The sequence below is a fragment of the Nocardioides panacihumi genome, from assembly GCF_039530925.1.
Taxonomy (GTDB): Bacteria; Actinomycetota; Actinomycetes; order Propionibacteriales; family Nocardioidaceae; genus Nocardioides; species Nocardioides panacihumi.
Window position 1 is genome coordinate 123,928 of the sequence record NZ_BAAAPB010000008.1, and the last position, 55,540, is coordinate 179,467.

The following is a 55,540-nucleotide window of genomic DNA, read 5'->3' on the forward strand; positions in this document are numbered from 1 at the left end:
GGGCCTGTGGGGGTGCGAGGTTGCGCCGACTCGGGCCTGTGGGGGTGCGAGGTTGCGCCGACTCGGGCCTGTGGGGGTGCGAGGTTGCGCCGACTCGGGCTTGTGGGGGTGCGAGGTTGCGCCGACTCGGGCCTGTGGGGGTGCGGTGGCATGCTGGCGGCGTGACCGCCGCCGCGACGAAGATCCGTCTCACGCAGTTCGCCGCCGGGGGCGGGTGCGCCTGCAAGGTGCCGCCGGGTGAGCTCGAGCGGGTGCTGGCCGGGCTCACGCCCGCGCCGTCCGGCGACCTGCTCGTCGGGGCGGACAACGGGGACGACGCAGCCGTCGTCCGGGTCTCCGACGGCCGCGCGATCGTGCTGACCACCGACTTCTTCACGCCGGTGGTCGACGACCCCTACGACTGGGGCCGGATCGCTGCCGCCAACGCACTCAGCGACGTGTACGCCATGGGCGGTGAGCCGCTCGTCGCCGTCAACCTGCTGGCCTGGCCACGGGACCGCATCCCGTTCGAGCTCGCCGCGGAGGTGCTGCGCGGCGGGGCGGACGTCGCCGCCGAGGCCGGGTGCCACCTGGCCGGCGGTCACAGCATCGACGACCCGGAGCCGAAGTACGGCCTCGCCGTCACCGGCACCGCCGACCCCGGCCGGCTGCTGCGCAACGACGCCGGCGTCGCCGGCGTCCCCCTGACGCTGACCAAGCCACTCGGGCTGGGCGTGCTCAACAACCGGCACAAGGCGACCGGGGAGGTCTTCCCCGACGCGGTCGCGACGATGACCACGCTGAACCGGGACGCGTCCCGCGCGGCCCTCGCCGCCGGCGCGGTGTGCGCGACCGACGTGACCGGCTTCGGGCTGCTCGGTCACCTCTACAAGCTCGCCCGCGCCAGCGGGGTGTCGGCGGTCGTGGAGGCCGCGGCAGTGCCCTACCTGGACGCCGCCCGGGCGTCGTACGCCGACGGCTTCGTGCCCGGCGGCAGCCGGCGCAACCTGGACTGGGTCCGTCCGCACGTCTCGTCGTCGGTGTCGGACGACGAGCTGATGCTGCTCGCCGATGCGCAGACCTCCGGCGGGCTGCTGGTCGCGGGCGAGGTGCCCGGCCACCCCGTGATCGGACACCTCGTCCCACGTGGCGATGCGACCCTCGTGGTCCGCTGAGTCGGTGACGCGGTCGCCCCACCTCATGATCGCGGCCCCGGCGGGGCACTGGAGGTCTTCACCAACGGACGACCACAGGAGGTTGCGATGAAGGGCAAGCTCGCCGTGCTCGCAGGCGTCGGTGTGGGCTACGTGCTGGGCACGCGGGCCGGACGCCAGCGCTACGAGCAGATGCGCAACGGGGCCCAGCGCCTCTGGCACGACCCCCGCGTGGCGGAGAAGCGGCACCAGGCCGCCCACGTCGCCAAGGACCAGGCGGCTGCTGCCGCCCACGTCGCGAAGGACCAGGCCGCCGCCGCCAAGGACGCGGTGACCGAGAAGGTGACGGAGAAGGTGCACAAGGCGCCCGACACGCCCACAGACAGCGTGCCGGCGAACGACCTGCCGGACGCTCCCAGCTACCCCGTCTGAGTGGTGGCCAGGAGCGGTCGCTACCCGCTCGCCGTTGGGATCGCGCTCCTCGGGCTCGGTCCCAACGTCGTGCTGTCCACCGCACAGCTGCCCGTCCGTGAGGCGATGGCCGGCGACCTCGGCACGAGCGTCGCCACGCTCGGCCTGGCAACGGGCCTCGGCAGCGCCGGGTTCGCCATCGGCGCCGTCTTCGCCGCACAGCTCGCGCTGCGCCTGGTGCAGCGGCGCATCTTCCTCGTCGCGGAGGCCGCCTTCGCGCTCGGGTGCCTGCTCGTCGCCGTGGCGCCGAGCATCGCGGTCCTGCTCCCGGCGCTCGTTGTCCTGGGGCTGGCCGCGGGCGCGATGCTCATCAGCTCGCTGCCGCCGCTGGTCACCCGCTTCGGTGCGGGCCGGGTCGCCCTGAGCGCCGGCATCGTCGACCTCGGGATCTTCGGCGCCAGCACGCTCGGACCCCTGATCGGGGGCCTGGCCGCGGCCGGCGGGGACTGGCGATGGCTGTTCGCCGGTGCAGCCGGACTCGCCGTGGTGGGCTGGCTGGTGGCGCTGCGCGGCTACGAGCGCTGGGACCCGGCCGAGCCGGAGGCGCGGATCGACACTCCGGCGCTCGTGCTCGTGGTGCTGGCCACCGCCGCGGGGTTCGTGGCCGCGTCACTGGCGAGCGGGCATCCGCTCACCTCGGCCCCGGTCCTCGGACCCGCGCTCCTCGCGGCCGGTGCGTTCGTCACACTGGTCCTCGCCGAGGTACGCCGGCCCGACCCGCTCATCCCGCTGTCGTCTCTGACCACCCAGCTCCCGGTGACCGGGATCCTGGTGGCGATGGTCGGCGGTGCCGTCGTCGTGACGACCACCGACCTGGTGCAGACCCTGCTGGGGCAGGTGGAGGGCCGCTCGCCGGGCGAGGTGGCCATGGTGTTCTGGCCGATGCCGATCGGTGCGCTGGTCGGTGCGGTCGTCTTCTGGCGACTCTTCCGCACCCGTTTCGTCCCCGTGCTGATCGACGTCGGGCTCGCCACCCTGGCGGCCGGCTGCCTGCTCGTCCTCGCCGGGGCCGAGTCGTGGGCGACTCTCCTGCTCGGCTTCGGCGCCGCGTCGACGGTGTCGCCGGGACTGTTCCTCACCGGCCTCGGGATGGAGTCCCAGAAGCTCGGCCGCGGGTTCGCGCTGGTCCAGCTGCTGCGGTCCATGGCGACGTACGCCGTCGCGCCCGTCATCCTCGCGCTCGTGATGCGCTCACCGGACCAGGGCGACGCGGCCCGGGCCGGCGTGCTCGCGATGGCGATCGCCTCCATGGGTGCTCTCCTGGCCGCCCTCGTGGTGCCGGCGCTGTCGGGCGCCCGGCTGCGGGCTCCTGACCTCGAGGCCTGGCTCGACGGCGGCAAGGGGCTGCCGTCGCCTGCGACGGTCACCCACCTGCGGCCGTCGGTGGACGACGACGAGGCGGAGCCGCTCGTGCCCGAGCGGCTCCGCCGCGGACGTACTCGGTGAGGCCTGCGACCGGGACGGCGCACAGGGAACGTCGCTCATGAACACTAGGGTCGAGCCGTGACCAGTTCCACCAAGCCGTCCGACGTCGTACGGCTCGCCGCCGTGGTGGGTGCACTCGGTGTCGTCTTCGGCGACATCGGCACCAGCCCGATCTACACGCTGCAGACCGTCTTCAACCCCGACGACCCGCACCCGGTGCCGGTGAGCACCGACAACCTCTACGGCGTGCTCTCGCTGATCTTCTGGTCGGTGACGCTCGTCATCACGGTGACCTACGTGGGGCTGGTCATGAGGGTCGACAACCACGGTGAGGGCGGCATCATGGCGCTGATCACCCTGCTCCGGAAGTGGTCGATGAAGTCGAGGACCCGTCTGCTGACGGTCCTCGCAGCGCTGGGCATCTTCGGCGCCTCGCTCTTCCTCGGCGACAGCATGATCACGCCGGCGATCTCGGTGCTCTCCGCGGTCGAGGGCCTCAAGACGGTCGACGCGTCGCTCGCCGACCTGGTCGTCCCGATCACCGCGGTCATCATCCTGATGCTGTTCCTGGTGCAGCGCTTCGGGACGGCAGTCGTCGGGCGGGCGTTCGGGCCGGTGATGATCGTCTGGTTCGTCACCATCGGTGGTCTCGGCATCTCGGGGATCGTCCACGAGCCCGGCGTCCTGCGCGCTCTGCTGCCGACGTACGCCGTGGGCTTCCTCTTCGGCCACTTCCACCTGGCCTTCTTCGCGCTGGCCGCTGTGGTGCTGTCGGTGACGGGCGCCGAGGCGCTGTACGCCGACATGGGCCACTTCGGACGCAAGCCGATCTCGGTGGGTTGGCTCTTCCTCGTCTATCCCGCCTGCACGCTCAGCTACTTCGGGCAGGGGGCGCTGATCCTGCACGACACCGGCAACATCTCGGCCCCGTTCTTCCTGCTCGCACCCGACTGGGCCCGGATCCTGCTCGTGCTGCTGGCCACGGCGGCCACCGTGATCGCCGCGCAGGCGGTCATCACCGGTGCGTTCTCGGTGGCCTCGCAGGCCGGACAGCTCGGCTATCTGCCGCGGCTGCGGATCCTGCACACGTCGCACGAGACGCACGGCCAGGTCTACGTGCCGTTCATGAACTGGCTGCTGCTGGTCGCGGTCCTCACCCTGGTCTTCGCTTTCGAGTCCTCGGCGGCACTGGCCTACGCCTACGGCATGGCGGTGACCGGGACGATCACGATCGTCACGATCCTGTTCGGCTACATCGCCTACAAGACCTGGCGGATGCCGAAGGTGCTGCTCTTCGCCATCGTCGGTGTGCTGCTGGCGCTCGACCTGCTCTTCCTCGGCGCCAACATGACCAAGCTCGTGCACGGTGCCTGGCTGCCGATCGTGATCGCGCTCAGCGCCTTCACGGTCATGACGACCTGGCAGCGCGGACGAGAGCTGGTCACCGCTCGACGGCAGGCGAAGGAGGGCCAGCTCACTGACTTCGTGGCCGACCTGGCCGAGAAGCCTGAGCGCGTCGGCGTGGTCGACGGCACGGCGATCTTCCTCAACCGCGGCAACGAGACCCCGCTCGCGTTCCGTGCGAACGTGGAGCACAACCACGTCCGACACCGGCAGGTGGTGGTGGTGGAGGTCGTCACCGCCATCGTGCCGCGGATCGCGCCAGCCGACCGTCTGTCGGTCAACGACCTCGGTCTCGCGCGCGACGGCATCAGCCGGGTGACGCTGAAGTTCGGCTACACCGAGACGCCGGATGTCCCGGCCGCACTGGCGATGCTGACGCCCGAGCAGACCGAGGGAGAGATCGACCTCGACGCCGCGACGTACTTCCTCTCCAAGATCGAGCTCGTCGCCGGCAGGACGCCCGACATGCCGAAGTGGCGCAAGCGCCTCTTCATCGCGACCTCGCACATCACCGCCGACGCCGCGGACCACTTCTCCCTGCCGCGGGACCGGACGGTGATCATGGGCTCGCACGTCGAGGTCTGAGCGGCTCGCCGGATCCCCGCGACTGTCGGGGAGCGCCCGGACATCATACGCGATGGTCACCAGGGCAACCAGGGCGTATGACGTCCGGGGCGGCTCAGCCTTGCGACGAGATGGTCGTCGGCTTGGTCGAGGCGACACCCTTCGTCGGGGCGAAGGTGAAGGTCACGTCACTCGCGCCGGCCGGCATCGGGTCCGGCAGGGTCAGCGTCGCGGTCTGCTCCTCCTTGACCGCGTAGCCCATCGACCCGAGCGACACGCCGCCGGACGTGGCGGAGACCGTGCCTGCGCAACCGCCGTCGCCGGTGCCGCAGCTGATCTGGATCGGCGCCCGGTGGTCGACCGTCGGTTGGACGGTGGTGCTGAGGACGCTGAGCAGCGACGGGAAGCTGTTGCCGGTGGGCGTGTTGTCGCCCTGCGGGTCGAAGCAGCCGTCGAACTCGGAGACCGGGTTGGTGACCGTCCTGCCCGTGGCGTCGGTCATGGTCATGAAGCCGACGAGCTTGCTCGGCGCACCCGCTGTGTAGCAGCCGTTGCTGTGGACGTTCAGCTCGAACTTCCCGTAGCCCTCCTGCGGCATCGGGACCTGGGGGTCCGTCCAGCTCATCAGGCAGTTCCAGTCGCCACCGGGGCCGACGTCGGGCAGGGCGGCACCTCCCTTGTCGCACATCGCCGTCGCGTGCAGCGAAGCGGCGGTGACGTCGGTGCGGCCCTGGATCCGGGCGCGCTGGACGTAGAGGTTGGAGAAGGTCGTCGGGAGCGAGCGCTCGAGCCGTGCCTTCGTGATCGAGCTGGAGCCGCCGTTGACGGCGAAGGCACCCGCGGCGATGGCCACCACCGCGACGAGGGTGGCGAGGATGGGGATGACGGTTCGACGCATGGTCAGCCTCCCGTGATGTCGCGTCGGCGGAGGGTCAGGTAGGCGAGCGCGAGGGTGACCAGGCACCAGCCCGCGCTCGTCACGGCGCCCTCGAGGAGCGGTCGCGTGTAGCGGGGGTCGGTCAGCAGACCGTGCCAGGCCTCGAAGCCCGTGCTCAGCAGGAACGGTCGGATCGGCTCGACGCCGCCGAGCGCACCCACCAGCTGCATCACCATGCCGATGACGACGGGTGCGGCGATGCCGGCCGCCGGGTTGCGGGACCAGACCGAGAGCAGGATGGCGAGGCAGGTGAACGCCAGCATGCCGGGCAGCATCGAGGCCCAGGAGGCGCTCACGAGCGCGAGCGCGTCACCCGGCGCGACCTGCTGGCCGGAGAGCCCCGTCAGTGGGGCGTTACCGGCGATCAGCACGCTGCTCGTGATCGTCGACGCAGCAAGGACCGCCAGGGTGACGATCGCGAAGAGCACCGAGGCGAGGGTCTTGGCCCAGAAGATCCGGCCGCGGCTCGTCGAGCGCGTCAGGACGGTCTTCCAGGTGCCGTGCTGGTCCTCGCTCGCGAAGATGTCGCCGGCCACGATCGCAGTGAGCAGGGGGAGGACCCACTGCGCGGCGAAGCCGAGGATGAGCAGTGCGAGCGCGAAGCCGTTCTCGGTCGCGAAGCGGCCGAACAGCGTGTCCTTCGGCGGGCGTGACTGGCCGTGGATGATGAACACGACGGGGATCGGGCCGAGCAGCGCGCCGAGAAGCACGGCTTTCGCGCGCCACTGGTGGGCCAGCTTGCGTACCTCCCAGCGCACGACCGCCGCGGTCCCGACGTGGCGTGCCCGAGCGGTCGTCTGGACACGGGTGTCGATGATGGTGGTCATCCGGCGGCCTCCTGGCGGGGCTCGTCGTCGTCGGTCAGCATGAAGAACAGGGCCTCCAGGGGAGTCTGCGTCGGGGTGAGGGCACGCAGGTCGATGCCGGCCGCGACCAGCGAGGCGACGTACGTCGAGACGGCGTGCTGCGGCCCGGTGACGGTCAGGCCGCCCTCCTCGTCGTCGACCGCGACCCGGACTGCGTGGCCCTCGGCGAGGCGGACGGCGGCGGTGTCGTTGCTCGTGCGCAGCGCGTGGCCGGGGTCGGGCGCCATCGCGCGCAGCTCGGCGATCGTGCCGTGGAAGGCGACCGAGCCGCGCCTCATGATCGTGACGTTGTCGCAGATCTCCTCGACCTCGTCCATGTGGTGCGAGCTGAGCAGCACCGTGAGGCCGCTCGCGGCCAGCCGCTTGACGAGCGCCCGCATGTCGCGGATGCCGGCCGGGTCGAGGCCGTTCGCAGGCTCGTCGAGGACGAGCAGGCGCGGCTCGCGCAGCAGGCTGGCGGCGACACCGAGACGCTGCCGCATGCCGTACGAGTAGCCGCCCACCTTCCGGTCCGCACGGTCGGCCAGGTCGACGAGCTCGAGGACGTCGTCGATGCGCCCGGGAGCGGTGCCGCCGTCGAGCACGGCGAGGCCCTCGAGGTTCTGGCGGCCGGTCAGGTAGGGGTAGAAGCGGGGGCTCTCGATGAAGCCGGCGACGCCTGCGAGCGTGCCGACGCCGGCCTCTCGCCAGGTGTTCCCGAAGATCCGGATCGTGCCGGAGTCGGGGCGGATCAGGCCGAACAGCATGCGCAGGAAGGTGGTCTTGCCCGCGCCGTTCGGTCCGAGCACGCCGTACACCTCGCCAGGGGCCACCTGGATGGTGATGTCGTCCACGGCGCGGAGCGACCCGTAGGTCTTGGTCACTCCCTGCGCGTCGACGGCGAGTTCTCGTGTCATGGGCGCGACCGTACGGACGGCCCGATGAAGTGAAGGTGAAGTCCGGCCCCTCCGCTACTCAGCGAGCGGCAGCACCACCGAGACCGTCATCTCCGGTCCGTGATCGCACTCGACCGGCAGCGACGGGCCGTGGTTGACGTGCTGGCCGGCGTGGCACAGCCGGAGCTGGCCGCCGGCTGCCGTGGCGAGGCCCTCGACCAGACTGAGCCCGAGCCCGGAGCCGGGGCGGCTGCGGGCCTCGGGCGAGCGGGTGAACCGGCCGGGCGCCGACGCGAGCAACTCCGACGACATGCCAGGGCCCGCGTCGGAGACCGCGATCACGGCGTACGACCCCGTGGTGCGGACCCTCACCGACACCGGCGGTGCGCCGTGGGTGAAGGCATTGTCGACCAGGTTCGTGACGATCCGCTCCACCGCCCGCTCGGGGAGGCCGACCACGGCGCGACCACCGGCCGTGACGGTCAGCGTCCGGTCCGGGTCGGCGGCGAGCGAGCGCTGGACCAGCGCCTCGGCGACGGCGACCGCGTCGCTCGAGCCGCCGACCGTCGGCGTGCCGAGGTCGAGCAGCTGCTCGGTGAGCTCGGTGAGCCGGGCGACGTCGACCGCGAGCTCGTCGAGGATGCGCTCGTGGTCCTCGACGCTGCGGGGGCGGCGGCGTGCGAGCTGGATGCGCGACCTCAGCAGCGTGAGGGGCGTGCGGAGCTCGTGGCTGGCGTCGTTGACGAAGCGCCGCTCTCGCGCCATCGACTCCTCGAGGGCACCGAGCATCTCGTTGAGGGTGTGGCCGAGGCGCGTCACCTCGTCGTCGCGCGCCTCGGGGACGTCGAGCCGCAGGTCGCCCGCGCCGCCCGCGATCTCGGCGGCGCTGCGACGGTAGCGCTCGACCGGTCGCAGGGCCGCCCGCGCGAGCCTGTCGCCGACGAGCGCGGCGATCGCGAGCGAGACGGTCCCGGCGATGACCAGCTGGGCGACGAGCTCGCGCAGCGCCTCGTCGCGGTGGTCGCGTCGCACGGCGACGAGCAGGAGCTTGCCGTCAGAGAGTCGGGTGACCCGCACGCGGTACGTGCCCAGGTCGTTGTCCCGGAAGACCGACCCCACGTCGAGAGTGCGCTCGCCGCTCCTGGGCAGCTGCCGCTCGCTCAGCAGCTCGCGGTCCGGTGCCGTGCCACCCGCGCCGATCACCTCGCCTTCCGGCGACAGGACCTGCCAGCCCGCGCCGGTCGCGTCGGCGGAGGGCGAGTTGACGTGACCGTCGGGCGAGACGAGCGGCGTGATGGTGGAGGTGGCGTTCGCCAGGTCGTTGTCGAGGCCGCCGTCGAGCGCGAGCTGCACCCGCCAGTAGACGAACGCCCCTGCGGCGCTGAGCAGCACCAGCATCGCGACGAGGAAGCCCGCGACCAGGCGCGTCCGGAGGGGAAGCCGGCTCAAGCGCTGCCGCATCCGGCCCCGTGTCGTCCGAGGTCTCATCCGGTCGCGCTCACCCTTCGGTCTCCAGCCGGTATCCCGCGCCTCGGACCGTCGTGATGGTGTGCGTGCCGAAAGGCTTGTCGATCTTGCCCCGGATCGTCGCGAGGTGGACGTCGATGACGTTGCTGCGCAGGTCGGTGTCGCCGTCCCAGACCTCGTCGAGGATCGTGAACCGCGACACCACCCGGCCCGCGTGAGAGGCGAGCAGGAACAGGATGTCGAACTCGCGTGTCGACAGGTCGATCTCGGTGCCGCCGCGGGTGACCCGCCTCGCACCGGCGTCGACGACGAGGTCGCCGACCTGGACGACGTCCGTCTCGTCGTACGACGACCGGCGGTGCAGCGCGCGGAGCCGGGCCAGCAGCTCGTCGATGTCGAACGGCTTCGGCAGGTAGTCGTCCGCGCCCGCGTCGAGGCCGCTGATCCGGTCGCTGACGTCGCTGCGTGCGGTGAGCATCAGCACCGGCGTGGTCAGCCCGATCTCGCGGATCCGGCGGCAGACCGTGACGCCCTCCATGCCGGGGAGCATCCAGTCGAGCAGCAGCACGTCGTGGGAACCGTCGAGCGCCTGCGCGTACGCCGAGCGCCCGTCGTGGACGACGTGGACCGTCCAGCCGGCCTCGTCCAGCGCCTGCTCGAGGAGCGCCGCGAGCCTGACGTCATCCTCGGCGACCAGGATCGACGCTTCCGCCTGCCTCTTGGTCACGGCCGGTCTCCTCTCGCGTCGGGTCGATCAGACCATACGGGTGGGTGGCGACGGTACGGCGTACGCCCTGGAGGGGTCGGGTACCGGTCCCGCCCACTCGGAGGAAGGAGACGGTCATGCCGGGCAAGCAGGAGCTCCCCTCGACCCTGGAGCGCTCGTCGAGGAAGGCCCAGCGGACGTGGATCAAGGCGCACGACGCCGCCGTCGAGGAGTACGGCGAGGGGGAGCGCGCCCATCGGACGGCGTTCAGCGCCCTCAAGCACAGCTTCGAGAAGGTCGGCGACCACTGGGAGGCGAAGGCCGAGATCGGTCCGTCGGACCGGCAGGCGGAGAAGTCCGGTGCGGCTGCCCGTCGCGGCGGCCCGACGGCGGAGGGCGTCGACGCGAACGCGTCGAAGGCTCACCTGATGGACGTCGCCCGCAGGCTCGAGATCCAGGGCCGCTCCACCATGGCCAAGGGCGAGCTCGTCGAGGCGATCATGAGGGCGAACCGGAGGGAGTCGGCTCGGGCCCGCGGCTGAGCGCCCGCGGGCCCGCCGCCATCGCGCAGGCGGCAGCGATCGACGCGCCGACGCCGAGGGCGAGGGTGATGCCCCACGTGTCGCGCCACTGCACCGCGAAGCCGCTCACCAGGGTGCCGGCCGCGGCTCCGATCGCGAACGCGCTCACCACCCAGGCGTTCGCCTCGTTGGCGTGGTGTCCGTGCACGGCGATCGGTGTCTGCGCGAAGACCTGCGTCAGCAGCGGCGGCAGCGCCAGCCCCGACACGAAGGCCGCGGCGAGCCATGCGCCCGGCGGGAGCCCCCATGCCGCGAGTGGCAGGTAGAGGACGGCCAGGGTCAGCGCGAGTGGACGGAGCGCCTGCGCCGGGGTGGCGTGCAGCGGGTGACGCGCGAGCTGCACCGCACCCGTCAGCGCGCCGGTCGCGTTGAGCGCGACGGCCCACGGGCCGAGGCCGGGCTGGTCGTGGGAGCCGGCGTACGCCGTGGCGAGGACCGCGAGCGACCCGACCGGGACCGCTGAGCCCACGATGACCACGAGGATGCGCCGGAAGGCCGGCGAGCCCAGGGGGCTGCCGTGTCGCTCGCCCGGGGGGCGAGGCATGCCGCGCGAGCGCAGCCTCGGGTGCGCGGCGAAGAGGAGTCCGCCGACCAGGCCGATCGCCGCCATCAGGACGACGTTGCCGTCGGCCCCGAGCAGCGCGATGCCGACGGCCGTGGCGAGCGGGCCGACGATGAACCCCACCTCCTGGACGGCCGCGTCGACGGCGTACGCCGACCGCAGCTGCGCCCCGTCGGAGAAGATCGCCGTCCACAGGCTGCGCAGCGTCGACTCGATCGGAGGCGTGGCGAGCCCGGCGACCGTGACGGCCGCGACCGCCGCGGCCGCGTGGTCGACGAGGAACGCCGTGGCCGTGAAGGCGGCGGTGGCCACCACCGAGCTGGCGATCAGCACGAGGCGCCGCTGCCCGCTGCGGTCGACGGTCCTCGCCAGGAGCGGCTGGCCGACCATCCCCGCCAGGATGTAGGCGGACGACAGCACCGATGCAGTCGCGTAGCTGCCGCCGTCGTCGACGACGAGCCGCACCAGCGCGAGCGCGCTCATCGACGTGGGCAGTCGTCCCACGAACGACGTCAGCAGCAGGTAGCGGACGCCGTCGCGGCGCAGCACGGTCAGCACGCCAGGAATCTCCCGGTCAGCGGATGCGGATCACGACGGTGCCGGCGGCCTTGTCGTGGATCGCCTGACGTTGCCTGTCCCAGAGCGGCCAGAGGCCGTCCAGCAGCTGGAACACCACCACGGCGAGGTAGAGGCCGACGAGGGGGCCGACGGATCCGCTCGCGAAGCCGACGACGATCAGCAGGCCCGGGATCAGGAACTGCACGGCCACCCGGATGGCGATCGCGCTCCACGGCAGCCGGCCCGGCGCCTCGCGGGTCCGCACCCGGAGGCCGACGGCGAGCTTGCCGAGCGTCGCGCCCTTCCAGCGCAGCATCACGCAGTGGTAGAGCGTGACGACGACCAGCGACGGCAGGTAGAGGGCCAGCGCATGGTCGTGGAGCACGTTGACGATGTGGTCGACCAGCCAGCCGATCTGCGGGTCGTCGGGATTCGCGTCGAGACGGCGCTGGTAGGCGTCGCCCATCGTCCGGAACTCGGCCCGCATGCTCGCCTGCGCGGGCAGGCTGAGCAGGTTCGAGACGACGGAGAGCGTGACCGAGTCGATCAGGTAGGCCAGCACTCGCCACCACCAGCCGGAGAGCCGCTGGCCGTCGGCCGTGGTCGGGCCGGCGTACGGCTCGCCGAAGGGCTGGGGCGCCTGGCCGAACGGCTGGCCGTACGGCTGCGGGGACGGCTGCAGCGGCGCGACGTGCTCGGTCCAGGTGGTGCCGTCCCAGTAGCGGAGCATGAGCGGCCGGCCGGGCATCGGCCCGGCCGGGTCGGGGTGCCATCCGGGCGGCGAGGACTGAGTCACGCGCGGAACCTAACAGCCGGAGGCGGCGGCTGTCCGCCGACTCGGTGGGAGCGGCGGGCGGATACGGTAGCGGCGCCCATCGCCAGACCTCCTCCCACCGCTAGGACGACCGATGCCCTGCGCCCCCTCCGTCAGCGCCCCCTCCGCCAGCGCTCGCGACCGCGCCGCCGAGCGGCTCGCCGCGCTCGCCACCCCTCCCGGCGCACTCGGCCGTCTCGGCGACCTCGGCGTCTGGCTCGCCGCCTGCCAGGGTCAGGTGCCGCCGGCGCAGGTCGACAACCTCCGCCTGGTCATCTTCGCGGGGGACCACGGGGTCGCCGCGCACGGCGTCTCGGCGTTCCCGCCCGAGATCACGGGCGCGATGGTGCGCACGTTCCTGCTCGGCAAGGCGGGCGTCAGCGCGCTGGCGAAGGCCCACGGGGTCGCCGTACGCGTGCTCGACCTGGGTGTGGACGAGGACTTCGCCGACCTCGACGAGCAGACCCGGACCGCTCTGACGGCGTACAAGGTCAGGCGGGGGAGCGGTGCGCTCCACCTCGAGGACGCGCTCACCGCCGAGCAGACCCGGGCCGCACTGGACGCGGGCGCCGCGGTCGCCCGTGAGGAGATCGCGGCCGGCGCGCAGCTGCTGGTCAGCGGCGACATGGGCATCGGCAACACGACCCCCGCCTCGGCCATGGTCGCGGCGGGACTCGGGCTGCCCGCGTCCGAGGTGGTCGGCCGCGGGACGGGGATCGGCGAGCAGGCGCTCGCCGTCAAGACGGGCGTCGTCGACGCCGCGCTCGCCCGCGCCGGAGCGCGTACGGCGGACCCCGTCGAGACCCTCACCGCGCTCGGCAGTGCGGACCTCGCGGCGACGACCGGCTACCTGCTGGCTGCAGCCCAGGACGGCGTACCGGTGCTCCTCGACGGGCTGGTGAGCGTGGCCTGCGCGCTCACGGCCGACCGGATCGAGCCCGGCGCCGCCGCCTGGTTCGCAGCGGGGCACCGCTCGACCGAGCCCGCCCAGTCGCTCGCCCTCGCGAAGATGGGGCTCGAGCCCCTGCTCGACCTCGGTCTGCGCCTCGGCGAGGGCTCGGGGGCCGTCGCCGCCGTGCCCGTCCTGCGCAGCGCTGCCGCCCTGCTGCGCGACGTCGCTCTGCTCTCCGAGCTCGGAGCCTGATGCTGGCCGACGGGTGGCGGCTGGCCGTCGGCACCCTGACGGCGCTCCCGGTCCGGCCGCCGGAGACCGTGGACGCCCGACGGGCGGGACTCGCCATGGCGCTCGCGCCGCTCGCGGTCGTCCCGCTCGGTCTCGGCGTCCTCCTCGTCGCCGTCGCCGGAGACGCGCTCGGCCTGGCGCCGCTCGTGGTCGCGTTGCTCGCCGTGGGGGCCGTCGTGCTCGGCAACCGAGGCTTCCACCTCGACGGGCTGTCGGACGTCGCCGACGGTCTCGCGGCCTCCTACGACCGCGAGCGCTCGCTTGCCGTGATGAAGACCGGCACCTCCGGGCCGGCGGGGACGGTCGCGGTGGTCCTGGTGCTCGGCCTGCAGGTGGCCGGGCTGGCCGGCGTACTGGTCGGCCCGCACGCCTGGCGGACGGGGGCGCTCGCGGGGCTCGCGGTGTGCGTGTCCCGGGCCGCACTGGTGGTCTGCTGCGCACGCGGGGTCCGACCGGCACGCCAGGACGGGCTCGGACGCACCTACACACAGACGGTCGCGCCCTCGGTCGTCGCCGCCGTCTGGGTCGTCGCCGCCGCGGGGCTCGCGCTGACGGCATCCTGGGCGGGCCTCGACTGGTGGCGCGGGGTGCTCGCGGCGGCCGTCGCGCTGGCGGTGGTGGTGTCCGTTCTCGCACGGGCTGTACGACGGTTCGGCGGCGTGACCGGCGACGTGTTCGGCGCGGCGGTCGAGTCCGCGCTGGCCGCGCTGCTGGTCGTGCTCTCCTGACACCCCGAGACGTCAATCCCTACGGGCCGAGACGTCAATCCCTACGGTCCGAGACGTCAATCCGTACGGTCCGAGACGTCAATCGATCGTGGTCTGCTGCGAGGGAACGATGTCTCGACGGGTCGGATTGACGCTTCGGACCGCCTGGATTGACGCTTCGGACCGTACGGATTGACGTCTCGGGCCGCCTGGATTGACGTCTCGGACCGTACGGATTGACGTCTCGGCGGGTGGGTCAGCCAAGGTGCGGCAGGACTATATGCGTATGCGCATATAGTTTTGTTGGCGGGGGGTACCGAGCGACATGCTCTTCCCGCCGCACACCCTCAGCGAGTACGCACTGCTCGCCGACGGGGAGCGTGGCGCGCTGGTGGGACCGCGCGGAGACATCGCCTTCATGTGCGCTCCACGCTGGCACGACGACGCGGTCTTCTCCGCGCTGCTGGGCGGGCGCGGCTGCTACGCCGTGACACCGCTCGACCCGCGGTACGTCTGGGGTGGCTACTACGAGCCGGACACGCTGATCTGGCGCAGCCGCTGGGTCACCACCGACTCGGTCGTCGAGTCGCGCGACGCGCTCGCGTTCCCCGGCGGCACAGGCAGGCTGGTCCTGCTGCGCCGGGTCGAGGCGCAGTGGGGCGAGGCCCGGGTGCGGGTCGCGCTGGAGTGCCGGGCCGGGTTCGGCGAGCAGCCGATGAACCTACGCCGGCACGGCGACGTGTGGGAGGGCCGGACCGGCTCCCTGCGGCTGCGGTGGTCCGGCGCCGCTGACGCCCGGCTCGAGGACGGCGAGCTGGTCCTCGACGTGACCGTGTCCGAGGGTCGCCACCACGACCTCGTGCTCGAGCTGAGCGAAGCGGCGCTGGCCGCCGACGTGCCGGATGCCGACCGCGCCTGGGCCGCGACCGAGCGTGCGTGGGCCGGTGCGGTGCCGCGGCTGGGCGGCTCGGCGGCGCCCGGCGACGCCCGGCACTCCTACGCGGTCCTGCGCGGGCTCACGAGCAGCACCGGGGCGATGGTCGCGGCGGCCACGACCGCGCTGCCGGAGCGCGCCGAGCAGGGACGCAACTACGACTACCGCTACGCCTGGATCCGCGACCAGTGCTTCGCGGGCCAGGCGGCCGCCGTCGTCGGCGGGCACGATCTGCTGGACGCCGCCGTGCGCTTCGTGACGGAGCGGGTCCACGAGGACGGGGCGCGGCTGCTGCCGGCGTACACGGTGACGGGCGAGCGGGTGCCGGACGAGCGGCGCCTGACGCTGCCCGGCTACCCGGGCGCGCCGACGCAGGTGGGCAACCACGCGGGGGAGCAGTTCCAGCTGGACGCCTTCGGGGAGTCGCTGCTGCTGCTGGCGTCGGCCGACCGGGCCGGCCGCCTCGACGCCGACGGCTGGCGCGCGGTGGAGACCCTGGTCGACGCCATCGAGAAGCGCGGCGACGAGCCGGACGGCGGGATCTGGGAGCTGGCCGAGCGCCGGTGGGCGCACTCCCGGCTGATGTGCGCGGCGGGCCTGCGCGCCGTGGCGGGACGCCGCAGCGGTCCCGTGGCGCCGGCCTGGCTCGAGCTGGCCGACGCGCTCGTGGACTCGGTCGACCGTGACTGCCTCCACCCGGACGGACGCTGGCAGCGCGCCCCCGACGACCCCCGGGTCGACGCCGCGCTCCTGCTGCCCGGGATCCGGGGCGCGGTGCCGCCCGACGACCCGAGGCACGTGCGCACCTGGCGCGCGGTCATCGCCGACCTCGCCGACGACGGGTTCGTCTACCGCTTCCGGCACGGCGACGCCCCACTGCACCGGGCCGAGGGCGCGTTCGTCCTGAGCGGCTTCCACCTGGCCCAGGCCTGCCTCGGCCAGGGGCAGGTCGATCAGGCCCTGCGCTGGTTCGAGCGCAACCGCGGCGCCCTGGGCCCGGCCGGCCTCTTCGCCGAGGAGTACGACGTCGTGCAGCGCCAGCTGCGCGGGAACCTGCCGCAGGCATTCGCCCACGCAGCGCTCATGGAGACCGCCCACGAGCTCGGTCGCGCCGGTGTCGGCGCGGACGGCTTCGACGCAGAGGAGAGATGACATGGCCGAGACGGCCGTTGGATCAGCAGGGACCCGCCCCCGGGTCGTCGTCGTGACAGGTGCCTCGGCAGGCATCGGTCGGGCGTGCGCACGCGCCTTCGCCCGACGCGGCGACTCGGTCGCGCTGCTCGCCCGGGGCGAGTCGGGGCTCGACGCGGCCGCGGCGGAGGTGCAGGCTGCCGGCGCACGGGCGCTGCCGATCAGCGTCGACGTCGCCGACCACCAGGCGGTCGAGGCGGCCGCCGACCGGGTCGAGGCGGCGCTCGGGGAGATCGACGTCTGGGTCAACGTGGCCTTCAGCTCGGTGTTCGCTCGGTTCCTCGACGTCGAGCCCGAGGAGTTCGAGCGGACCACGCAGGTCAGCTACCTCGGCTACGTGAACGGCACCCGTGCGGCGCTGCGCAGGATGGTGCCGCGCGACCGCGGCGCGGTCGTGCAGGTCGGGTCGGCGCTGGCCTACCGCGGCATCCCGCTCCAGTCGGCGTACTGCGGGGCGAAGCACGCGATCCAGGGGTTCAACGAGTCGGTGCGCACCGAGCTGCTGCACGACCACAGCGGCGTCCACGTCACGATGGTGCAGATGCCGGCAGTGAACACGCCGCAGTTCGGCTGGGTGCTGTCGCGGCTGCCGAACCGCGCCCAGCCGGTGCCGCCGATCTACCAGCCCGAGGTCGCCGCCGACGCGGTGCTGTACGCCGCCGACCACCCCCGTCGGCGGGAGTACTGGGTCGGCGGCACGACGGCCGCGACGCTGATCGCCAACGCGGTCGCCCCCGGAGTGCTCGACCGCTACCTCGCCCGCACCGGCTTCAAGGGGCAGCAGACCGACGAGCCACGCTCGCCCGACCAGCCCGCCAACCTCTGGAAGCCGGCGGACGGGCCCGACGGCCACGACTACGGGGCCCACGGCTCGTTCGACGACCGCTCGCACGGACGGTCGTTGCAGGTGTGGGCCTCGCAGCACCACGGCGCGGTCGGAGCCGGACTGCTCGGCGCCGTGGCCGCGACGGCACTGGCCGTCGGACGGAAGGGGCGCCGATGAGCAGCACCGTCGCGGACCAGCTGCTCGCCCGACTGCGGGAGTGGGGCGTGGAGCAGGTCTTCGGCTATCCGGGAGACGGGATCAACGGCATCCTCGGCGCCTTCTCGCGCGCCGGCAATCGGCCGCGGTTCATCCAGGCACGGCACGAGGAGATGTCGGCCCTCCAAGCCGTCGGCTACGCCAAGTTCAGTGGCAGGCCTGCGGTCTGCATGGCGACCTCCGGCCCGGGCGCGATCCATCTCCTCAACGGCCTCTACGACGCGAAGCTCGACCACGTGCCGGTGGTCGCGATCGTCGGCCAGACGAACCGGACGGCGATCGGCGGAAGCTACCAGCAGGAGGTCGACCTGCTGAGTCTGTTCAAGGACGTCGCGAGCGACTACGTGCAGATGGTCACCGTGCCCGAACAGCTGCCGAACCTCATCGACCGCGCACTGCGCATCGCCATGACCCGCCGGGCGCCGACGGCGCTGATCATCCCCAACGACGTGCAGGAGCTCGACTACGCGCCCCCCACGCACGAGTTCAAGATGGTGCCGTCGAGCATGGGCATCAGCTGGCCCGCGGTCGACCCCGACGGCGAGGCCGTGCGGGCCGCGGCCGAGATCCTCAACGCCGGGAGGAAGGTCGCGATCCTGATCGGGCAGGGCGCACGCGGGGCGTCCGACGAGGTGGTCGAGGTCGCCGAGCGGCTCGGCGCCGGCGTCGCCAAGGCGCTGCTCGGCAAGGACGTCCTGTCCGACGAGCTCCCGTTCGTCACCGGGTCGATCGGGCTGCTCGGCACGCGGCCGAGCTACGAGATGATGCGCGACTGCGACACGCTGCTCACGATCGGCTCGAGCTTCCCCTACACGCAGTTCATGCCGGGGCTCGACCAGGCACGCGCCGTACAGATCGACGTCGACGGCGCCATGATCGGACTGCGCTACCCCTACGAGCTCAACATCGTGGGAGACGCGGGCCGCACGCTCCGGGCGCTCCTCCCGCTGCTGCAGCGCAAGGAGGACCGCGACTGGAGGCGGACGATCGAGCACAACGTCGCCCGCTGGTGGGACGTCATGGAGGCCGAGGCGAACGTCGCGGCCGAGCCGGTCAACCCGATGCTGCTCTTCCAGGAGTTCTCGCGGGTCGCGCCCGAGGACGCGATGATCGCCGCAGACAGCGGCTCGGCCGCGAACTGGTACGCCCGCCAGGTCCGGATGCGCGGACGGATGCGAGGCACGCTCTCGGGCACGCTGGCAACGATGGGGCCGGCCGTGCCGTACGCCATCGGCGCGAAGTTCGCCCATCCCGACCGCCCCGCCATCGCCTTCGAGGGCGACGGGGCGATGCAGATGAACGGGCTGGCCGAGCTGCTCACGGTGGCCCGCTACTGGCAGGAGTGGAGCGACCCCCGGCTGGTCGTCGCGGTCCTGCACAACAACGACCTCAACCAGGTGACGTGGGAGCTGCGTGCCATGGGCGGGACACCGGACTTCGTCGAGTCGCAGGCCCTGCCCGAGGTGTCGTACGCCGGCTTCGCGGCGTCCATCGGCCTGGGCGCCCTGACGGTGACCGACCCTGCCGTGCTGCCCGCCGCCTGGGCCGAGGCGCTGTCGGCCGACCGGCCCTACGTGATCGACGTGCACTGCGACCCGGACGTGCCGCCGATCCCACCGCACGCCGACCTCGAGCAGATGAAGAACATGGCGAGCGCGCTGATGAAGGGCGACACGTCGCGCTGGGGCGTGATCAAGGAGGGGCTGAGGACCAAGGCGCAGGAGCTGTTCCCGCACTCGGACGGCTGAGGACCGACCTGACCGTCAGCGGTGCAGGCCGGTCGGCAGTCCTGCCAGGTGGTCGACCAGCCGCTCCATCCTGACGATCCCGAGGAAGCGGCCGGCGTTGTCGGTGCAGACGAGCGGGTGGAACCGCGCGGAGCGTTCGCGGACGATCGCGCGTCGGGCCGCGTCGACGGGGTCCGTGTCGATGTTGACGCGCAGACCGGTGTCGCGGATCGCCCGCGTCAGCCCGTCGAGCGACACGGTCGCGACGGGGTGGTCGCGCTCGTCGACGATGACGACCATGTCCTCGTCGGCGCGGGCGAGCGCGAGGCGCGCCGACTCCTCGTCACGCTCGGCCACGGCGAGCTCGAGCAGCGGGCGCAGTCCCGGTCCGTCGGACGCGCCCGATCGGGACATCAGTTGCGCGGCCACGTCGTTCCCCAGGGCTGCGAAGTCGGCCTGCGGCCTGCCGAGCAGGTAGCCCTGGGCGAGGGGGACGCCGAGGTCGTTGAGGGCGTCGAGCTCGGCAGCCAGCTCGACGCCCTCGGCGAGGATCCAGGCGTCGATGCGACCGGCGAAGCCTCCGAGCATCTGCACCAGCGCCCGCTTCGCCTCGTCGCGGTGCAGGCCCGCGACGAGCGAGCGGTCGAGCTTGATGATGTCGGGCCGGAGCTGGAGCAGGTGCTGCAGGCCGGCGTACCCGGCACCCGCGTCGTCGATGGCGAGGAGCGCGCCGGCCGCGCGGAGCCGGTCCAGCTGCGGCTCGAGGTCGGTGTAGGAGTCGATCGCCACCTGCTCGGTGAGCTCGACGACGACGCGGTGCAGCGGCACGAGCTCGCCCAGCACCGCGGCGAGAGCCGGCCGCGCGAGCATGTCCGGGGCGACGTTGACCGTCATGAAGGTGTTGACGGGCAGGTCGGGCCGTCGCATCAGCGCAGCCCGTACGGCGGCGGCCTCCAGCCTGTCCGCGACGCCGTGCCGACGCGCGGCGTCGAACCACTCCAGCGGGCCGAGCACGTCGAAACGGGCCAGCGCCTCATATCCGACGACCGTTGCACGGGCGACGTCGACGATCGGCTGGAAGTGGACGCGGGGCCCCGTCCCCGACAGCAGACGCTCGAGGTCCTCCGCGGAGGGGGCGAGCGTGGCGTCGGACGGACGGGTCACCGGCGCGTCCACCGGGTCAGGCGTGCACGATGCGTGCCCGGACCTGCTCGACCAGCTCGGCCGGCACCGATGCCAGGCCGTGGTCCCGGGCCGCGTGGCGCGCGACCTCCGCGAGCACGTCGTCCTCGCTCGAGCACACGAACGTTGCGTCACACCCCGGGACCACGTCCCCACAGGCGAAGGTCTTCACGTCTCTCTCCTCCATCGTCGACCGGACCGAGGACCCATCGGCGCGGCGCACGGCCGGCTGAGGAGATTCCGCGTCAGGAGCGGGGCGGCGCTCCTGGCGGCGGCACCGTCGGCGGTCCGTACGCCGGGGGTCCGTACGCCGGCGGGGTCGGTGCAGCCGCATGCTGGCGCGAGGACCGGTCCTCGCGCCTGATCAGCTCGGAGAGCCACTCGAGCAGCGCGTGCACCGCCAGGCCGAGGAACGCGTAGACGACCATCGCGAAGAGCACCGAGGTGTCGAGCACGGCGCCGACCTCGGCGCTGGCGCTCAGGTTGAGGTGGATCGGCGTGAACATGCCGCGGAACGGCTCCATCGCGCGGTCCAGCGACCGGTAGGCCCAGGCGACGAAGGACGCGTCGGGGTTCGCCCCGAAGAGCAGCAGGAGGAAGCCGAGGACGAGCACGACCTCCGTCACGATGACGTAGGCGTAGACCAGCCAGACGAGGACCCGCGCGCCCAGCAGCAGGATCCGCCGCGGGCGATGCGTCGCGGACTGGGGCTGCGCCTGGGCCTGCGGTGGCCGTGGCGGCACGGCGGACGGGACGGTCACCCTTCGACTGCACCAGCCCCGGGGCGGGCCGACCTCCCCCGAAGCGGGTGGTCGCCGCCCTCCTCAGGTGCGTGGGATCCGTGGACCACCCCTCACGGCGGCTTCCGGTGAGCACGCCGGGCCTCGGCCCGACGCGCGCGCGAGGCCGCCGACTCCCGCATCGTCCGGGTGAGCACCCCGCCGGCGGTGGCGATGACGGCCACGTCGAAGATCATCTGGATCATGACCAGGACGCGCGCGAGCTGGCCGGCGGCGTGCACGTCGCCGTACCCGATGGTGAGCAGCGTCGTCATCGTGAAGTAGAGGGAGTCGACCCGTGTCTCGAGCCCGTAGAACTGGCCGGGCTGTCGCTCCGCGATCACGTAGAAGGCGAGCGCGAACCCCAGCACCCCGACGACCAGGGCGAGCAGCAGCCCGTCGATGTGCTGATCGGGGTGGGAGAAGTGCCGGCGGACCTGCCAGCCGACCATCGCGGTGAGGCTGGCCAGGAGGACGGCGGCCAGGACGAGGCGGACGATGACCGCGGTCTCCGCCTCGAGAGTGATCGGGACGGCGAAGTAGAAGCCGACGACGAGCGCCATCGCCGCCGTCAACCGCAGCCCCCGTCGCCACCCTGACATCGGTACGATCCTCGTCGGTGCGACGCCCCCGCCAGTTCACCCTCTCCGGGTGACAGGGCCGCCCACGGCTCGCGTCACGCTGGCGCTCGATGGACCTCGCCGCGCTCCGCAAGCGACTCGACCGGATCCCGATCGTCGGGCACCTGCTGAGCGAGTTCGTGAGGATCGAGTTCATCGACCGCTGCATGCTCATCGCCGCCCAGGGACTGCTCGCCCTCGTCCCGATGCTCGTCGTGGTGGCGGCGTTCTTCCCCCGGCTCACCGACGACGCGCTGCAGGAGCTGACGTCCGTCACCGGGCTGGGGTCCACGGGGTCGAGCACGGTGACCTCCGACCTCCAGCCCGACCAGGTGCGCAACCAGACCGGCCTGGTCGGAGCGGCCATCACCCTGTTCTCCGCGACGAGCTTCGCGCGGGCGATGGAGCGGATGTACGAGCGTGTCTGGCAGCAGCCGCACATCGGTGGCCTGTCCGGGACGAGGCGGTGCTTCATGTGGCTGATCGGCTGGCTGCTGATCCTCCAGGTCCTCGCGGCCCTGCGTTCCGTGCTGCACGGTGGCTCGCTCGTGACCGACGTCTTCGGCCTCGGCGTCGAGATGGTCATGATGTCGGCGATCTGGTGGGGGACGTCCTGGGTGCTGCTCTTCGGACGGGTCGGCTGGCTGCGGCTGACGACCGGTGCGGTGCTGGCGGGGGCCGTCACGGTCATCTACACGCACCTGTCGGGGCTGCTCATGCCGGCGTACGTCTCCGCGAACGCGCGCCAGTTCGGCACCCTCGGCATCATCCTGTCGCTCTCGACGTGGCTGATCGGGCTCGCGGCGGTCCTGGTCGGCAGCGCCCTCGTCGGGCGGGTCGTGACCGAGGACCCGACCGTCCTGGCGATGCTCAGGACGGTTCGTGGCTGGGTGGACGTGCGAGGACCTCGACGACCAGAAGGACCACCGCGGCGACGGCCAGCAGGGCGATCGTGAACCCACCGGTCGGGTGGTCGCGCATCACGTAGAGCAGCAGGGCCACGCCGAGCACGACGCCGCGGATCGCGTTGCGGTAGGTGTCGAGCGCGACACCGAACCGGCCCGTGTCGAGACCGGCGCGCATCGAACCGCCGCGGGCGCCGGCGACCACGCGGGAGGTTCCGCGGCGTACGGCGACCGCCGTACGGCCGGGCCCGCTGACCCAGGCGATGAACGCGACCGCGAGCCCGACGACGAGGACGGCGCGCAGGTTCAGCCGGATGAACCACGCGATGGTGTCGTAGATCGAGGCGGCCGCGTCCGGGGGCAGCCGGTCTGCGGGGACCGCGTCGAGGTAGATGATCCGGAACGCGTTGAGCGCCACGCCGAGGACCAGCATCGAGGCGGCCAGTGCGAGGCCGGCAGCCACCAGCGTGCGCCGTCGGGACCGGGCGACCAGCACCGCGCAGATCAGGCAGAGCAGTGCGAGCGCGGGGAGCAGCGTGTTGAGCGCGCTGAGGACCCGGAATGCCGTCTGCGCCTTGGCGAGATCGGCGGACTCGACGATGGTGAACTGCGCCTGCACCTCGGGAAGCCGCTCGGCCAGGGTGAAGCCACGCTCCACGAGCCGGGTCTTGACCGCGTCGATCACGGTGGCGAGGTTGACGCTGACGACGCCGTTGCTGACGTCGACCACGTCGCTGTCCTTGCCGGTCAGTACGGCGACCAGCTGGGTGTGTGCCTGCCGGTTCGCCTCCTCCCAGGCCGTCGTGAAGGCGTCCGACTGGACGAGAGCGGTCACCTGGCGGTGGACGAAGTCCTCGATGGCGTTGGTGAGCGGGCCGGACAGGGCCGTGAGGCTGTTCGCCGCAAGCGGTGGAAGTCCCTGTGCGGCCAGCGCGTCGATCGCCTGCTTGGTGACGGCCTGGACCTGCAGCCGCGACACGATCTCGGTCGTGATCCGGTCGGCCACCGCGCTCTGCACCGCCGGGTCGTGCGCGAGGGGCGCGACGGTGGCGACGTAGCGGTCGGTGTCGGACACCTCGTCGTGCGCCCAGCGGGCGACGACGGAGAGCGGCGCGAGCACCCCCATCGCCACGATCAGGGCGGCGGCGAGGGCCGTGCGCCACCAGCCCGTGCGCTCGCGGTCTGCCGGGACGATCGTGGCGCCCTCGCCCTCGCCCTCGCCCTCGAGCTCGGCGAGCTCAGCGCGGAGCTGCGCTGCGCGCTGCTCCCGGTCGTCCGGCGGCTCCGTGACACTCATCAGCGCGGCGTCTCAGAGCGCCGGCGCCGGCGGAGTCGATGTCGAGGCCGTGCCGGTCTCCGGTGTCCGCAGGGAGCGGAGCCGGAAGGCGGTCACGACCGCGAGCAGACCGGTCACGATCAGCCAGGCGCACGTCACGAAGACCAGGACGCCGAGCGAGAGGTGCGGATCCACGAGCAGGAAGCCGCCGGCCAGGACGCTGACGAGCCCCGCGAAGATGTCCCAGCCGGGCCGCCCCGGCACGGGTGAGAGCACGGCCCCGATGATGTCGATCACGCCCGACACCACCCACCACACGCCGAGGATGAGGGTGATCGCCAGGAGGGTCTGGACCGGGTCGCGCAGGCACAGGAGCCCGACCACGAACGCGAGTGCGCCGGTCACGCCGAGCAGCACCCGAAGCGCGGTCTCCACGCCCGTGGCGGCGATCGAGTAGATGACCCGGATGAGTCCGGAGGCGAGGAGCTGGATGCCGATGAGGATGGCGGCGACCTTGAGCGTCTCGTCGGGCCAGACGGCCAGCGTCACACCGAGCCCGAGGCTGACGAGACCGTACGCCAGCACGAGTCCCCAGTGGTCGGCGATCACGCCGAGGGCGCTCACCCGCCCGAGGTCGGGCCCGCGGTGGTCACCCGATGGATAGGTCTGCTCGTACGACATGGCCGCCTCCCGAATGAGTACCGACGCTGCCATCGTGCGGCGCCGGGCGGGGCAAGTCCTCGCCCGAATCGGGTGGCGGCCGTCGACCCCTCAGAGGAGGTTCATGTTGCGGGCGACCGCGAGCGCCTGGCTGCGACGCGACACGCCGAGCTTGCTGTAGAGGCTCGACACGTGCGTCTTCACGGTGTTCTCCGAGACGAAGAGCGTCCCCGCGATGTCGGCGTACGTCGCACCTCGCGCGAGCTCGCCGAGCACGTCCCGCTCGCGTGGACTCAGCAGCGGGGGCACCACGACCGTCGCCGTGATCTCGCGCTCGCGGGGAGACGCCGTGCTCGCCGAGTAGAGCGTGGTCACGTCGGGACGGTCGGCGCCGGACGCTGCGAGCTCCTGGACCCACGGTGTCGGGTTGGTGGCTGCGAGCCGGGGGAGGAGCGTGGCCATCGGCGTGCCCTGACGTGTCCAGCCGAGGAACGGCACGGCGTTGCGACGTACCTCGGTCGCCGTCGCCGCCTCGACGAGGTGTGCGATCGCCCGCTCGCCCTCGCCGAGTGCGTCCAGGACCTGCGCGCAGCAGGTGAGCGCCAGCGCCCGCACCGGCGGTTGGGAGTACGCCGCGTCGGTGACCGCGATCTCGAAGGCCGCGACCGCGGCCCGCCGGTCGCCCGCCAGGTCCGCCGCCAGGCCGGCGACGAGGGCCGCCTCGCCACGCGCGCCGATGCCGGCGAGCGACTTCCCGAGCGAGCCGAGCGCCCACTGGTCGCCGGACACCGCCGCGAGGAACGCCCGCTCGAGGAGCAGGACGACCCGAAGGTGGTCGGGGAGCCGCGACTCGTGCAGCATCGCCGTCTGCGGCGTGGTCAGGATCTTCTCCGCCTCGGCGACCGAACCCCGCTGCAACGCGATCCGAGCGTTGCGGATCCACAGCCAGAACTTGGTGGTCAGGTCGGCGCTGTGCACCCGGCTGCCGATGCCGTCGCCGGGCACGGTCACGGCCCCCTCGGTCCACGGCAGGTCGACGAAGGTGCTGAGGAAGAGGGTCACCATGGCGCGCGACGGCGTGACGCGAGGCCGCCACACGCTGGCCTCGTCGAGACGGGAGAGCGCGGAGACGGCCATGTCGGTCGCGGCACTCTCCCTGCCACTCATGAACATCGTCGCCGCGAGGTGGGTCATCGAGGTCGCCTCGAGCGTGCCGAGCCCCTCCGAGCGGGCGAGGCTGATCGCGAGGGTGAGGTGGGCCTCCGCCTCCGCCAGCTCACCGAGCCAGTTGCAGGCGACGCCCACCTCGTTGAGGAGCACCGCGAGCGCGCGTGCATGGGCCTCGGTCGCCGAGCCGGGGCCGGACCTCTCGAGCACCTGCCTCGCGTAACCGAGGGCGGACGGGACGGGTTCCAGGCCGAGCCACGCACGCCACAACCGGGTGCACGCGATCTCGACGTCGGCCTCCGCCTCCGGGCGGGACAGGACGCGCTCGGTCCAGTGGCTGACGCCCTCCATGTCGTCCGCGGCCCAGCGCGCCAGGGCGATCCGGAACCAGGTGTCCGGACGACGCTCGACCACCTCGGGGCATGCCCGCACGAAGCCGGCGATCTCGTCGATGCCGCCCTCGCCCAGCACCAGGCGAACGCCGGCGTTCGCCAGCAGGTCCGCCGCCGCATCCGCGGCGTTGACGTAGATCAGCCGGTCGAAGGCCCCGCGGCTGCTGCCGCTCACCAGGTCGAGGTGTACGGCGCGCTTGACCGTCGCCTGGGCCTGGGCGACGTCGACGCCACCGGCGCTGAGCCGCCGACGGATGACCTCCGCGAGGATCGGGTGGATCCGGTAGCTGACATCGGGCTCCGTCGCGTCGTCAGGGCCGCCGTCGGAATGCCGGCGAGGTGTCGGCACGTGGGTGGCCGGGACACGCGTGACGAGGAGGCCCGTCGCCTCGAGCTCGGCGAGCAGCTCGGGGGCCTGGACGTCGTGGGACAGGTGTGCGGCGGTGCTCGCACTGACGATCCCCTCGCCGGCCACGCACAGCAGCAGGTGTCGCTGTCGCGTGGTCAGGGAGGCGAAGACCTCGCTCGCGACGTGGTCCGGGACCGAGGTCGCGCCCCCACGCAGGTGCTGTGCCGCTGCCAGGCGGTCCTGCGCGGAGCCGACGGCCCGGGACGCGAGCACGACGGCCGCGGGCCAGCCCTGGGCGCGCTCGGTCACCGCGCGGACGACCTCCGGGTCCGTCGTCCGGGCGTGCTCGACGATGAGCGGTGCGCACTCCTCGTCGCTCATGTGGAGCAGGTCGCCGCGCAGGACGGTCAGCTGGCCGAGAAGCTCCGGGACCATCCGGTTGAGCGGGAGGTCCCAGCGGCTGACGAGCAGCAGCCGGAGCGAGTCGGGTGCCGTGCTGAGCAGCTTGTCGATGAGCCGGAGGGACGGCGGCGGGAGGGCGTTGGCGTCGTCGACCACCAGCAGGCAGCCCATCGAGCCGTCGCCGGTGTTGCGTCGCCGTGCCGCCGCCTGTATCGCGGCCTCGAACCGGTGCGGCGTCCAGGTGGCGTCGCCCTGGATCCAGGTCGCGTCCGACGCCTGGGGCTCCGGGCTGTACTCCAGCCAGCCGCGCACTCCGAGGGTCTTGCCGGCGCCGACCGGCGCGACGAGCAGCGTGACCGCTCCAGCAGTGGCGCTGTCGAGCGCCGACCACAGCCGCCGTCTCGGCACATAGGTGCGAGGCAGCCGCGGTGCACCCTGGACCGTCCGGCGTGGCCGGTAGTCGCTGGTCTCCTGCTCCCTGGGGATTGCTGGTCTGCCCATAGCCCCTCCCGAGACGCCTGACGGCGGGAGGGCTGCTGCGCTCCGTGCCATCCCGCTAGGTCGAGCGTCTGTCGCAGCAGTGTCCCGAGTGACACCACTTCTTGTCGGCGGGCCCCATCCACGCCGTGCGATCACTATAGGACGAACCGGGCCCTCGACCGCGCCTACTCATCGTCGAGCTGTGTGCACAGCGCCCAGATCGTGAGGATCCAGAACGCGATGACGACGATGCTCCAGACGGGGTAGTGGGGGATGAAGGCGAAGTTGGCGAGGATCCCGATGAACGCCACGAAGATGCCCAGCAGGCGGCCCCATGCCTGGCCGGCGAGGATCGCGATGCCGGTGATGAGACCGATGACGCCGATCACGAGGTGGACCCAGCCCCAGGTCGTGATGTCCAGCTTGTAGGCGTACTTCACCCCGTTGACGTACACCTCGTCCTTGGCGATGGCGGCGATGCCCTCGAGGATCTGGAAGATGGCGACGGTCGCGAGCAGGACGCCGGCGAAGGACGTGACCCCGAGGGCGAACAGGTCGCGCGTGGTGGAGGTTTCGTAGGCGGGACGCGATGCGCTTGTCATGTTTCCTCCTGAGGGTCGGCCCCGCACGCGCGGGGCACGAAGCCGACGCTAGGACTGCGGTGGGACGTCGGGGTCACCCGGATCGGGGGACGTCGTGGGGTCGGTGGCGGGGTCGGTGGCGGGGTCGGTGGCCGGGTCGCGGAGCAGGTCCTGGAGCGCCTCCGGCGCCCCCTCGGCGAGGTCGACGAGCAGCAGCTTGACGTCGCCCCGGGCCCGGCCCCGCTCGATGACGGGCCGTACGGCGTCCAGGTCCGCGTCGCTCGAGAGCACGACCAGCGCGGAGGTGCCGGGCTGCATCCGCTCCTTGAGCTTCTCCAGGAACTCCTTGTCGATGCCGGTGCCGCGCAGGCGTTGTGCCAGGGCCCCGACCCCCGCCCCGGCGGCCGCGCCGACGACCGGTGTGAGGACGAGCGACCCGAGCAGCGCGCCGAGCACTGACGCCTTCGACGCGGCCGCGGTGGTCTCGTGCCTCAGGTGGCCGAGCCGGGGCTCGTGGGCACCCGGGATCCAGGTCACCGTGACCGCGTCGTGGACCGTGAGGGCGCCCTTCTGCTGCAGGTTCTTGAGCCGGACCTCGCCGGCCGCCGCGCCCATGGCGGAGTCGTAGAGCCAGACGGTCAGCGTCGCCGCGGTGGGCATGTCGGGGGCTGCCCGGTCACTCGTCGGTGAAGACCTCGCGCAGCGCCGACTCCTGCTCGGAGCTGAGGTTGGTGAAGATCAGCTCGGGTCGGGAGTCTCCGGCGAACGCGTCGCGCGCCTTGTCGAGCACGGCGTCCGACGTCATCAGGAAGAGCGCCGAGGTCCCAGGTGTCACCTGGTCGCGGATCTTGTTGATGAAGCCGTCGTCGATGCCGACGTCGGTCAGTGCTCCTGTCAGGGCGCCGGTCGCGGCACCCACCGCGGCGCCCAGCAGGGGCACGAAGAAGAGGAGCCCGAACAACATGCCCCAGAAGGTGCCGCCGAGCGCGCCTGCTCCGGCCGTCGACGTCAGCTGGCGGGTCTTCGGCTTCGTCTTGTCCAGCGGCCACGACACGGTCGCCGCGTCGTGGAGGGTCACGACACCTTCGCGGGAGAGCTGCTCGACGACCGACACCGCGTTGTCGGCTGCCTCCGGCGAGTCGAACTTCCAGACGGACAGGGTCGCTTGGGCCATGGGGACCTCCTGAGGTCGCTGGTGGGGGATCTCCGATCACCTCATCGCGCCGGGTCGCGAGGTGCCTCCCCCGAACCCGGTGAACGGGCGGGGGGCACCTGCGGCGACGCCAGGGCGGCCTCGATCGTGGGGTGCAGCGGGGGCTCGCCGGCGGGCCGGGCGAAGGCGAGGACATCGCGCACCTGCCCGACGTCACCGGCCATGACCAGCTCGGCACCCATGCGAGACAGGTCGGTGCGCAGCTGGACGAGCATGTCGACGGCGGTCACGTCGATCGAGGGCGTCGTACGCCCGTCGACCACGACCAGCCTGAGGTCGGCCACCTCGGCGGCGAGGGCGCGGACGCGGCCCCTGACGTAGTCGGCGTTGGCGAACCCCAGCGACGCCTCCACTCGTACGACGAGGACGCCCGGCAGGGGCGAGCGGCCGGGGCTGCGCGCGACGTCCACCCAGGGCCGGTCGGGTCCGGTGCCGACCGGCGCCAGGACGGCGATGTGCGGCCGGGACGTGCGGGCGAGCAACAACCCGAGCGAGACCGCGATGCCGATGACAAGTCCGGGCAGCGTGTCGAAGACGAGGACGCCCAGCAGTGCTGCGCACGCACCGACGAAGTCCGCCCGCGCGGTGATGCGGTGGGTCTGCGCGAGCGGCCCGCGCCCGACTCGCCAGAGCCTGCGCAGGGATCCGACGTCGACCAGCTCGACGACCGCGGCGATGACGATGGCCGCGAGCGTCGCCTCGGGCAGCTGCTCGAACAGCCCGGTGAGGAACAGGATCGTGATCAGGGTCAGGGATGCTGCGGTCAGGCCGGAGAGCTGTGAGCGGGCGCCCGCGGAGCCGTTGACCGCAGTCTTCGACAGGCTGCCGTTGACGACCATGCCGGAGACCAGTCCGGCGCCGAGGTTGCTCACCCCCAGACCGAGGAGCTCGCGGTCGGGGTCGATGTCGTAGCCGGCCCGGGCGGCGTACGTCTTCGCGGCGCCGAGCCCCTCGGCGAACCCGACGAGCATCACGCCGACCGCACCGGCGACCAGGTCCGGCCAGTCGCCGCCGGACACGTCGGGCAGGCCGAGGTGGGGGAGGCCGGAGTCGATGTGGCCCACGATGTCGAGGCCGTGGTCGTCGAGGCCCAGCGCGACCGTGACCCCGATGCCGGCCAGGGCGACCACCAGCGAGCCCGGGACCAGCGGCACGAAGCGGCGCAGCACGAGGAGCGCGGCCAGGCTCCCCAGCCCGACCGCGACCGTCAGCGGGTCGGCATCGCCGAGGTTCCCGACGACGTCCCAGAGCTTCTCGAAGAAGCTGCCGGACCCCTTGTCCACCCCGATCAGGGCCGGCACCTGACCGATCATGATGGTGAGCGCGAGACCGACGATGAAGCCCTTGAGGACGGGCTCGGAGATGAACGAGGCGAGGAAGCCGAGCCGCAGCAGGCCGGCGACGACGGCCAGCACGCCGGTCGCCAGCGCGATACCCGCCGTGAGCGCGGCGACCTGGCCGGCGTCCTTCGTCGCGAAGTCCGCCACGACGCCGGCCGACAGGGCTGCCGTGGCCGACATGGGGGCGACGACCAGGTGGCGCGACGAGCCGACGAGCGCGTACAGCACCAGCGAAGGCACGGCCGCGTAGAGACCGACGACGGGCGGTACGCCGGCGATGGTGGCGTACGCCAGCGACTCCGGGACGAGGACCGCCCAGACGGTCAGTCCTGCCAGGAGGTCCGGTCGCACCCAGGCGCGCGAGAAGCCGGCGAACGACGGAGCGACGGGTCTGGTCACGGCAACACCCCCGAGGTTGCGACGAAGGTGCACCACGTGCCAGATGTGCGGCTCGCCCGAATCCGGTGACGCGGGGCGTGGGGCAGCCGTCCTACGTTCGGCGGCAACCCCGATGGTGCCGCCATGGCCGCGGCGCAGGGGCGGGCATCGGTACGAGTTTGGGGTGGTCATGGGCAAAGCGATCGGCGTGACGACCCTCGGCAAGGGCATCGGAGGACTCGGATGACCAGGATGCTGATCCGCGTGGACGCGGAGCTCTCCGAGGAGCTGCTCAGCGCATTCCCGCACCTGACCTCTCGCCGCCAACGCGCGTCGACGACCCTCACCGGCGACGTGGCCGACCAGGAGCAGCTCCAGGGCGTCCTCAACCTGTTGAGCTCGCTCGGCATCGACGTGGTCGAGGTGCTGACGATCCCGGACGACTGACGGACCGCCCGCTCAGTGCTTGTGCGGCGGCGCCTGTTTCGTGTCGGGCGTGTCGGGAGTGTCCGGCCGGTTGGCGATGATCGGTGTGAGCCACCGGCTCCTCGGGTCGGCGTCGACGAGGAGTGCCCTCACCAGGAGGCTGAGCGGCACCGCGAGGACCGTGCCGACGGGCCCGATGATCCACGACCAGAACACCAGCGAGACGAACGTCAGGGTGGTCGAGAGTCCGACCGCGTCGCCGACGATCTTGGGCTGGATGACCGACTGGATGACCAGGTTGAGGGCGCAGTAGACGGCGATCACGGCCAGCATCAGGCCGACGCCGGAGTCGAGCAGCGCGAGCACCGCCGGGGGGATCAGCCCGATGACGAACCCGATGTTGGGGATGTAGTTCGTCAGGAAGGCCAGCAGGCCCCACAGCAGCGGTGCGGGGACGCCGAGCAGGTAGAGGGCGATCGTGTCGAGGGTCGCCACGATCAGGCCGAAGACGGTCGACACCAGCAGGTACCGCAAGGTCCCCGACGCGAAGCCGTCGAGGGCCTCGACCAGGTGCGGACGCACCGCCGCCAGGTCCTTGATCCGGGCTCCGAAGGAGCTGCCGTCGACGATCGTGAAGAGGCACAGCGTGAGCAGGAAGAACATGCTGGAGGCCGCGCTGGCGAGGCCGGCGAGGACATCGAGCGCCACGCCGGCGAGCGCGCCCAGGTCGAAGGACGAGACGACCTTGTGGACGGCGTCCGCGTCGACCCCGACGTCGCGTAGCCAGGCGGTGGCGTCGGCGACGAGCTTGTCGGCGTCGTCGGCGTACGTCGGGACCAGCGCGGCGAAGCGCCCGATCGCCACGACGATGCTCAGGGAGAGTCCGAGGATGATGGCGTAGCCGAGCACGACGCAGATCCCGGTCGCGAGCCCGTTCGGGATGCGCCGGGCCAGCCATACCCGCACGGGGTGCACGAGGATCGTCAGCACCAGCGCCAGGAACAGCGGCCCGAGGATCCCGCGAGCCGCGTGGACGCCCGCCAGGGTGACGACCGCGGCGGCCGACCCGAGCAGGACGGCCAGCGTGCGGGGCAGCGGTGCAACGCTCCCCGGTCGCGACGGTGCTTCGGACACGGCCCATGGTGACCGGTCGGAGTACGTCGACCGGCTCACCCTGTTCGGGTGACGCGCGTCGTGGCGCGTGGTTCCTACCGTCCGGATCTACGGCGACCGGACCGAGGAGGCCTCGTGCCGGACTGGTTGGGGTGGCTGCTCGGCATCATCGGCGTCCTGCTCGTCGTCGCCGAGATCGTGGTCGTCGTCCTGGCTCTCGGAGTCATCCCGGGCAACCGGAAGCCGTCGACCGGCATGGCGTGGCTGATCCTCGTGCTGGCCGTGCCCTACCTCGGGATCATCGCGTTCGCACTCTTCGGGAGCACCAGCGTCGGCAGGAAGCGCCGCGCCTGGCAGCGACGTGTCAACGAGGAGGTGATGGCCGCGGCCCGCGCGCAGGGCGACGCGGCCGCGCTCTCCCCGGCCGGTGACCTCGCCGGAGCGGCACGGCTCAACGAGGTGCTCGGATCGCTTCCCATGTCGGAGGGCAACCGGGTCGCGGTCCTCAGCGACTATTCGGGCGCCGTGGAGGCGATGCGCCAGGAGGTCCTGAAGGCCAGCAGGTTCGTGCACGTCGAGTTCTACATCACCGCGTGGGACGAGGTGACGGCGTCGTTCTTCGAGGCCCTCGTCGACGCCTCCGAGCGCGGTGTCCAGGTCCGACTCCTCTTCGACCACCTGGGCTCGCGCGGCATCCCTGTGTACAAGGACCTGCTCACGAGGCTGAAGGCGACGAAGATCGCCTGGGCGCCGATGCTCCCGATCAGCCTGCGGCGCGGCCAGATCCGGCGACCGGACCTCCGCAACCACCGCAAGATCCTCATCGTCGACGGCCGCGTCGCCTTCACCGGCTCCCAGAACCTGATCGAGCCCGGCTACAACAAGCCGAAGAACCACAAGGCCGGCCGCGAGTGGGTCGAGGTGATGGTCCGCGTCGAGGGTCCGGTGGTCCGCGACCTCGCAGTGCTGTTCGCGACCGACTGGTTCTCCGAGACGGGCGAGAGCGTGCGCGACACCCTCGTCGTCACCGAGATCGCCGCCCCGACCGTCCCCGGGTCGGCGGACGGCGTGGCATGTCAGGTCGTCGGCAGCGGGCCCGGCTTCGTCACCGAGAACAACCTGCGCCTGTTCAACACCCTCATCTACGACGCGCGGCGTCGGCTCTCGCTCGTCAGCCCCTACTTCGTCCCCGACGAGTCGCTGCTGTACGCCGTGACGACGGCCGCCCAGCGTGGTGTGGACGTGGAGCTGTTCGTCAACGAGGGGGCGGACCAGTTCATGGTCTTCCATGCGCAGCGGTCCTACTACAGCGCGCTCCTGGACGCCGGTGTGCGGATCCGCCTCTACCCGGCGCCGTACGTCCTGCACGCCAAGTTCTTCACCGTCGACGACGAGGTCGCGGTGGTGGGTTCGTCGAACATGGACTACCGGTCGTTCGCGCTGAACTACGAGGTCATGGTGCTGCTGCGTGGTCGCCAGGTCGTCGACCGGCTGGAGGAGGTCCTGGCCACCTACCGCTCGCTCTCGCCCGAGCTGACGGTCGACGTCTGGAAGCAGCGCAGCCGCGGCGCGGCGTACGTCGACAACGTGATGCGGCTGACCGCCGCGCTCCAGTAGCGCGTCCCGTTCGCATCGCACGGATGACGCCGACCCGGACGAGGTCGGCGGGAATGCCGTCGACCGCAGCCGACTTGCGCCGGTATGAGCGCCGACCTGCACCCACTCCTGCGCGGGCGGTTCAGCCCGATGCGGTTCGACCCTGAGCACGTCCTGGACGACCATGCGGTCGACCTGCTGCTCGAGGCCGCGCGCTGGGCGCCGTCGGCCGGCAACTCACAGCCGTGGGCGTTCGTCGTCGCCCGCCGGGGCGATGCCGAGCACGGCACGCTCGTACGCCGGCTCGCGCCCGGCTCGCGGCGATGGGCGCCGGATGCGAGCGCGCTCGTCGTCAACATCGCCCACCGGACGGTCGACGACAGCGAGCTGCTCTACTCCGAGTTCGCCGACTACGACCTCGGCCAGGCGGTCGCCCACTTCACGCTGCAGGCCGCTGCCCTGGGGTTGGCCTGTCGGCAGTTCCGGGCGTTCGACGCGGAGGGACTCAGTGCCAACCTCGGGCTCGCGCCCGGCTGGGAGGTCGTCACCATGACGGCCGTGGGCCGACCCGCTGAGGAGGCGCCACCGGAGCGCGAGCGGCGTAGCCTGGCCGACCTCACGGCGGCGCCCCGCATGCGACGCTGAGCCTGGTCAGGGGCGCGGGATCACCGTGAGGACGCGTTCGACATGGGTGCGGAACTCGCCCATGAAGTCGCTGAGGAACGCCGCGGTCGAGTCGTCGGTCACCTCGCCGTCGTCGGTGAAGAGGCCGGGCTTGAAGTGGACGTAGGCCTCTGGCGCCGTCATCTGGCGGGCGTTGCAGAAGCTCAGCACCGCGCGCAGGCTCTGCTGTCCGACGGCCGTGCCGATCTGGCCGATCGACGCGCCGATGACGGCAGCCGGCATGTGGTGGAACGAGTTCTGTCCCCAGGGCCGTGACGCCCAGTCGATCGCGTTCTTCAGGGCGCCCGGGATGGAGCGGTTGTACTCCGGGCTCACGAAGAGCACCGCGTCCGAGGCCGCGATCGCGTCCTTGAGCGCCCTGGCCTCGGCGGGGTAGTCCGCGTCGAAGTCGGGGCTGTAGAGCGGCAGATCCCCGATCGGGATCTCGTGGAACTCGAGGTCCGGGGGCGCGAGCCGGATCAGCGCCCGGCTCAGCGTGCGGTTGATCGACTGCGACGACAGGCTGCCAACGAAGTAGCCCACTCGGTAGGTCATGGTGCTCTCCTTCTGTGGGGTCTCCCACCGGTGCCCGTTCGCTGCCGTCCTACCCCGCCGGAGTGCGACGGGACCGGCCGAGAAAGGTAACCGTCAGTTCGATACGCCACCTGACCGTTGCAAGGATCGGGTGGCGTATCGAACTGACGGTTACCCCTGCCGGAACAGACGGTTACCCCACCGACCGACGGCGCCGCCTGCGTCGCAGATGCGTCACCGGCTCAGCGACCGGCGAGGCTCAGGAGCCGCCGCCGGGTGTGCGAGGTGCTCCACAGGCAGCAGGAACCAGTGCCTGCGGGCGCAGACGACCTTTGCGTGCTCGACCGGCCCCTCGGTGCTCTCGAGGACGTCGCGCCACTCGACGTCGGCGAGCGCCCCGCACTCGGGGCAGAGTGTCGTGTCCATCGGTCCTCCCACCGTTCGATGCCTTTCGGATCAGGAGAGTCCGGTGCTCGCGCTGATACGGGCCCCTCTTCACGGAGCCTTCATCCGCGGCTGCCTACCGTCCGCACATGCGCTGCGTGATCGTCGTTCCCACCTACAACGAGGCTGCCAGCGTGGGCGCGCTCCTGGATCGCCTCGCGGACGCCAGGTCCGCCGCCTCGGATGCGTCGATCGACGTGCTCGTCGTGGACGACAGCAGCCCGGACGGCACCGGTGACGTCGTACGCGGTCACGCGGCGTACGGGTCGTGGGTCCGCCTGCTCACGCGCAGCTCCAAGGACGGCCTCGGCGCGGCGTACCGCGCGGGGTTCGCGGCCGCCCTCGACGCCGGGTACGAGGTCGTCCTCCAGATGGACGCCGACGGCTCCCACCCGGCGACCGAGATCCCCGCCATGATCGAGCTGCTGCGAGGCCAGGACGTCGTCGTCGGCTCGCGGTACGTCGCCGGCGGGGTCACCGAGAACTGGCCGCTCGCCCGCCGGCTCCTGTCCTGGGGTGCCAACGTCTACGCCCGTCGCGTGCTCGGTCTGCGCACCCGCGACGCCACGTCCGGCTTCCGGGCGTGGCGCGCCGCAGCACTCCTCGCAGCCGGGGCCGTCGACTCGGCCGCCAGCGGCTACGGCTTCCAGGTGGAGAACACCTGGCGTGCCGAGCGGGCCGGCCTGCGTGTCGCCGAGCACCCGATCACGTTCACCGAGCGCACCGTCGGCGACTCGAAGATGAGCGCCTCCGTTGCACGCGAGGCGGCCGTGCTCGTGCTCCGCTGGCGGATCGGTGAGCTCGCGGGGCGCGGCCGCGTGCAGCCCGGCGCCGCACCCGCGGCCGACCCGGACCACCAGCGGACGGAGCGTCTCGAGGAGGCCGGACGGGCATGAGCGGCTCAGGGACACGGGCGCACGTCTGGGCGCGGACGCGGTTCGTCGCCTCCTGGGGCATCGCGATCGCCCTCATCACCGTCGGCCTCCCGCGAGCCGTGGACATCTCGTGGCACGGCGTCATGCCGGTCCTGCGGGGGATCCACTGGCCCGCTGCACTCGCCCTGGTCGCGCTGTGGTTCGTCGGGCTGTGGGTGCACTCGTTCGTCCTGACCGCCGCTGCGCCGAGCCTCACCCATCGACGCGCCCTGACGCTGAACGTCACCGGCAGCGCGGTGTCGAACGTGCTGCCGCTCGGCGGCGCCGCCGGCGTCGAGCTCAACCGCCGGATGATGAAGGCGTGGGGCATGGAGGCCCAGACCTTCACCGGCTACACCTTCCTGACGAACCTGTGGGACGTCGGCGCCAAGCTGCTGCTGCCGGTCCTCGGCGTGCTCGCGCTGGCGCGAGCGGGCGAGGTCACCTCGCAGCTGCGCACGGCCTCGCTGCTCGCAGGCGTCGGCTTCGTCTGCCTGGCTGCCTTCGCGGCGACCCTTCTGCTCAGCCCGCGTGGTGCGCAGGCCGTGGGCTCCATCGTCGAGACGGTCCTCCGCTCCGGACTGCGCCTCGTCGGCCGCGACCGTGAGCTCGGGTTGGCCGACGCCCTCCTGGAGATCCGGCGCGAGTGCGTCGGACTGGTGGCCACCGGCTGGTTGCGGATGTCCCTCGGGATCAGCGGCTACGTCGCTCTCCAGGCCCTGCTCCTCGGTGCCTGCCTCCACCTGACGGGAGGCGGCAACACCTGGGCCGAGGTGCTCGCCGCGTTCGCGGTGGAACGGATGCTGACCATCGTGCCGATCACGCCAGGAGGGGTCGGCATCGCTGACCTGGGCATGGTCGGTGTGCTGCTCGCGCTCGGCGGGGACCCCGCCAGCGTGACGGCGGCCGCGGTCCTCTACCGCGCGTTCGTGTTCGCCGTCGAGATCCCCGTCGGCGGGGGAGCGCTCGGCATCTGGCTCCTGGGCCAGCGGAGGAGCGCGCGGCGCCGGCCCGACGTCGTCCGGCACGCGGAGCCGGCACGTCGCATCGCCCACGTGACCGACGTCTTCCTCCCGCGCCTGGGCGGCATCGAGACCCACGTCGACGACCTGGTCCGCCACCAGCGCGCGCTCGGGCTGGACGCCCAGGTGCTCACGCCGCCGCGCGGCAACGACGGTGACCCGGACTGGGTGCGCCGGCTGTCCGCGGTCCACGCCCGCCGGGTGGTGTCGGAGTACGACGTCGTCCACGTCCACGTGTCGATGGTGTCGCCGTACGGCATCGCGGTGGCCCGTGCCGCCATGTCGGCGGGCGTCCCCACGCTGATGACGGTGCACTCGATGTGGGTCGGTGCGGGCGCCATCCTCCGGCTGGCGGCCCTCGCGGGTCTGCGACGCTGGCCGGTGGTCTGGTCGGCCGTGAGCGGCGTTGCCGCCGAGACCTTCGGGCGCTCGTTGCACGGGGTCGACGTGGCCGTGCTGCCGAACGCGATCGACATCGACGACTGGCGCTCGACACCCGACGGCACGCCCGACGCCGCCCCCGCACCGAGCGACGGACCCGTCACCCTGGTGAGCGTCATGCGGCTGATGCCGCGCAAGCGCCCGCTGCAGCTGGTGAGGATGTTCCACCGGGTGCGCGAGCTGGCGCCCGAGAGCGACGTCCGACTGGTGATCGTCGGCGACGGCCCTCTGCGTCGGCGGGTGGAGCGATACGTGAGGCGGCACGGCCTCGAGCAGCAGGTCCGGCTCACCGGGCGCATCCCGCGCAGCCAGGTCATCGACGAGCTGCGAGCCGGATCGCTGTACGTGGCCCCGGCCGCCAAGGAGTCCTTCGGCATCGCGGCGCTGGAGGCACGGTGCGCGGGGCTTCCGGTCGTCGCCCATCGAGACAGCGGCGTCGGCGAGTTCGTCCGTGACAGGGTGGACGGTGTGTTGGCCGCCGACGACGTCGAGATGACGATCGTTCTCGCCGACCTCGTCCGCGACTCGGAGCAGCGCGAGCGCATCAGCGCGCACAACCGACGTGTCCCTCCTGCGTTCGACTGGGCCGACGCTCTCGAGCGGAGCCAGGTGCTCTACCGGGCGGCGGCGGAGCGGGTCAGCGTCGGGGACGACGTGAAGGTCGCGGCCCTGCCCGCATCCCTGACCGACCTGGCGGACTCGTTGTCCGGACCGATCGTCGGCGAGGCCTGACGACACGATGGGCACGGTCGTCTCGCTGCACGCCCATCCCGACGACGAGGCGCTGCTGACCGGTGGCTGGCTCGCCCAGCGCGCCGCCGGGGGCGACCGCGTCGTGCTGGTGTTCGCGACCGACGGCGGCGCCGGACTGGCGGGCCAGACGTTCGCCCAGGACGCCCTGGGGCGGTCGCGTCGGGCCGAGGCCCTGGCGTCCGCCGACGCGCTCGGCGTCGCACGCGTCGCCTGGCTCGGCTACGACGACTCCGGGATGGCGCAGGCGCCCACGACCGCGCCGAACCGGTTCGTCGACGCACCGGTCGCCGACGTGGCACGGTCCCTCGCCGCGGTCCTCGACGAGGAGGACGCCGACATCCTCACCGGCTACGACGCGAACGGCGGTTACGGACACCCCGACCACGTCCACGTCCACCACGTCGCGCGGGCGGCACAGCAGCTCGCGGCGCGCCGTCCGCGACTCCTCGAGGCGACCCTCGACCGCACCTGGCTGCTGCGGGGCCTTCGCCTGGTGCGCCCCCTCGAGCGCCTGCTCCCGGGGCTCACCCTGCCCGGTGACGAGATCTACAGCGACCGGTCGGACGTGTCGTTGAGAGCCGACGTGCGCGACCAGGTCGCGGCGAAGCGTGCCGCGCTGGGGGCGCACGCCTCACAGGCCAGCGGCGGGATCCGGACCGTGGCGCTCCTGCGGTCCCTGCCGCGTCCGCTCGCCCGCCGGATCCTCGGTCGGGAGTGGTTCCACGAGGTGGTCTAGCGGGCGTTCGCTCGGCGCGAGGAGCAGCCAGACCAGGCTCGCGAGCGCGAGGAGGGCGACGCTCATCGTGGCGCCGCCCAGGACGTCGGTCAGCCAGTGCACACCCAGGTAGACCCGACTCGCGGCGACGACGACACCGATGACCAGACCGGCGGTGATCGCGAACGGCCGGAGCCGGCGGCCGCCGTACACGCAGGCGAAGAGGGCCAGCAGGCCCCAGGCCGCCCAGGCCTGGGTGGTGTGTCCCGACGGGTAGGAGAAGCCGGACGCCGGCGCGATCCAGTCGCTCATCGGCGGCCGCGCGCGGTGCACCAGCTGCCGCACGAGGGCGTGCAGCAGCATCGCGGCCCCGAAGACGACGAAGGCGGCCACGGCTGGGACCGGCGTACGCCGACGGCGGGTCAGCAGTGCGGCGACGACCACCAGGACGGGGACCAGCACGATGGTGGAGCCCAGGTGCGTGGTCAGCCGGAAGAACGTGTCCAGTGCCTGTGTGCGGTGCGCGAGGACCCAGGTGTGCACGCCGGGATCGGTCCGAGTCAGCCCCTCGCCGGCCGAGACGTCCTGCGTGATGCCGAGGAACGTCCAGGTGGCGGCGGCGAGCACCACGGCCGCGATCGTCGCGGGCAGGCCGGAGCGGACCCGGGGGTCGAGCCGCTGGGTGAGCCAGCGGGTCGACCGGGGGAAGCGGCGCTCCAGACCGCGGGGGAGCGGATGCTCGGCCAGGCGGCGCAGCCAGGACGCGCGACGCACCCGTCGCCACACGAGGGGAAGCACCGCGAGCACGATGAGAACGGCGAGCGCTCCGAGGCCGATCCTCGACGCGAGGTGGGCCACGTGCTTCCAGCTGGCCCCGCCGATGTAGCCGAGGAGCACCGAGAGGGTCACCCAGCCGGCGGCGCCGGCGACGTTGTAGGCGAGGAAGACCCGGTACCGCAGGCCCGCCATCCCGGCCATGCCCGGGATCATGACCCGCAGCGCGGCCGTGAAGCGACCGAGGAACACGGCCTTCCCGCCGCGCTCGGCCAGGTATCGCTCGGCCCGGTCGACGTGGTCGGGCTTCACCAGCCTGCCCACGGTCGCGTCGAGGATCGGGCGACCGTATCGGTGACCGACGGCGTACCCGACGCTGTCCCCGATCACCGCGCCCAGGAACCCCACCGCCAGCACGGCCCACAGGGGGATCGCCCCCTGAGCGGCGAGGACGCCGCCCAGGATCAGCGCGACCTCGCCCGGGAAGACGAAGCCGACGAACGCGGACGACTCGAGCCCGGGCAGTGCGAAGACGAAGGCGAGCGCCACCCATCCGGGCAGTCCGAGCACGAACTTCGCGAGCGCATCGATCACCGCGCGGGCACCCGTGCGGCGGCCTGCTCGACGGCCTGCTCGGCGGTCTCGTCGCGGGCCAGGCGGCGCAGGCCGGTGGTCATGAGTGCGATGGCAGCGGCCTGGGCGACCAGCGCGGCGGGGGAGTGGGCCGGCACCTCTCCGAACACCAGGACGCCGAACGTGACGGCGACGAGGACGTCGACCATGTTCAGCAGAGGCATGGACGCCGAGAGCGGTCCCGCTCGGTAGGCGCGCTGGTTGAGCGCGACGCCCGAGAGTCCGACCACGACGACGGCCCAGGCCGGCCACGCGGTGACCAGCGAGAACACGTGTTCGGTGAACCCGGTCCCGCGGGCGCCGTCGGCAGCCGCGAGCTTGACCAGGCCGCCGGTCACCCCGAAGAGGACACCCGCCGCGAAGCCGAAGCCGGTGGCCCGGCGTACGCCTCGACGCCGCCCTGCCCACACCGCGGCCGCGGCCGCCACCGCTGCGCCGACCGCGGTCATCACGACCGCTGCGGTGGGCGCTGCCTGTTGGGACGACCGGGGATCGGCGGCGACCAGGAAGAGTGCCAAGCCGGCTGCGGTCAGCGAGACCGTGGCGACCTCGCTCGCACTCGGGCGCTGCCGCGAGAGGGCCGCGCGCACCGGCACCGCCAGGACGATCCCCGACACGACGACGGGCTGGACCAGGACGAGCACGCCGAGATGGAGTGCCCACGAGTGCAGCGTGAACGCCGCCAGCGCCATGGCCTGTCCCAGCACCCACCGGGGTCGTCGCAGGAGCACCCGCAGCGCGCCCGCGGCCCCGAGCTCGTCGCTCACGGCCGCGTTCGCGTGGTGCTGCAGCGACGTCGACACGGCGAAGAGCGCCGCGGACAGGGCGGCGATCCAGAGCGCGGCGACGTTCACGTCGCGACGCTAGGAGACAGCGGATGAAGGCGGCATGAAAGAGTCTCCGGCCTGCTCGCCAGTCCTGTCATGGGATCAGCGTGGGTCGGGCCCGTCCCTGGCGGCAAGGGGCGGGGCTGCCGCACTCGTCGACCGGCCGTGCACATCCATCGCGGCAGCGCGTCTGATCAGGCGTCAGCACGCCCCCACACACGCCCACGCACGAGGTAGTCGCCCGGCTGATCGGTCCTGAGAGTCGTCCAGCCCGAGTCGTCGCGCGTCAGCTCGGCCGGCCCGGCCGCCCCGCCCGGTGTCTCGGTCATCGAGGCTGAGACCACGAGGAACCTCGACCAGCGGACTCGGATCACGGTGCGGCAACGGCACGGAACGTGGACCGTCATGGACGCCTGTGTGGAGGACTCGAGGACGGCCGGTCGCAGTGCACGCTGCGGACGGTATGCCCGGCTTCGTGAAGGGTTCGTGAGCGCATCGACCAACCTCGGTTGCCCCCAGGACAGCCGACCCGCAAGCGGCGGGACCAAATGCCTTTCTGATTTCAGACGTTCGTCACTGCCGTGGAATGCCACGCTCCACGAGGCTGATGGTGCAAGGAAATGTTCCCGTCACCACCCAAGGAGGCGGTCGTCATGACCGCAACACACCACCACATCTCGAGCGGTTCGACGCGGGCCACGATCAGGGTCATCGCCGCGGCCGAGCCTGTCGTCCGCTCCGTCGCTGCACGCCGGGTGCTGGCGACGTTGCGCATCGCCTTCGGGTTCACCTTCCTGTGGGCGTTCTTCGACAAGCTGCTCGCGCTCGGCTATGCGACCGGCAAGGCCGACAACGGCACCGTCGACCGCTTCGGCACCGCCGCCTGGATCCACGGCGGCAGCCCGACGGAGGGCTTCCTCAAGTTCGGCGCCGACGGACCGTTCAAGGGCTTCTACAACAACATCGCCGGCGCCTGGTGGGCCGACTGGCTGTTCATGATCGGCCTCTTCGGCATCGGGCTCGCCCTGACGCTCGGCATCGGCATGCGCATCGCAGCAGTCTCCGGCGCGTTCCTCTACCTGCTCATGTGGAGCGTCGTCCTGCCGCCGGCCAACAACCCGATCATCGACGAGCACATCCTCGGTGGCATCACCGTCGTGGCGCTGGCACTCACGCAGGCCGGCGACACCTGGGGTCTCGGTGAGCTCTGGTCCCGTACCGAGCTCGTCCAGAGGTTCCCCTGGCTGCGCTGATGGGGCGGTAGGCGTAGCGATCAGGCGGCCGTTCCGAGTCACCTCGGAGCGGCCGTCGCCTGTCATCGGCGGGCCGTTGAGAGAGGAAGCAGACATGTTCGAGGTGCGGATCCATGGCCGGGGCGGTCAGGGAGTGGTCACTGCGGCGGAGCTCTTGTCCGTCGCCGCCTTCGAGGAGGGGCGGGAGGCGCAGGCCTTCCCCACGTTCGGCTCCGAACGCACCGGGTCTCCGGTGGTCTCCTTCTGCCGGATCGACGATCGGCCCATCCGGATCCACGAGCCGATCGCGCGGCCCGACGCGCTGATCGTGCAGGACCCGACGCTCATCCACCAGGTGCGCCTGTTCGACGGTCTCGGTCCCGATGCCTTCGTGCTCCTCAACACCTCGAAGTCGTTCAGCGAGCTCGGTCTTGAGAGCATCGAGTCGATGCTGCGCCCCGGGCACGCCCTCGCGCTACCGGCGTCCGACCTGGCACGTGCCGCTCTCGGTCGCCCTCTGCCGAACACCGCCCTCCTCGGTGCTTTCGCAGCGCTGACGGGTGTCGTCTCGCTGGCGTCGGTGCTCTCGGCCGTCCGGATGGCCTTCGACGAGCACCTGGCCGTGCCGAACGTGAGACTGGCCGAGCAAGCCCACGAGATCGCACTGAGCGGGCTCACCTCGGCCGACGCGTGACGCGAGGCCTGCCGCAGCAGCTCGCCTCACCCCGGGCGAACGGGCCTATTCGACGAACGGCCTAGTCACGAACGGGCCTAGTCGACGGCGGCGACAACCCGGTCGGGGGCGGGGGCAGGAGCGGCGCACAGGACGGATTCGATGGTGTCTGCGAACAGCGCGTCGCTGATCGCGGAGAGTGCGAGGGCGACCGCCAGACCGTTCTCGATGCACGGCTCGTACCGCTTGCCGGGCCGCCGGCGTGCACGGGCCGTGACCGTCTCGCGCAGCATCCGGCCGTCGTCGGCAGTGAACACGGCCTCGACCGGACTGCAGACCTCGCCCTCGGAGAGGTAGATGGACACCCGCCACGTCTTCTCGCGCATGGTCACGTCCTCTCTGCGTCGGTCAGACCCGACGTGACCGCCGATCGGCCACTTCCTCCATGCTCGATGCAGCGCTGCGCGGGCGATGCGGTCGTGCGTCACCCACCGTGGGGACGTTGGTCCTGCCGCGCTCCACTCCACGGACCTTCCTGCCCGTCGCACCTCCGACGGACGAGCCTTGAGGAGGTGGGGTGCTGGCCGAGGGTCGGCGTCCTCCGCGCGCATGCGACGGCCTCAGGACGCCACGAGCAGCTGCCGCATCCCCTGGGAGTAGTGGTGCGGCAGATTGCACACCAGCTCGTACGACCCGGGCGCGAGCGTCACGGTCGTCCAGCCGACCGCCCGAGCGCCGATGCCTCGGCCTTCCCCTCCGGCACATGACGCCGACGCCTCACCGAGGCTTCCGGCCTCGTCGATGCGACCGTCAGCGCCAGCGACGCGCTGTCCGATCGACCGCCCCTGAGCCAGCGGCAGGACGACCATCTCGTGCGCATGCCGGCCCATGTTCGCGACCACGAAGCTGACCTCGCCGGCGGGCACCCTCGCGGGAGCCGCGCGCAGCATCATGCGCGGGCCGACCGGGGCGACGCCGCCGCGCATGCCAGGCATGCCCATGTCTCCGAGCATCACGTACACCGTCGTGCCCGGCAGGGAGGACGGCGCCGAACAGGTCAGCCGCGACCGGCCGTGTCCGAACGGCGCCGGCCCCGGCTCCGAGCCGCCGGAGCTCCGCCCCGTCCCAGGTCCGGGAGTGTTGGAGCCGGATCCGTTGTGGCCCATCATCCCCGTGGAGCCGCTGGCGCACCCGGCCGCCAGGGCTCCGACGAGCACCGTGACCACGACCATCGACGACCGGGCTGACTTCACGGTTCGAGCCGATCATGCAGGTCAGCGAGGCCCAAGGGCCGAAGGTCCCGGAGGTTGCGGCCCTCTTCCAGTGGGCATGGCAGCGGACGATCGCAGGAGGGCGGTCGGCCGTCGTACCCGTCTCGAGGGACCAGCTGCGTCGGTTGGCGGTGCTACAGCTTGTAGCCGATGTCCCGCAGGAGCTGGCGTCGGTCGGTCACGTCGGACTCCGTCTCGACCCCCAGAGGGGAGCCGCCGTCGACGACGCCGAGGATGCCCCGGCCGAGGTCCGTCTGCGCGACGACGACGTCGACGGGGTTGGCCGTAGCGCAGATGATGCGACACAGCTCGGGGACCTGCTTGAGCGCGTTGAGGACGTTGACGGGGTAGCCGTGCTCGAGGAACACGATGAGTGAGTGACCTGCCCCGATCGCGAGGGCATTGGTCACGGCCAGGTCCACGAGCCGTGCGTCGTTGCCGGAGCGTCGAACGAGGCGTGGCCCGGACGCTTCACAGAACGCCAGCCCGAAGCGCAGGTCGGGGGCTGCGCCGGCGAGCGCTTCGTGGACGTCGTCGGCCGTCTTGATGAAGTGGGACTGGGCGAGGATGACGTTCATGTCGTCGGGCTTGTCGATCCGGACCACGGTGAGGTCCACGGCGTGCCTCCCTTCGTCCGCTGAGCGCGACGCGGCCGGCATGCCCGGTCGAGCGTCATGAGCAGTCTCGCGTCGCCGGCCACGCCGGCGTAGGGACGAGGTGCCCGTCCTGCCGGGCCCTATGGCCCTGTCAGCCCGCGGCGGGGCCTCACAGGCTGGGTGGAGCGTCGCAAGCGCCCAGGAGGTCGCGATGGTGCCGGCAATCCGTACGTCGGGTCTCACGAAGTCGTTCGGGGGCAACGTCGCGCTGCACCCCCTCGACCTCGAGGTGGCCGCCGGTGAGGTGGTGGGCTATCTCGGTCCGAACGGTGCAGGCAAGACCACCACGATCAGGTGCCTCCTCGGGCTGGCGCGGGCGACGGGTGGCACGGCGGAGCTCTTCGGGGTCGACGCCCAGGCCCGTCCTGCCCGGGCGCACGGCCGCGTCGCGTACGTTCCTGGAGAGGCCAACCTGTGGCCCGGCATGACGGGCGCGCAGACGTTGAGTCTGCTGGGCCGCGTCCAGGGCAGCGTCGACGCCGCGTATCGCGCCGAGCTGGTCGAGCGGTTCCGGCTCGACCCGTCCAAGAAGGTGCGGGCGTACTCGAAGGGCAACCGTCAGAAGGTCCTTCTCGTGGCCGCACTGAGCTCACGTGCGGACCTGCTGATCCTCGACGAGCCGACGACAGGCCTGGATCCCCTCATGGAGCAGGTCTTCCGCGACTGCGTCGCCGACGCCCGCCACCGCGGTCAGGCCGTGTTCCTCTCGTCGCACATCCTCAGCGAGGTGGAGGCTTTGAGCGACCGCGTCGCGATCCTGCGTGCGGGGGAGCTGGTCGAGGTGGGAACGCTGGCGCAGCTCCGACACCTGTCCGCACTCTCGGTCGACGCCACCTTCGACTCCGATCCGCCTGACCTGTCGCGGGTAGCCGGGGTGGTCCGGGCCGAGGTGCACGACAACCAGGTGCACTGCCAGGTGGTGGGCTCGGTCGAGCCCCTGCTGGGCGTGCTGGCCGCCTCGGGGGTGCACCAGCTGCTGAGCAGGGAGCCTTCGCTGGAGGAGCTGTTCCTCGCCCACTACGGTGCGGATGGGCAGGGGCGGGAGTCCGCGCATGCGTGAGGGACCGTCTCGCGCCGACCGCACGTCTGCCGTCGTCACGACGGTGACGGCGAGGCGAGCGGTCCGGCCGGCGGTGTGGTGGGGACTCCTGTTCGGCGCGCTCATCGCCAACGAGGCGCTGACCTACCGCTCCACCTTCCCCACGATGGCCTCACGGCGGGAGTTCGCGGCGACGTTCGGCACCAACCAGGCTCTCGCTGCGATCGTCGGCCCGGGCCATCGGCTCAGCACGGTCGACGGTGTGGTGGCCTGGCGGGTGTTCGGCCTCATGATCATCGTCGGCGCGATCTGGGGACTCCTCGCGGCGACCAACCTCACGCGCGGCGAGGAGGACGCCGGACGATGGGAGCTCCTGCTCGCAGGACGTACGTCGCGCAGGAGGGCTGCGTGGCAGGCGCTGCTCGGGCTCGGCGCGGGGTGGTCGGTGCTGTGGGCCCTCACGGCCGTCGCCACCACCCTGGCCGGGTCGTCCGACACCGTGGGCTTCTCAGTCGGTGAATCCCTGTTCTACGCGACCGCGACCACGGCGAGCGCCGCACTCTTCCTCGCGGTCGGCGCACTCGCCAGCCAGCTGACGAGCACGCGACGGCAGGCCCGCGGGTTGGCCACGGCTGCCTTCGCGGCCTGCTACCTGGTGCGTCTGGTCGCCGACGGAAGGGACGGCCTCGGCTGGCTGCGGTGGGCCAGCCCGCTCGGATGGATCGAGAACGCCCGACCCCTGACCGACCCGCAGCCAGCCGCGCTGGCCCTGGTGGCGGTCCTCACCGGCGTGCTCGCCGCCACTTGCGTCGCCGTGGCGGGGTGGCGCGACGTCGGGGCGGGCGCCCTGGAACGACAGCGCGAGGTCGAGACGGCGATCGAGGCACGTGGACGCCCGGGCAGTCCACTCGGGCTGGCGTGGCATCTCGAGCGCTGGGTCGTTCTCGCCTGGATCGCGGCGATCGGCGGACTCGGGGTGATCTTCGGCGTCGTGGCCGGGGCCGCGGACGAGGCGCACTTCGCCAGCACCGTCGGTGAGACGGTCGCCCAGCTCGGTGGTCAAGGTGCCGGAGCGCAGGCGTGGATCGGCTACCTGTTCCTCTACGTGGCCGCGATCCTCGCCTTCGCGGCTGGCGCCCAGATCGCGTCCTTGCGGAACGAGGAGGCCGCCGGTCACCTCGACCACCTCCTCGCTCGCTCGGCGAGCCGGCGTGCCTGGCTCGCCGGCCGACTGGCCATGGCCGTGTGCCTGGTGCTCGGCAGCTCCGTGACGGCCGCGCTCGGTGGCTGGGCCGGCCTCCACCGCGACGCGACGGGCCTCGACGCGATGCTTCGCGCCGGTATCAATATCAGCGTGCCGGGGCTCTTCGTGCTGGGCGTCGGGACGTTGCTCTACGGCCTGGTGCCGCGCTTCGCCGCTCCGGCGCTCTACACCCTCGTCCTCTGGTCGTTCGTCGTGGAGATCTTCGGCACCGGGCTGACCGACAACCACTGGTTGCTCGACACGGCGCTGCTCACGCACCTCGGACCGGTCCCGGCCTCGCCTCTGCAGTGGCAGGACATCACGTGGCTGTGCGTCATCGCGATCGTGGCGGCGGGATTGGGCGCGGTGGCGTTCGACCGCAGGGACCTGAGCGGTGCTTGAGAGGTCGACGTCCGGCAGTGAGGACCGGATACGCCACACCGCGCACCCAGGGGAGCAACGTCAGTCGAGCCGCGCGGTCTCCCAGTCAGAGTCAGGATCGGCGCGCCACGCCTCCTCGCCCATCTGGTTCGCGCCGCAACGAGCCCACTGATCTGGTGCAGGCTGGGTGCGGCGCGAACGAGATGGGCGAGGTGCACGATCCGCATGTCGTTGGTCTCGTGCCCATATGCGCCGCAGTGGATGCTCCAGTCTTCGCCGCGTGCTTCGTCCGATTGGCGGGCTGCCCAAAGAACTGCCTCGCCGTCGTCGACGACGTGGGTGCACGAGAACGCCCTGTGATCCGGCGGGACTGGGAAGTCCCACCGGGGATCGATCGCGAGTCCGTCAGTGTGCTTCCCGGGCACACGCCACTCGCGCGGCTGACCGCTCAGCGATGTGAACGGGAGGTCGACACTCCTGTCCACGATGTCGATGACGGCCCGTCTGGCGGGGTCAGATTCGAGGTGATCCGAGCCGAAGGCATCCGCAGATGTGCCGAATGTTCGATACGGGTTTGCTACACAAGAAGCGAAGACACCCTTCGGTCTCCCGAAGGGACCAAAGGGTGTCTTCGCAGGTCAGATGCCGTTCAAGCGCCCTTCGCGATCAAACGAATCTCGGTGACATCAGATGTCGTAGTACAGCTCGAACTCGCCCCACGGTGACGATTGCGAACGGTCGATGACTGTTGTGTCGTCTGACCTGCGGAGACACTGACGAGTGTTGATGAGACGCACCCGTTGCAGATGAATGTCCTGCGGACTTTCTGCGGACTGAACCGTCTTACCTAGGAGGCAGCATCATGAACGCACCATCCAGCATGCGCAGTTCCATCACCAACACAACCGCCGACGTCGTCCTCATCGCTGACGACGAGATGCCTGAGGCACAAGACTGGGCCTACGCGGAGTCCAAGCAGGGCACCTGGATCTTCGTAAAGAGGTCCAAGATGCCCGCCGCACTCGAAGACGCAACCGCCGCCTTGGCCGCGAACGGGTACAACGTGACGCTCTCGGGGGTCCAGCGATGAGCGCCGGTTGGGTCATCCGCCACGGTCGCGAAGTCGCGGGCCTTTCGCGCCGGGAGATCGCCGGCCGGGCGGGCGTCAGCGTCAGCTTCCTGGGACGACTCGAAAGGGATGAGCGCCCGTCCGACTTGGGGGTTCTCGAGGCCCTGGCTGACGCGTTCGTCGAGAGGTCGCGCGCCAACGCAGCCTGACGAGCAACCAACGGAACCGCCCCGGCTGACGTCGGGGCGGTTCTGTGCGTCGCGGGCTAGTGCTCCTCCGCGGGGATCAGCGAAACGATCCTGTCGAGGACACCGGCCAGTTCCGAGAGAGTGCCCGCGAGCTCCCCGCGCGTGATCGGCTCTTTCGCTCGACTGCCCGAGCGTCGGTCCATGCTCAACGTGGTCTTAAGGCTGCGCAGGTCGCTGCGCAACTTCTCGATCTCCCTCATGGTGGCCAACGTGGATCCCCGCCCTTCCCGTGTCAGGTTGCTGGGTCGCACGCTAGCCGGGACTGCCGACATTCCGGATCCTCGAAGTCAGGTAAAGGGGCGGCCTGCTTGAGGCTTCCGTGCCCGATGGCTCGAGGGGGTGTCTCGGGCGCGAACCACGCCTGGTTGATCTTCGCGCGCGCCCGGTGGATCCGGACCTGAAGAGTGCCGGTTCGGATCCCAAGTGCCTTCGCTGCTTCGGGCTGCGATCCGTAGGCTGCCAGGGCGACGATGGCTTCGTACTCGGACGCGTTGAGCAGTGCGAGCACGACAGGAAGAGACAGCACATCTGCCAGGTGATCTGAGAAGCCGTCACTAGTGCTTCGGATCGGGGACCAGTAGCGCGCGAAGGCGCGGCCGGTGTTGCCGCTTTGTTTCTGGTACATCTGCCGCCACTGGGCCTGCTCGGCATAGATCGCGTCGCGTCCGGCTCGGATCAAGTCGTGGGCCCTGGGATGCTCTCTGGACTCGTAGAGCCAAACCACGATGGCGTGCCAGGCAGTCTCGTGGCGGTCACTGAGGCTAGTGACCTGCCCGAAGCTCTTTGTGCCGTTGACCGCCTTCCAAGCCAGGCTCTCGACGTCAGCCATCGTGTAGTCCCAGGCCAATGTGGCGGTCTCGGCGACGTAGCTCATGCGAGGCCCCTAGGCGCCGATCGGGTAGGTGATGGTTGCCGTGGCTGAGGTCATCGCCGCGGTGGAGGCGTGCGCCTGGATCGAGCCGTCGGGGTTGAGGACGACGTAGCCGACGGCGTTGCCGGAGAAGCTGGCTGTGTAGAGGCCGCCGGTGGCTGTGGGCCGGTAGCCGGCTGGGATGCCGTTGGCCGCCGTGACGAGGGTGATCGTGGAGCCTGCTGCGTAGGACGTGAGTCCGGAGTTGGCGATGGCGACCGTGACGTAGCCGTTGCGGATCATGTATTGCGCGGTGCCGGCGCCGGCGACCTTCGTCATGGCGACCCAGACGCCCTCGATGACGCCGGTGTTGTTCGCGGGGATGGGGGTGACTTGTGGGGTCGCGACTGATCCGACTGGGTCGAAGGTGTAGGTCGCCAGCCAGCCGTAGGGCGTGATCTGGTGCTCGATCGTGCCGATCCGGACGGTCTTCTGGGTCAGGTACGTCGAGGTCGCGACGTCGTAGTACGCGACCGAGACGAGGGTGCAGAGGTCGTTGATGACCGCGTGCCGGATGCTGTCGGCGTCGAGCACCGGAACGGTGATGCTGTTCGCCGTCCGAGCGGGGTTGGCGTTGGCGGCGAGGACGGCTGCGCCGTAGGCCGCGATTGCGACGGGGTCCTCGGTCGCGCTTTGGATGGTGAAGGTGGCCGCGTAGGGGCCGTTCTTGTCGATGCTGTTCTGGTCGACGTAGGGGCCGTAGGGGATCTGGGTGGTCTCGCCGGTCGCCGCGTCGTAGCGGTTGAAGTTGATGTTGACGACGTTGATGCAGGCGTGCGTGGCGAACGAGACGTCGATGTCGGAGTAGGAGTCGGCCTGTGGGTCGGCGCTGGGCTGGCTGTCGAACTTCACCATCCCCTCGGCGACGAGCACCTTGTAGACCTGGTGCTTCTCCCCGGAGGCCGCGCCGGTGACCTTGTAGCGCACGGTCATTCCGTAGGCACCCTGCGGCGCCTCGACCCACGCGCCCGATCCGGCGACGGTGACCAGGGTCCAGCCGGAGGTGGTGTCGGTCGTGGAGCCGCTGACAGTTGCGCCGAGGATGCTGGCGTAGTCCAGGCCGAGCCAGTTAACCTCGAGCGTGACGGTGCGGCCGGTCGTGTTGGCCTTGCCGTAGGCGGTGACCTGGTAGCGCTTGCCGGCGGTGATCGGGACGTAGAAGCCGCTCCAGGTGTCGGAGAAGTCGCCCGCCGAGCTCGCGGTGAACTCGTCGACGTTCTGGGTGCCGTCGGGGGTGCTCGCTGAGACGGTGGCTCGGGTGCAGTTGGTGAGCGAGTCGGGCGCCAGGATGTCGGCGCGCTGGGACCCGTTGATGCCGCCGGGGATGAGCGAGGTGTCCCAGACCTGGATCCGTCCGAGACGGTCGGCCCATGCCAGTCCCCGGTTGGTGTCGCGGGTGATGGCTACCTGGTCGATGACGAAGGCGTCGTCGTTGCGGGCGACCGGGTTGGTGCCGGGGCCGGTGACGGGGGCGACGAACCCGTTGACGAGGTAGGGGACGTTCGTGGTCGCCAGGATCTGGGTGAGTGCGGGGATGTAGTCGTAGCCGTTGGCGGCCTTGACGTTGGCGATCGTCTGAGCTGCGTCGTTCGCCGTGAACGTGATCCGCCGCTTCACGGTGCTCGTGTCCTTGTCCAGGACGTACTTCGTGACCACGTCGTCGATCGAGCCGACGTAGATGGGTTCCCAGACCTGGCCGGCGGTGTAGTCGGTGAGTGCGGTGACGCGCACCATGCGACCGACGGCGAGGACGTCGTCAACGGTGTCGGCTGGGTCGAGCGCGGGGTCGATCGTGGTTGCCGACAAGGTGGAGGCGTCCAGTGGCGCTCGGCTGATGTTGATCTCGGTCGAGCTGTTGAAGATGTTCAGGAAGGCCCGCGGGTCGACGTACAGGTAGTCGGTGATCGTCTCGGTGGACGCAGATGCGTTCGCCGTGCCGGTCCATGCGTGGACGACACCCGTGGTGTTGGTGGTCGCCCCGTCGAAGTAGGTCCCGACCGTCGACGTCTGCTCCAGCATGACGCCATCGATGTAGTGGACCTCTCCGACCGCTGCGCCTGTGACTCTGTGCCAGACCGAGGCGTAGGCCGCGCCAGCGGGGGCTGTGGCGGTGGACGTGATCCGAGTCCATGCGCTCGTCGAGTTGGTGGCAGATCCTGAGGTGGTGAAGCCGATGGGTGCACCGCTTGCGTCGGCCCACAGCAGGATGCAGATGGCCGTTCGTGGCTGGGTGGCGGCGCGGGAGTAGAGCGATGCGGTGTAGTCGCGGCCTGCCGTGACCGGGAAGGCTTGCGCGGGGGTCTGCGCCTCGGCGAAGGCCGTGCTCGCGGACGTGAGAGCGAGGCAGGCTGTGCCCACGAACGCGACAGTCGTAGAGCGCGCGATCGTCGAGTTGTTCGCCGACCACCCGGTCGTGTTCGTCTCGAACGAGGGGTTGGTGACGAGGTTGGTCCGAACGGTCGTAAACGAGTTGGTCGCGTTCTTGGTGACCATGACGTTTCGCACGATGAACTTCTCGCCCACCGTGGCCGCGCCGGACGTGCCGTTGTAGAGCCAGAGCACGAGGATCGCGTACTTGGTGTTCGCCGGGGCCTGGGTCGCCGTGGCGTAGTAGGTCCCAGCGGTGGTTGCGGCCGCCGAGATCGCTGAGGCCGACAGGAAGTTGCGGTTGGCGTCGTACCAGTTGAAGTACGACTTCACGTTGCGAGAGGCGGCGACGCTGAGCAGGTCGTAGCGCGCGCTCACCCACTGACCCGCCGTCACCGGCACGTAGTAGGTCTGCAGGGCACCAGCAACTCCGCTGGTCACCTGGGTGTAGCGCAAGCCGAGCGTGCCCGATACGCCGGCGATGTCGACGTTGCCTTGGTAGCCCGTCCAGCCCCAGGCGCCCAGATCGCCCGACGGGTTGAGGTTGAGGTTGACCAGGCCGGAGGGGTTGCTGGGCTGGGTCTCCACCTCGAGACGCAGCCGGTCCGTCGGCAGGTACTCCTGCTTGATGTTGAGCGGGTTGACGCCCATCAGCTCACCGCCATCGAACGGCCTCCGGAGCGCTGGTGGGCCTGGAGCGCCTCCTTCAGCCAGCGACCGACCTCGGCCTTGCTCGAGCCGACGAATGTGCCGTTGAGGTTGATGACGTAGGTGTCGCCGCCCAGCCCGCGGCGCCCGAGCGGGATCACTGCCTCGGGGCCTGCTTCGCCGATGAGGGCGACGGTGGCGCGGGTGACGATGCCACCGTTGGCGAGGTGGGGGATGTTGGGCGGGTCGACGTGGATCGTCGGTCCCAGGGGAACGTGGAAGGAGAAGCTGAGTGCGGCGTTGATCTTGTCGATGGCCCCGTTGAGCAGGCTCCGCACCCCGTTCCAGATGCCGGAGGCGATGTTCCCGATGAACCCGGCGGCGCCCTTGATGCCGTCGATGATGCGGCCCATGATCGAGGCGCCTGCGTCGCGGAACTTGCCGCCGAGTGCGGTGATCCGTGCGGGCACGCCGCGGATGAAGCCGACGATGTTGTCGAAGCCGGACCGAATCCGGCTGACGAGGCTGCCGGCGAAGCTGATGATGGTCTGGAACGAGGCCCGGATGCCGCCGAAGTAGATCCTGATCCCCGCCCACAGGGCCGCGCCCGCGGCCTTCACCACAGCGAACGCCTTGTCGACGATCGCCCGGAACCGGTCGCTGTGCTTGTAGGCATAGATGATCCCTGCCGCGAGCGCGGCGATGGCTACGACGACGAATCCGATGGGGCTGGACGCGAAGACAAGGTTCAGGACGCGCTGAGCGACGGCCCATGCCTTGGTGGCGCCGGCGACGACCTTCTGAGCGGCCGCCGCGGCGAGGGTGCGGGCGGTCTGCACCGTGGTGACCGCGGTGTCCTTGATCTTCTTGACGATCGCGGACTCGGTGACCACGTTGAGCAGGTCGCCAGCGTCGGCGAAGGCCTGCGTGGCGATGCCGCCGGTAGTCATCGCAGCCCCGAACTTGCCGCCGACCAGGTCACCCAAGCCGGTGAGCGCTCCGGACGCCTGGGCGCCCTTGGAGGCGACGTCGTCCGCATGGCCGGCCGTGGACTCGAACGCTGAGTCGATCTTCTCGCCAGCGGACTTGGCGGTCTTGCCGGCCGACTCCATGGCGTCCTCGGCACCGGCAAGCGCTCGCTTGAGATCGCCGGTGTCGGCCAGGAACGCGATCTTGACCGGCTTCGCAGCCATCCGTCATCCCCTCCTGGCGATCTCGTAGAACGTCCTGCGTTGCAGCCGGGTCAGCCGCGTGAACATCTGGTCGTCGAAGCCGGTTGAGAGGCACCAGACCGCGAGCTCGCGGGCCTCTCGCTCGGCCTCTACTGGGCTTTTCCCGCGTCCATCTCGGCGGGGAAGTAGGCGAGGACCTCGCGGACCGTCAGCGTGAGCGCGGCGTCCTTGGCCTGGATGTCGGTCTTGCCCTCGCGGCGCTCAGCGACGAAGACGAGTGCCCGCATGAAGTCCATGGGCTCGTCCTTCAGGTTCGAGACCGAGGCCCCGAAGTGCTGCTTGATGGCGATCTCGTCGAAGCCGGTGAGGGACTCGAAGAAGTCGTCGGCGGTCATGTCGGCGCTCATGCCAGGCCGTGCCTTTCTGCGATGGCGGCCCAGCCCTGCTCGAGGATCTGTGGGGCCTTGGTTTCCATGACGTCGTCGGTCCGTTCGACGGCGCGTGAGGACCTGATGTGGCGCTTGGGCCAGCCGTAGATGACCGGTGCAGCTCGCAGCGAGGTGCGGCCGCGACCGACCGTGACGATGGCGCGGCCCTTGGCGCGGTTCGGGCGGGCGGTGTCAGCGAGTGCGCCGCTCTTGCGAGGGATGAAGGGCTTCATGACGTGGGCGGCCTCGGTGGCGACCTCGCCCATGACGTCCTTGAGGTCCTCGACGTCGACACCGGCGCGCTCCATGCCGCGCGTGATCTCGCGCAGGCCGGTGACGTAGGTGCCCATGGCTCAGCCCCCGGCGAGCTTGGCCGGCTCGACCTTGTGATCGCCGTCGGCCTCGAGCACGTAGCGGCCGCCGACGACCAGGATCGTCTGGCCGCTCGGCTTGGTGACCCATGCGGGGTCGGGGACC

56 protein-coding genes (1 of these 56 cut by a window edge) are annotated in these 55,540 nt (G+C 71.4%); 23 read left to right on the plus strand and 33 right to left on the minus strand.

The window, feature by feature from the left end; translation table 11 throughout:
* The first annotated feature begins 161 nt into the window (after positions 1–161).
* The 4 genes from selD to ABD205_RS21545 all read left to right on the plus strand — a co-directional run bounded on the left by selD (position 162) and on the right by ABD205_RS21545 (position 5,018).
* Positions 162–1,154, plus strand: coding sequence for a selenide, water dikinase SelD (selD, locus tag ABD205_RS21530; RefSeq protein ID WP_344048495.1), 993 nt, complete (start codon positions 162–164; stop codon positions 1,152–1,154).
* An 87-nt stretch (positions 1,155–1,241) separates the two neighbouring features.
* Positions 1,242–1,565, plus strand: coding sequence for a hypothetical protein (locus ABD205_RS21535; protein WP_344048497.1), 324 nt, complete (start codon positions 1,242–1,244; stop codon positions 1,563–1,565).
* Positions 1,566–3,050: an MFS transporter gene (locus ABD205_RS21540; protein WP_344048499.1), complete on the plus strand. Its 1,485-nt coding sequence runs from the start codon at positions 1,566–1,568 to the stop codon at positions 3,048–3,050.
* 57 nt (positions 3,051–3,107) lie between these two features.
* Entirely contained in the window at positions 3,108–5,018 is a 1,911-nt protein-coding gene (locus ABD205_RS21545; RefSeq protein WP_344048501.1) for a potassium transporter Kup, read from the plus strand.
* A gap of 94 nt (positions 5,019–5,112) precedes the next feature.
* Here the strand turns inward: ABD205_RS21545 and ABD205_RS21550 are convergent, their stop codons facing one another.
* The 5 genes from ABD205_RS21550 to ABD205_RS21570 are packed head-to-tail and all read right to left on the minus strand — an operon-like array spanning position 5,113 to position 9,869.
* A complete protein-coding gene (locus tag ABD205_RS21550) occupies positions 5,113–5,895 on the minus strand; it encodes a hypothetical protein (protein WP_344048503.1) in 783 nt (260 codons plus the stop codon).
* A 2-nt stretch (positions 5,896–5,897) separates the two neighbouring features.
* On the minus strand, positions 5,898–6,761 hold the full coding sequence (locus ABD205_RS21555; RefSeq protein WP_344048505.1) for an ABC transporter permease: 864 nt from the start codon (positions 6,759–6,761) through the stop codon (positions 5,898–5,900).
* Positions 6,758–7,696 (minus strand): ABC transporter ATP-binding protein, encoded by a 939-nt coding sequence (locus ABD205_RS21560; RefSeq protein ID WP_344048507.1) that lies wholly within the window; start codon positions 7,694–7,696, stop codon positions 6,758–6,760. The genes ABD205_RS21555 and ABD205_RS21560 overlap by 4 nt, the downstream gene beginning before the upstream one ends.
* Before the next feature lie 54 nt (positions 7,697–7,750).
* Complete coding sequence (locus ABD205_RS21565; protein WP_344048509.1) at positions 7,751–9,124, minus strand: sensor histidine kinase; 1,374 nt, start codon at positions 9,122–9,124, stop codon at positions 7,751–7,753.
* A 49-nt stretch (positions 9,125–9,173) separates the two neighbouring features.
* Positions 9,174–9,869: a response regulator transcription factor gene (locus ABD205_RS21570; RefSeq protein ID WP_344048511.1), complete on the minus strand. Its 696-nt coding sequence runs from the start codon at positions 9,867–9,869 to the stop codon at positions 9,174–9,176.
* A gap of 116 nt (positions 9,870–9,985) precedes the next feature.
* On the opposite strand from ABD205_RS21570, the gene ABD205_RS21575 reads away from it, so the two are divergent.
* Positions 9,986–10,390: a ChaB family protein gene (locus ABD205_RS21575; RefSeq protein ID WP_344048513.1), complete on the plus strand. Its 405-nt coding sequence runs from the start codon at positions 9,986–9,988 to the stop codon at positions 10,388–10,390.
* Here the strand turns inward: ABD205_RS21575 and ABD205_RS21580 are convergent.
* Entirely contained in the window at positions 10,347–11,549 is a 1,203-nt protein-coding gene (locus ABD205_RS21580; RefSeq protein ID WP_344048515.1) for an MFS transporter, read from the minus strand. The genes ABD205_RS21575 and ABD205_RS21580 overlap by 44 nt on opposite strands.
* A 16-nt stretch (positions 11,550–11,565) precedes the next feature.
* Entirely contained in the window at positions 11,566–12,345 is a 780-nt protein-coding gene (locus ABD205_RS21585; RefSeq protein WP_344048517.1) for an RDD family protein, read from the minus strand.
* Between the two features lie 112 nt (positions 12,346–12,457).
* Here ABD205_RS21585 and cobT point away from each other — a divergent pair, with 112 nt between their 5' ends.
* The 5 genes from cobT (at position 12,458) to ABD205_RS21610 (ending at position 19,168) form a co-directional block, all read left to right on the plus strand.
* Positions 12,458–13,507 (plus strand): nicotinate-nucleotide--dimethylbenzimidazole phosphoribosyltransferase, encoded by a 1,050-nt coding sequence (gene cobT / locus ABD205_RS21590; RefSeq protein WP_344048519.1) that lies wholly within the window; start codon positions 12,458–12,460, stop codon positions 13,505–13,507.
* A complete protein-coding gene (locus ABD205_RS21595; RefSeq protein WP_344048521.1) occupies positions 13,507–14,274 on the plus strand; it encodes an adenosylcobinamide-GDP ribazoletransferase in 768 nt (255 codons plus the stop codon). The genes cobT and ABD205_RS21595 overlap by 1 nt, the downstream gene beginning before the upstream one ends.
* 304 nt (positions 14,275–14,578) lie before the next feature.
* Entirely contained in the window at positions 14,579–16,339 is a 1,761-nt protein-coding gene (locus tag ABD205_RS21600; protein ID WP_344048523.1) for a glycoside hydrolase family 15 protein, read from the plus strand.
* 1 nt (position 16,340) lies between these two features.
* The gene (locus ABD205_RS21605; RefSeq protein ID WP_344048525.1) at positions 16,341–17,381 is read left to right on the plus strand and encodes an SDR family oxidoreductase; all 1,041 of its coding nucleotides are present in this window, start codon (positions 16,341–16,343) and stop codon (positions 17,379–17,381) included.
* Positions 17,378–19,168 carry a thiamine pyrophosphate-requiring protein gene (locus tag ABD205_RS21610; RefSeq protein WP_344048527.1) on the plus strand — a complete coding sequence of 597 codons (1,791 nt, stop codon included), beginning with the start codon at positions 17,378–17,380 and terminating at the stop codon, positions 19,166–19,168. The genes ABD205_RS21605 and ABD205_RS21610 overlap by 4 nt, the downstream gene beginning before the upstream one ends.
* A 15-nt stretch (positions 19,169–19,183) precedes the next feature.
* On the opposite strand, the gene ABD205_RS21615 is transcribed toward ABD205_RS21610, so the two are convergent.
* From ABD205_RS21615 to ABD205_RS21630, 4 genes are all read right to left on the minus strand, one after another.
* Positions 19,184–20,311 carry an EAL domain-containing protein gene (locus ABD205_RS21615; RefSeq protein WP_344048529.1) on the minus strand — a complete coding sequence of 376 codons (1,128 nt, stop codon included), beginning with the start codon at positions 20,309–20,311 and terminating at the stop codon, positions 19,184–19,186.
* Positions 20,312–20,327: 16 nt separating this feature from the next.
* The gene (locus ABD205_RS21620) at positions 20,328–20,501 is read right to left on the minus strand and encodes a DUF1059 domain-containing protein (RefSeq protein WP_344048531.1); all 174 of its coding nucleotides are present in this window, start codon (positions 20,499–20,501) and stop codon (positions 20,328–20,330) included.
* A 73-nt stretch (positions 20,502–20,574) separates the two neighbouring features.
* Positions 20,575–21,090 carry a hypothetical protein gene (locus ABD205_RS21625; RefSeq protein WP_344048533.1) on the minus strand — a complete coding sequence of 172 codons (516 nt, stop codon included), beginning with the start codon at positions 21,088–21,090 and terminating at the stop codon, positions 20,575–20,577.
* A gap of 92 nt (positions 21,091–21,182) precedes the next feature.
* A complete protein-coding gene (locus tag ABD205_RS21630; RefSeq protein WP_344048535.1) occupies positions 21,183–21,710 on the minus strand; it encodes a potassium channel family protein in 528 nt (175 codons plus the stop codon).
* Positions 21,711–21,799: 89 nt separating this feature from the next.
* On the opposite strand from ABD205_RS21630, the gene ABD205_RS21635 reads away from it, so the two are divergent.
* Positions 21,800–22,684: a YhjD/YihY/BrkB family envelope integrity protein gene (locus ABD205_RS21635; protein ID WP_344048537.1), complete on the plus strand. Its 885-nt coding sequence runs from the start codon at positions 21,800–21,802 to the stop codon at positions 22,682–22,684.
* On the opposite strand, the gene ABD205_RS21640 is transcribed toward ABD205_RS21635, so the two are convergent.
* From ABD205_RS21640 to ABD205_RS21670, 7 genes are all read right to left on the minus strand, one after another.
* Positions 22,599–23,930, minus strand: a complete 1,332-nt coding sequence (locus ABD205_RS21640; protein WP_344048539.1) for a hypothetical protein — start codon at positions 23,928–23,930, stop codon at positions 22,599–22,601. The two genes, ABD205_RS21635 and ABD205_RS21640, sit on opposite strands and share 86 nt — an antisense overlap.
* A 12-nt stretch (positions 23,931–23,942) precedes the next feature.
* Complete coding sequence (locus tag ABD205_RS21645; protein WP_344048541.1) at positions 23,943–24,590, minus strand: HdeD family acid-resistance protein; 648 nt, start codon at positions 24,588–24,590, stop codon at positions 23,943–23,945.
* A 90-nt stretch (positions 24,591–24,680) separates the two neighbouring features.
* Positions 24,681–27,380 (minus strand): LuxR C-terminal-related transcriptional regulator, encoded by a 2,700-nt coding sequence (locus ABD205_RS21650; RefSeq protein ID WP_344048543.1) that lies wholly within the window; start codon positions 27,378–27,380, stop codon positions 24,681–24,683.
* Positions 27,381–27,544: 164 nt separating this feature from the next.
* Positions 27,545–27,961, minus strand: a complete 417-nt coding sequence (locus ABD205_RS21655; RefSeq protein ID WP_344048545.1) for a DUF7144 family membrane protein — start codon at positions 27,959–27,961, stop codon at positions 27,545–27,547.
* A 48-nt stretch (positions 27,962–28,009) separates the two neighbouring features.
* Positions 28,010–28,600 carry a DUF1269 domain-containing protein gene (locus ABD205_RS21660; RefSeq protein WP_344048548.1) on the minus strand — a complete coding sequence of 197 codons (591 nt, stop codon included), beginning with the start codon at positions 28,598–28,600 and terminating at the stop codon, positions 28,010–28,012.
* 16 nt (positions 28,601–28,616) lie between these two features.
* Positions 28,617–29,114: a DUF1269 domain-containing protein gene (locus ABD205_RS21665; protein WP_344048550.1), complete on the minus strand. Its 498-nt coding sequence runs from the start codon at positions 29,112–29,114 to the stop codon at positions 28,617–28,619.
* 41 nt (positions 29,115–29,155) lie between these two features.
* Positions 29,156–30,892 carry a SulP family inorganic anion transporter gene (locus ABD205_RS21670; RefSeq protein WP_344048552.1) on the minus strand — a complete coding sequence of 579 codons (1,737 nt, stop codon included), beginning with the start codon at positions 30,890–30,892 and terminating at the stop codon, positions 29,156–29,158.
* Between the two features lie 222 nt (positions 30,893–31,114).
* On the opposite strand from ABD205_RS21670, the gene ABD205_RS21675 reads away from it, so the two are divergent.
* Positions 31,115–31,318 carry a hypothetical protein gene (locus ABD205_RS21675; protein WP_344048554.1) on the plus strand — a complete coding sequence of 68 codons (204 nt, stop codon included), beginning with the start codon at positions 31,115–31,117 and terminating at the stop codon, positions 31,316–31,318.
* 12 nt (positions 31,319–31,330) lie between these two features.
* Here the strand turns inward: ABD205_RS21675 and ABD205_RS21680 are convergent, their stop codons facing one another.
* Positions 31,331–32,431 (minus strand): AI-2E family transporter, encoded by a 1,101-nt coding sequence (locus tag ABD205_RS21680; RefSeq protein WP_344048556.1) that lies wholly within the window; start codon positions 32,429–32,431, stop codon positions 31,331–31,333.
* A gap of 114 nt (positions 32,432–32,545) precedes the next feature.
* Between ABD205_RS21680 and cls the strand changes: the two genes are divergently transcribed.
* Positions 32,546–34,027 carry a cardiolipin synthase gene (gene cls / locus ABD205_RS21685; protein ID WP_344048558.1) on the plus strand — a complete coding sequence of 494 codons (1,482 nt, stop codon included), beginning with the start codon at positions 32,546–32,548 and terminating at the stop codon, positions 34,025–34,027.
* Positions 34,028–34,111: 84 nt separating this feature from the next.
* A complete protein-coding gene (locus ABD205_RS21690; protein ID WP_344048560.1) occupies positions 34,112–34,651 on the plus strand; it encodes a nitroreductase family protein in 540 nt (179 codons plus the stop codon).
* Between the two features lie 6 nt (positions 34,652–34,657).
* Here the strand turns inward: ABD205_RS21690 and ABD205_RS21695 are convergent, their stop codons facing one another.
* Together ABD205_RS21695 and ABD205_RS21700 are read right to left on the minus strand one after the other, a co-directional pair.
* Positions 34,658–35,224 carry an NADPH-dependent FMN reductase gene (locus tag ABD205_RS21695; protein WP_344048562.1) on the minus strand — a complete coding sequence of 189 codons (567 nt, stop codon included), beginning with the start codon at positions 35,222–35,224 and terminating at the stop codon, positions 34,658–34,660.
* Between the two features lie 213 nt (positions 35,225–35,437).
* Positions 35,438–35,629 carry a hypothetical protein gene (locus ABD205_RS21700; protein ID WP_344048564.1) on the minus strand — a complete coding sequence of 64 codons (192 nt, stop codon included), beginning with the start codon at positions 35,627–35,629 and terminating at the stop codon, positions 35,438–35,440.
* A 107-nt stretch (positions 35,630–35,736) separates the two neighbouring features.
* On the opposite strand from ABD205_RS21700, the gene ABD205_RS21705 reads away from it, so the two are divergent.
* The 3 genes from ABD205_RS21705 to ABD205_RS21715 are packed head-to-tail and all read left to right on the plus strand — an operon-like array spanning position 35,737 to position 39,513.
* On the plus strand, positions 35,737–36,543 hold the full coding sequence (locus ABD205_RS21705; protein WP_344048566.1) for a polyprenol monophosphomannose synthase: 807 nt from the start codon (positions 35,737–35,739) through the stop codon (positions 36,541–36,543).
* Positions 36,540–38,756 carry a glycosyltransferase gene (locus ABD205_RS21710; protein ID WP_344048568.1) on the plus strand — a complete coding sequence of 739 codons (2,217 nt, stop codon included), beginning with the start codon at positions 36,540–36,542 and terminating at the stop codon, positions 38,754–38,756. Before ABD205_RS21705 ends, ABD205_RS21710 begins: the two co-directional genes overlap by 4 nt.
* 7 nt (positions 38,757–38,763) lie before the next feature.
* Entirely contained in the window at positions 38,764–39,513 is a 750-nt protein-coding gene (locus ABD205_RS21715; RefSeq protein WP_344048570.1) for a PIG-L deacetylase family protein, read from the plus strand.
* Here ABD205_RS21715 and ABD205_RS21720 read toward each other — a convergent pair.
* Positions 39,409–40,860: a bifunctional DedA family/phosphatase PAP2 family protein gene (locus tag ABD205_RS21720; RefSeq protein ID WP_344048572.1), complete on the minus strand. Its 1,452-nt coding sequence runs from the start codon at positions 40,858–40,860 to the stop codon at positions 39,409–39,411. The two genes, ABD205_RS21715 and ABD205_RS21720, sit on opposite strands and share 105 nt — an antisense overlap.
* Positions 40,857–41,753, minus strand: a complete 897-nt coding sequence (locus ABD205_RS21725) for a DMT family transporter (RefSeq protein ID WP_344048574.1) — start codon at positions 41,751–41,753, stop codon at positions 40,857–40,859. The genes ABD205_RS21720 and ABD205_RS21725 overlap by 4 nt, the downstream gene beginning before the upstream one ends.
* Positions 41,754–42,379: 626 nt before the next feature.
* Between ABD205_RS21725 and ABD205_RS21730 the strand changes: the two genes are divergently transcribed.
* Positions 42,380–42,979 (plus strand): hypothetical protein, encoded by a 600-nt coding sequence (locus tag ABD205_RS21730; protein WP_344048576.1) that lies wholly within the window; start codon positions 42,380–42,382, stop codon positions 42,977–42,979.
* A 94-nt stretch (positions 42,980–43,073) separates the two neighbouring features.
* On the plus strand, positions 43,074–43,652 hold the full coding sequence (locus ABD205_RS21735) for a 2-oxoacid:acceptor oxidoreductase family protein (protein ID WP_344048578.1): 579 nt from the start codon (positions 43,074–43,076) through the stop codon (positions 43,650–43,652).
* Positions 43,653–43,729: 77 nt separating this feature from the next.
* On the opposite strand, the gene ABD205_RS21740 is transcribed toward ABD205_RS21735, so the two are convergent.
* From ABD205_RS21740 to ABD205_RS21750, 3 genes are all read right to left on the minus strand, one after another.
* Positions 43,730–44,017 (minus strand): dsRBD fold-containing protein, encoded by a 288-nt coding sequence (locus ABD205_RS21740; RefSeq protein ID WP_344048580.1) that lies wholly within the window; start codon positions 44,015–44,017, stop codon positions 43,730–43,732.
* A 234-nt stretch (positions 44,018–44,251) separates the two neighbouring features.
* Positions 44,252–44,884, minus strand: a complete 633-nt coding sequence (locus ABD205_RS21745) for a hypothetical protein (RefSeq protein WP_344048582.1) — start codon at positions 44,882–44,884, stop codon at positions 44,252–44,254.
* A 152-nt stretch (positions 44,885–45,036) separates the two neighbouring features.
* Positions 45,037–45,519, minus strand: a complete 483-nt coding sequence (locus ABD205_RS21750) for an adenosine-specific kinase (RefSeq protein ID WP_344048584.1) — start codon at positions 45,517–45,519, stop codon at positions 45,037–45,039.
* A gap of 190 nt (positions 45,520–45,709) precedes the next feature.
* On the opposite strand from ABD205_RS21750, the gene ABD205_RS21755 reads away from it, so the two are divergent.
* From ABD205_RS21755 to ABD205_RS22660, 4 genes are all read left to right on the plus strand, one after another.
* Complete coding sequence (locus tag ABD205_RS21755) at positions 45,710–46,618, plus strand: ABC transporter ATP-binding protein (RefSeq protein ID WP_344048586.1); 909 nt, start codon at positions 45,710–45,712, stop codon at positions 46,616–46,618.
* A complete protein-coding gene (locus ABD205_RS21760; protein WP_344048587.1) occupies positions 46,611–48,242 on the plus strand; it encodes a hypothetical protein in 1,632 nt (543 codons plus the stop codon). The genes ABD205_RS21755 and ABD205_RS21760 overlap by 8 nt, the downstream gene beginning before the upstream one ends.
* 841 nt (positions 48,243–49,083) lie before the next feature.
* Entirely contained in the window at positions 49,084–49,311 is a 228-nt protein-coding gene (locus tag ABD205_RS21765) for a hypothetical protein (protein ID WP_344048589.1), read from the plus strand.
* The gene (locus ABD205_RS22660) at positions 49,308–49,499 is read left to right on the plus strand and encodes a helix-turn-helix domain-containing protein (protein WP_425573091.1); all 192 of its coding nucleotides are present in this window, start codon (positions 49,308–49,310) and stop codon (positions 49,497–49,499) included. The genes ABD205_RS21765 and ABD205_RS22660 overlap by 4 nt, the downstream gene beginning before the upstream one ends.
* Before the next feature lie 56 nt (positions 49,500–49,555).
* On the opposite strand, the gene ABD205_RS21770 is transcribed toward ABD205_RS22660, so the two are convergent.
* The 7 genes from ABD205_RS21770 to ABD205_RS21800 form a co-directional block, all read right to left on the minus strand.
* A complete protein-coding gene (locus tag ABD205_RS21770) occupies positions 49,556–49,738 on the minus strand; it encodes a hypothetical protein (protein ID WP_344048591.1) in 183 nt (60 codons plus the stop codon).
* A 32-nt stretch (positions 49,739–49,770) separates the two neighbouring features.
* A complete protein-coding gene (locus ABD205_RS21775; RefSeq protein WP_344048592.1) occupies positions 49,771–50,412 on the minus strand; it encodes a hypothetical protein in 642 nt (213 codons plus the stop codon).
* Between the two features lie 9 nt (positions 50,413–50,421).
* Positions 50,422–53,466: a carbohydrate binding domain-containing protein gene (locus ABD205_RS21780; protein WP_344048593.1), complete on the minus strand. Its 3,045-nt coding sequence runs from the start codon at positions 53,464–53,466 to the stop codon at positions 50,422–50,424.
* Entirely contained in the window at positions 53,466–54,656 is a 1,191-nt protein-coding gene (locus tag ABD205_RS21785) for a hypothetical protein (RefSeq protein ID WP_344048595.1), read from the minus strand. The genes ABD205_RS21780 and ABD205_RS21785 overlap by 1 nt, the downstream gene beginning before the upstream one ends.
* 128 nt (positions 54,657–54,784) lie before the next feature.
* On the minus strand, positions 54,785–55,042 hold the full coding sequence (locus ABD205_RS21790) for a hypothetical protein (RefSeq protein WP_344048597.1): 258 nt from the start codon (positions 55,040–55,042) through the stop codon (positions 54,785–54,787).
* Positions 55,039–55,413, minus strand: a complete 375-nt coding sequence (locus ABD205_RS21795; RefSeq protein WP_344048599.1) for a hypothetical protein — start codon at positions 55,411–55,413, stop codon at positions 55,039–55,041. Before ABD205_RS21795 ends, ABD205_RS21790 begins: the two co-directional genes overlap by 4 nt.
* A gap of 3 nt (positions 55,414–55,416) precedes the next feature.
* Positions 55,417–55,540, minus strand: the 3' portion of a protein-coding gene (locus ABD205_RS21800; RefSeq protein ID WP_344048601.1) for a hypothetical protein. It continues 38 nt past the right edge of the window; the window shows 124 of its 162 coding nt (coding positions 39–162); its start codon lies off the right edge, out of view; it ends in the stop codon at positions 55,417–55,419.

Coding starts and splice junctions, on each gene's coding strand:
- ABD205_RS21535 (WP_344048497.1), top strand. CDS start 1,242: ATGAAGGGCAAGCTCGCCGTGCTCGCAGGCGTCGGTGTGGGCTACGTG.
- ABD205_RS21550 (WP_344048503.1), bottom strand. CDS start 5,895: ATGCGTCGAACCGTCATCCCCATCCTCGCCACCCTCGTCGCGGTGGTG.
- ABD205_RS21555 (WP_344048505.1), bottom strand. CDS start 6,761: ATGACCACCATCATCGACACCCGTGTCCAGACGACCGCTCGGGCACGC.
- ABD205_RS21560 (WP_344048507.1), bottom strand. CDS start 7,696: ATGACACGAGAACTCGCCGTCGACGCGCAGGGAGTGACCAAGACCTAC.
- ABD205_RS21575 (WP_344048513.1), top strand. CDS start 9,986: ATGCCGGGCAAGCAGGAGCTCCCCTCGACCCTGGAGCGCTCGTCGAGG.
- cobT (WP_344048519.1), top strand. CDS start 12,458: ATGCCCTGCGCCCCCTCCGTCAGCGCCCCCTCCGCCAGCGCTCGCGAC.
- ABD205_RS21595 (WP_344048521.1), top strand. CDS start 13,507: ATGCTGGCCGACGGGTGGCGGCTGGCCGTCGGCACCCTGACGGCGCTC.
- ABD205_RS21600 (WP_344048523.1), top strand. CDS start 14,579: ATGCTCTTCCCGCCGCACACCCTCAGCGAGTACGCACTGCTCGCCGAC.
- ABD205_RS21605 (WP_344048525.1), top strand. CDS start 16,341: ATGGCCGAGACGGCCGTTGGATCAGCAGGGACCCGCCCCCGGGTCGTC.
- ABD205_RS21610 (WP_344048527.1), top strand. CDS start 17,378: ATGAGCAGCACCGTCGCGGACCAGCTGCTCGCCCGACTGCGGGAGTGG.
- ABD205_RS21630 (WP_344048535.1), bottom strand. CDS start 21,710: ATGTCAGGGTGGCGACGGGGGCTGCGGTTGACGGCGGCGATGGCGCTC.
- ABD205_RS21635 (WP_344048537.1), top strand. CDS start 21,800: ATGGACCTCGCCGCGCTCCGCAAGCGACTCGACCGGATCCCGATCGTC.
- ABD205_RS21640 (WP_344048539.1), bottom strand. CDS start 23,930: ATGAGTGTCACGGAGCCGCCGGACGACCGGGAGCAGCGCGCAGCGCAG.
- ABD205_RS21645 (WP_344048541.1), bottom strand. CDS start 24,590: ATGTCGTACGAGCAGACCTATCCATCGGGTGACCACCGCGGGCCCGAC.
- ABD205_RS21650 (WP_344048543.1), bottom strand. CDS start 27,380: ATGGGCAGACCAGCAATCCCCAGGGAGCAGGAGACCAGCGACTACCGG.
- ABD205_RS21655 (WP_344048545.1), bottom strand. CDS start 27,961: ATGACAAGCGCATCGCGTCCCGCCTACGAAACCTCCACCACGCGCGAC.
- ABD205_RS21660 (WP_344048548.1), bottom strand. CDS start 28,600: ATGCCCACCGCGGCGACGCTGACCGTCTGGCTCTACGACTCCGCCATG.
- ABD205_RS21665 (WP_344048550.1), bottom strand. CDS start 29,114: ATGGCCCAAGCGACCCTGTCCGTCTGGAAGTTCGACTCGCCGGAGGCA.
- ABD205_RS21675 (WP_344048554.1), top strand. CDS start 31,115: ATGACCAGGATGCTGATCCGCGTGGACGCGGAGCTCTCCGAGGAGCTG.
- ABD205_RS21690 (WP_344048560.1), top strand. CDS start 34,112: ATGAGCGCCGACCTGCACCCACTCCTGCGCGGGCGGTTCAGCCCGATG.
- ABD205_RS21695 (WP_344048562.1), bottom strand. CDS start 35,224: ATGACCTACCGAGTGGGCTACTTCGTTGGCAGCCTGTCGTCGCAGTCG.
- ABD205_RS21700 (WP_344048564.1), bottom strand. CDS start 35,629: ATGGACACGACACTCTGCCCCGAGTGCGGGGCGCTCGCCGACGTCGAG.
- ABD205_RS21705 (WP_344048566.1), top strand. CDS start 35,737: ATGCGCTGCGTGATCGTCGTTCCCACCTACAACGAGGCTGCCAGCGTG.
- ABD205_RS21710 (WP_344048568.1), top strand. CDS start 36,540: ATGAGCGGCTCAGGGACACGGGCGCACGTCTGGGCGCGGACGCGGTTC.
- ABD205_RS21715 (WP_344048570.1), top strand. CDS start 38,764: ATGGGCACGGTCGTCTCGCTGCACGCCCATCCCGACGACGAGGCGCTG.
- ABD205_RS21730 (WP_344048576.1), top strand. CDS start 42,380: ATGACCGCAACACACCACCACATCTCGAGCGGTTCGACGCGGGCCACG.
- ABD205_RS21735 (WP_344048578.1), top strand. CDS start 43,074: ATGTTCGAGGTGCGGATCCATGGCCGGGGCGGTCAGGGAGTGGTCACT.
- ABD205_RS21740 (WP_344048580.1), bottom strand. CDS start 44,017: ATGCGCGAGAAGACGTGGCGGGTGTCCATCTACCTCTCCGAGGGCGAG.
- ABD205_RS21755 (WP_344048586.1), top strand. CDS start 45,710: ATGGTGCCGGCAATCCGTACGTCGGGTCTCACGAAGTCGTTCGGGGGC.
- ABD205_RS21760 (WP_344048587.1), top strand. CDS start 46,611: ATGCGTGAGGGACCGTCTCGCGCCGACCGCACGTCTGCCGTCGTCACG.
- ABD205_RS21765 (WP_344048589.1), top strand. CDS start 49,084: ATGAACGCACCATCCAGCATGCGCAGTTCCATCACCAACACAACCGCC.
- ABD205_RS22660 (WP_425573091.1), top strand. CDS start 49,308: ATGAGCGCCGGTTGGGTCATCCGCCACGGTCGCGAAGTCGCGGGCCTT.
- ABD205_RS21770 (WP_344048591.1), bottom strand. CDS start 49,738: ATGAGGGAGATCGAGAAGTTGCGCAGCGACCTGCGCAGCCTTAAGACC.
- ABD205_RS21775 (WP_344048592.1), bottom strand. CDS start 50,412: ATGAGCTACGTCGCCGAGACCGCCACATTGGCCTGGGACTACACGATG.
- ABD205_RS21780 (WP_344048593.1), bottom strand. CDS start 53,466: ATGGGCGTCAACCCGCTCAACATCAAGCAGGAGTACCTGCCGACGGAC.
- ABD205_RS21785 (WP_344048595.1), bottom strand. CDS start 54,656: ATGGCTGCGAAGCCGGTCAAGATCGCGTTCCTGGCCGACACCGGCGAT.
- ABD205_RS21790 (WP_344048597.1), bottom strand. CDS start 55,042: ATGAGCGCCGACATGACCGCCGACGACTTCTTCGAGTCCCTCACCGGC.
- ABD205_RS21795 (WP_344048599.1), bottom strand. CDS start 55,413: ATGGGCACCTACGTCACCGGCCTGCGCGAGATCACGCGCGGCATGGAG.